Source organism: Modestobacter sp. NPDC049651 (genome assembly GCF_040659695.1).
Taxonomy (GTDB): domain Bacteria; phylum Actinomycetota; class Actinomycetes; order Mycobacteriales; family Geodermatophilaceae; genus Modestobacter.
This window is the reverse complement of the sequence record NZ_JBFAOG010000017.1, coordinates 57113-100737: the sequence shown is the minus strand read 5'-3', so window position 1 is coordinate 100737 and position 43625 is coordinate 57113. Positions and strand designations below refer to the sequence as shown.

General features: G+C 76.2%; 38 protein-coding genes, 1 tRNA gene, 1 pseudogene and 1 riboswitch (1 of these 41 cut by a window edge). Of the genes and pseudogenes, 25 read left to right on the top strand and 15 right to left on the bottom strand.

Annotated elements, in window-relative coordinates:
• Nucleotides 1-87: 87 nt before the first annotated feature.
• The 3 genes from AB0J00_RS19055 to AB0J00_RS19045 all read right to left on the bottom strand — a co-directional run bounded on the left by AB0J00_RS19055 (nt 88) and on the right by AB0J00_RS19045 (nt 2885).
• Nucleotides 88-861, bottom strand: a complete 774-nt coding sequence (locus AB0J00_RS19055) for a DUF4383 domain-containing protein (RefSeq protein ID WP_357747781.1) — start codon at nt 859-861, stop codon at nt 88-90.
• 84 nt (nt 862-945) lie between these two features.
• Entirely contained in the window at nt 946-2394 is a 1449-nt protein-coding gene (locus AB0J00_RS19050; RefSeq protein ID WP_357747780.1) for a gluconate:H+ symporter, read from the bottom strand.
• A gap of 59 nt (nt 2395-2453) precedes the next feature.
• Entirely contained in the window at nt 2454-2885 is a 432-nt protein-coding gene (locus tag AB0J00_RS19045; RefSeq protein WP_357747777.1) for an Lrp/AsnC family transcriptional regulator, read from the bottom strand.
• 123 nt (nt 2886-3008) lie between these two features.
• Here AB0J00_RS19045 and AB0J00_RS19040 point away from each other — a divergent pair, with 123 nt between their 5' ends.
• The gene (locus AB0J00_RS19040; protein ID WP_357747774.1) at nt 3009-4040 is read left to right on the top strand and encodes an ornithine cyclodeaminase; all 1032 of its coding nucleotides are present in this window, start codon (nt 3009-3011) and stop codon (nt 4038-4040) included.
• Here AB0J00_RS19040 and AB0J00_RS19035 read toward each other — a convergent pair.
• The 6 genes from AB0J00_RS19035 to AB0J00_RS19010 form a co-directional block, all read right to left on the bottom strand.
• A complete protein-coding gene (locus AB0J00_RS19035; protein ID WP_357747771.1) occupies nt 4023-4490 on the bottom strand; it encodes a hypothetical protein in 468 nt (155 codons plus the stop codon). The two genes, AB0J00_RS19040 and AB0J00_RS19035, sit on opposite strands and share 18 nt — an antisense overlap.
• 40 nt (nt 4491-4530) lie before the next feature.
• The gene (locus tag AB0J00_RS19030; protein WP_357747769.1) at nt 4531-5979 is read right to left on the bottom strand and encodes an MFS transporter; all 1449 of its coding nucleotides are present in this window, start codon (nt 5977-5979) and stop codon (nt 4531-4533) included.
• A gap of 150 nt (nt 5980-6129) precedes the next feature.
• Nucleotides 6130-7266 carry a hypothetical protein gene (locus AB0J00_RS19025; protein ID WP_357747766.1) on the bottom strand — a complete coding sequence of 379 codons (1137 nt, stop codon included), beginning with the start codon at nt 7264-7266 and terminating at the stop codon, nt 6130-6132.
• Complete coding sequence (locus tag AB0J00_RS19020; RefSeq protein ID WP_357747763.1) at nt 7263-7802, bottom strand: sigma-70 family RNA polymerase sigma factor; 540 nt, start codon at nt 7800-7802, stop codon at nt 7263-7265. The genes AB0J00_RS19025 and AB0J00_RS19020 overlap by 4 nt, the downstream gene beginning before the upstream one ends.
• Nucleotides 7803-7868: 66 nt before the next feature.
• Nucleotides 7869-9074, bottom strand: a complete 1206-nt coding sequence (locus AB0J00_RS19015) for an MFS transporter (RefSeq protein WP_357747761.1) — start codon at nt 9072-9074, stop codon at nt 7869-7871.
• 76 nt (nt 9075-9150) lie between these two features.
• Nucleotides 9151-9717: a hypothetical protein gene (locus tag AB0J00_RS19010; protein ID WP_357747758.1), complete on the bottom strand. Its 567-nt coding sequence runs from the start codon at nt 9715-9717 to the stop codon at nt 9151-9153.
• 55 nt (nt 9718-9772) lie between these two features.
• Nucleotides 9773-9837: riboswitch (cobalamin riboswitch) on the top strand.
• 52 nt (nt 9838-9889) lie between these two features.
• Between AB0J00_RS19010 and cobN the strand changes: the two genes are divergently transcribed.
• From cobN to AB0J00_RS18995, 3 genes are read left to right on the top strand one after another with little or no spacing between them, the layout of a single operon-like run.
• Entirely contained in the window at nt 9890-13519 is a 3630-nt protein-coding gene (gene cobN / locus AB0J00_RS19005; RefSeq protein WP_357747755.1) for a cobaltochelatase subunit CobN, read from the top strand.
• Between the two features lie 30 nt (nt 13520-13549).
• The gene (locus tag AB0J00_RS19000; protein ID WP_357747753.1) at nt 13550-14626 is read left to right on the top strand and encodes a sialidase family protein; all 1077 of its coding nucleotides are present in this window, start codon (nt 13550-13552) and stop codon (nt 14624-14626) included.
• Complete coding sequence (locus AB0J00_RS18995; protein WP_357747751.1) at nt 14623-14907, top strand: ubiquitin-like small modifier protein 1; 285 nt, start codon at nt 14623-14625, stop codon at nt 14905-14907. Before AB0J00_RS19000 ends, AB0J00_RS18995 begins: the two co-directional genes overlap by 4 nt.
• Nucleotides 14908-15188: 281 nt before the next feature.
• On the opposite strand, the gene AB0J00_RS18990 is transcribed toward AB0J00_RS18995, so the two are convergent.
• From AB0J00_RS18990 to AB0J00_RS18980, 3 genes are read right to left on the bottom strand one after another with little or no spacing between them, the layout of a single operon-like run.
• Complete coding sequence (locus tag AB0J00_RS18990; protein ID WP_357747748.1) at nt 15189-15959, bottom strand: adenosylcobinamide-GDP ribazoletransferase; 771 nt, start codon at nt 15957-15959, stop codon at nt 15189-15191.
• Nucleotides 15956-16516, bottom strand: coding sequence for a bifunctional adenosylcobinamide kinase/adenosylcobinamide-phosphate guanylyltransferase (cobU, locus tag AB0J00_RS18985; protein WP_357747746.1), 561 nt, complete (start codon nt 16514-16516; stop codon nt 15956-15958). The genes AB0J00_RS18990 and cobU overlap by 4 nt, the downstream gene beginning before the upstream one ends.
• A gap of 13 nt (nt 16517-16529) precedes the next feature.
• Nucleotides 16530-17105, bottom strand: a complete 576-nt coding sequence (locus AB0J00_RS18980) for a histidine phosphatase family protein (RefSeq protein WP_357747744.1) — start codon at nt 17103-17105, stop codon at nt 16530-16532.
• Nucleotides 17106-17170: 65 nt separating this feature from the next.
• Between AB0J00_RS18980 and AB0J00_RS18975 the strand changes: the two genes are divergently transcribed.
• Both AB0J00_RS18975 and AB0J00_RS18970 read left to right on the top strand, forming a co-directional pair.
• On the top strand, nt 17171-17971 hold the full coding sequence (locus AB0J00_RS18975) for an oxidoreductase (RefSeq protein WP_357747741.1): 801 nt from the start codon (nt 17171-17173) through the stop codon (nt 17969-17971).
• Nucleotides 17972-18016: 45 nt separating this feature from the next.
• On the top strand, nt 18017-19006 hold the full coding sequence (locus tag AB0J00_RS18970) for an aldo/keto reductase (protein WP_357747739.1): 990 nt from the start codon (nt 18017-18019) through the stop codon (nt 19004-19006).
• A gap of 2 nt (nt 19007-19008) precedes the next feature.
• On the opposite strand, the gene AB0J00_RS18965 is transcribed toward AB0J00_RS18970, so the two are convergent.
• The gene (locus AB0J00_RS18965; protein ID WP_357747736.1) at nt 19009-19878 is read right to left on the bottom strand and encodes an HAD-IB family hydrolase; all 870 of its coding nucleotides are present in this window, start codon (nt 19876-19878) and stop codon (nt 19009-19011) included.
• Between the two features lie 125 nt (nt 19879-20003).
• Here AB0J00_RS18965 and ssd point away from each other — a divergent pair, with 125 nt between their 5' ends.
• The 7 genes and pseudogenes from ssd to AB0J00_RS18930 all read left to right on the top strand — a co-directional run.
• Nucleotides 20004-21086, top strand: coding sequence for a septum site-determining protein Ssd (gene ssd, locus AB0J00_RS18960; RefSeq protein WP_357747734.1), 1083 nt, complete (start codon nt 20004-20006; stop codon nt 21084-21086).
• Nucleotides 21083-22249 carry a TadA family conjugal transfer-associated ATPase gene (locus AB0J00_RS18955; protein WP_357747732.1) on the top strand — a complete coding sequence of 389 codons (1167 nt, stop codon included), beginning with the start codon at nt 21083-21085 and terminating at the stop codon, nt 22247-22249. The genes ssd and AB0J00_RS18955 overlap by 4 nt, the downstream gene beginning before the upstream one ends.
• Nucleotides 22246-23025: a type II secretion system F family protein gene (locus AB0J00_RS18950; RefSeq protein WP_357747729.1), complete on the top strand. Its 780-nt coding sequence runs from the start codon at nt 22246-22248 to the stop codon at nt 23023-23025. The genes AB0J00_RS18955 and AB0J00_RS18950 overlap by 4 nt, the downstream gene beginning before the upstream one ends.
• Entirely contained in the window at nt 23022-23762 is a 741-nt protein-coding gene (locus AB0J00_RS18945; protein WP_357747728.1) for a type II secretion system F family protein, read from the top strand. The genes AB0J00_RS18950 and AB0J00_RS18945 overlap by 4 nt, the downstream gene beginning before the upstream one ends.
• Before the next feature lie 195 nt (nt 23763-23957).
• Nucleotides 23958-24233 (top strand): DUF4244 domain-containing protein, encoded by a 276-nt coding sequence (locus AB0J00_RS18940; protein ID WP_357747726.1) that lies wholly within the window; start codon nt 23958-23960, stop codon nt 24231-24233.
• A gap of 3 nt (nt 24234-24236) precedes the next feature.
• Nucleotides 24237-24620, top strand: a complete 384-nt coding sequence (locus AB0J00_RS18935; protein ID WP_357747723.1) for a TadE family type IV pilus minor pilin — start codon at nt 24237-24239, stop codon at nt 24618-24620.
• A pseudogene (locus tag AB0J00_RS18930) lies at nt 24617-24955 on the top strand (Rv3654c family TadE-like protein); the annotation flags it as partial. The gene AB0J00_RS18935 and the pseudogene AB0J00_RS18930, both read left to right, overlap by 4 nt.
• A gap of 57 nt (nt 24956-25012) precedes the next feature.
• Here the strand turns inward: AB0J00_RS18930 and AB0J00_RS18925 are convergent.
• A complete protein-coding gene (locus AB0J00_RS18925; protein ID WP_357747721.1) occupies nt 25013-27571 on the bottom strand; it encodes a DEAD/DEAH box helicase in 2559 nt (852 codons plus the stop codon).
• A gap of 190 nt (nt 27572-27761) precedes the next feature.
• Here AB0J00_RS18925 and AB0J00_RS18920 point away from each other — a divergent pair, with 190 nt between their 5' ends.
• The 11 genes from AB0J00_RS18920 to AB0J00_RS18870 all read left to right on the top strand — a co-directional run bounded on the left by AB0J00_RS18920 (nt 27762) and on the right by AB0J00_RS18870 (nt 42419).
• Nucleotides 27762-30017, top strand: a complete 2256-nt coding sequence (locus AB0J00_RS18920) for a sodium-translocating pyrophosphatase (protein ID WP_357747718.1) — start codon at nt 27762-27764, stop codon at nt 30015-30017.
• A gap of 135 nt (nt 30018-30152) precedes the next feature.
• Nucleotides 30153-30473, top strand: coding sequence for a hypothetical protein (locus AB0J00_RS18915; RefSeq protein ID WP_357747716.1), 321 nt, complete (start codon nt 30153-30155; stop codon nt 30471-30473).
• Nucleotides 30470-32020, top strand: a complete 1551-nt coding sequence (locus AB0J00_RS18910; RefSeq protein ID WP_357747714.1) for an alpha/beta hydrolase — start codon at nt 30470-30472, stop codon at nt 32018-32020. The genes AB0J00_RS18915 and AB0J00_RS18910 overlap by 4 nt, the downstream gene beginning before the upstream one ends.
• 195 nt (nt 32021-32215) lie before the next feature.
• Entirely contained in the window at nt 32216-35086 is a 2871-nt protein-coding gene (gene topA / locus AB0J00_RS18905; protein WP_357747712.1) for a type I DNA topoisomerase, read from the top strand.
• Between the two features lie 26 nt (nt 35087-35112).
• Nucleotides 35113-35859: a class I SAM-dependent methyltransferase gene (locus AB0J00_RS18900; protein WP_357747710.1), complete on the top strand. Its 747-nt coding sequence runs from the start codon at nt 35113-35115 to the stop codon at nt 35857-35859.
• Nucleotides 35860-36087: 228 nt separating this feature from the next.
• Nucleotides 36088-38175 (top strand): dTMP kinase, encoded by a 2088-nt coding sequence (gene tmk, locus AB0J00_RS18895; RefSeq protein WP_357747707.1) that lies wholly within the window; start codon nt 36088-36090, stop codon nt 38173-38175.
• 14 nt (nt 38176-38189) lie between these two features.
• Nucleotides 38190-39368, top strand: a complete 1179-nt coding sequence (locus AB0J00_RS18890; RefSeq protein WP_357747705.1) for a DNA polymerase III subunit delta' — start codon at nt 38190-38192, stop codon at nt 39366-39368.
• A 59-nt stretch (nt 39369-39427) separates the two neighbouring features.
• Nucleotides 39428-39500, top strand: a tRNA-Thr gene (locus AB0J00_RS18885).
• A 210-nt stretch (nt 39501-39710) separates the two neighbouring features.
• Nucleotides 39711-40649, top strand: a complete 939-nt coding sequence (locus AB0J00_RS18880; RefSeq protein WP_357747703.1) for an ABC transporter substrate-binding protein — start codon at nt 39711-39713, stop codon at nt 40647-40649.
• 1 nt (nt 40650) lies between these two features.
• Nucleotides 40651-41607 (top strand): amino acid ABC transporter permease, encoded by a 957-nt coding sequence (locus AB0J00_RS18875; RefSeq protein WP_357747701.1) that lies wholly within the window; start codon nt 40651-40653, stop codon nt 41605-41607.
• 59 nt (nt 41608-41666) lie between these two features.
• The gene (locus AB0J00_RS18870; protein WP_357747788.1) at nt 41667-42419 is read left to right on the top strand and encodes an amino acid ABC transporter ATP-binding protein; all 753 of its coding nucleotides are present in this window, start codon (nt 41667-41669) and stop codon (nt 42417-42419) included.
• Between the two features lie 62 nt (nt 42420-42481).
• On the opposite strand, the gene AB0J00_RS18865 is transcribed toward AB0J00_RS18870, so the two are convergent.
• A complete protein-coding gene (locus AB0J00_RS18865) occupies nt 42482-42973 on the bottom strand; it encodes an inorganic diphosphatase (RefSeq protein ID WP_357747698.1) in 492 nt (163 codons plus the stop codon).
• Between the two features lie 318 nt (nt 42974-43291).
• Between AB0J00_RS18865 and dacB the strand changes: the two genes are divergently transcribed.
• Nucleotides 43292-43625, top strand: the start of a protein-coding gene (dacB, locus tag AB0J00_RS18860) for a D-alanyl-D-alanine carboxypeptidase/D-alanyl-D-alanine-endopeptidase (protein WP_357747696.1). Its footprint extends 2273 nt past the window's final position; 334 of the gene's 2607 nt are visible here — the first part of the coding sequence; its start codon is at nt 43292-43294; the stop codon falls past the right edge of the window.

Below are 43625 nucleotides of genomic sequence, written 5' to 3'. Positions count from 1 at the left end.
CCCGCCCCCCGCGGCCCGACCCCCCGCACGTCGCGCCCGCCCACGGCACGGCTCGACGTCACCTCGCCCGGGTCGACCCGGGCGAGGTCAGCGGTCGGCGGGGTGGTCGAAGGCCGTCCAGATCCGGCGCCGCTCGGCGCGGGTGTGGGCCTGGGCCATGGCGCGCACGCGCCGCAGCTGCTCGGCGGTCGCACAGTGCTCGACCACCGCGATCTCCGCCTCGCGCATCTGCGCCTCGACGGCGAACTCGGCCGGGGTCGAGGGGTAGGAGTCGGGCGTCTCGCCGGTCACCGGCCGCGGGTGCGCGTACGGGCTGTCGGCGGGCAGGTTCCCGCTGACCCGGCCGTAGCACCCGAGCACCAGCAGCACGAAGCCGACGGCCACCGAGAACACGATGTTGCTGAACCCGAAGGCGAGCACGTTGAGCCCGGTCCGCAGCACGGCGAGGTTCCCGACCGCGGAGAGGAAGAACAGCACCCCGAAGGCGATCATGGCCGTCGAGGCCCGCCGCGGACCCCGCCAGACCGCGACCGTGAGCGCCACCGCCGCCACCACCGACAGCACGGACAGCAGGCCGTTGGACGACATGCCCAGCACCCGCTCGCCCCGCGTGGTGAAGAAGTGGGCACCGCCGGTGAGGCCGAGCACGCCGAACACGAGCAGCACCAGCGAGACGGTCACCGCGCCGATCCGCTGGACGGCGTACACCCGCCCGCCGGCGACGGCGTGCTCGACCGTCCGGTGCAGCCGGGTGGACCCGGTCGGCGGGCCGGTCCCGGCGGCGGAGGGCGCCGGAGCGGGTGGCGGGCCCGGGGCGAGCGCGGTGGACTGCCGGGCGTTGCGGTGGACCGTGAGCTTCATGGCGCACCCCCTGCGGGATGCCCTCCATGGTAGGTCCGCGGGCGGCCGGTGGAACCCGCCGTCGACGGGTTCCACCGGAGGCCGCTAGACGAAGATCGAGAACACCAGGACGCCGAGCAGGCCGACCACCGAGATCAGCGTCTCCATCACCGACCAGGTGGCGATGGTCTGCCCGACGGTCATCCCGAAGTACTCCTTGACCAGCCAGAACCCGGCGTCGTTCACGTGCGAGAAGAACAGCGAGCCCGCACCGACGGCCAGCGCCAGCAGCGCGACCTCGGGTCGCTCCAGGTCGGCGGCCAGCGGCGCGACGATGCCGGCCGCGGTGATCGTCGCGACGGTGGCCGAGCCCGTGGCCAGCCGGATGCCCACCGCGACCAGCCAGCCGAGCACCAGCGGGGAGAAGTCCGCCCCCTCGGCCCAGTCGGCGATCAGCGAGCTGATGCCGGAGTCGACCAGCAGCTGCTTGAAGCCACCGCCGGCGGCCACGATCAGCAGGATGCCGGCGATCGCGGGCAGCGCCCCGCCGGTGATGCCCGAGATGCGCTCGCGGCCGAAGCCGACCGCCGTCCCGAGGGTGAACATCGCGACGATGACGCCGGCGAGCAGCGCGATCGACGGCGTGCCCAGGATGTTGAACACGCTGCGGGCGGTGGTGCCCTCGTCGAGGGTGAGCTCGCCGATCGCGCCGATGAGCATCATCACCACGGGCAGCAGCACCGTGGCGACGGTCGCGGCGAAGCTGGGCCGGCGGCGGGGCGCGTCGTCGCGCGGGGTGGCCGAGGCCTGGCCGAGGTCGGTGTCGGCGTCGCCGTCCGCCGTCCCGGTGGAGCCGGTCGACCGGCCGCCGCCGGCGGCGACCAGCGGCGCCGGGTGGGCGATGTGCACGCGGCGGCTGATCAGGATGCCGAACAGCGGGCCGGAGACGATCACCGCGGGGATGGCGATGACCAGCCCGAACAGCAGGGTCTGGCCCAGGCTGGCGTTCAGGTTCGCGATCGCGGCGAGCGGCCCGGGGTGCGGCGGCACGAACCCGTGCAGCACCGAGAGGCCGGCCAGCGCCGGGATGCCCACCCGCAGCACCGGCTGCTCGCTGCGCCGGGCCACCAGCAGCACGATCGGGATGAGCAGGACGACGCCGATCTCGAAGAACAGCGGGATGCCGATCAGCGCGGCGACCCCGCCCATCGCCCAGGGCAGGGCGCGCGGCCCCACCCGGTCGACGATCGTGCTGACCACCCGGTCGGCGCCGCCGGACTCGGTGAGCAGCCCGCCGATCATCGCGCCCAGTGCGATCAGCAGGCCCACGCTGCCGGTGGTCGAGCCGAGGCCGGCGGTGAAGCTGGTGACGATGTCGGCGACGCTCACGCCGGCCACCACGCCCAGCGCGGCCGAGCCGATGATCAGCGCGAGGAACGGGTGCACCTTCAGCACGGTGATCAGGACGACGACGACGGCGATGCCGACCAGCGCGGCGGTGATCAGCAGCGGGTTGCTGTCGGTGTGGCCGACCTCGGCGGCGAGGACGGTCATCGCGGTCGCTCAGCGGGTGCCCAGGAGATCATGATCGACAGTCTCGACCCGCCCGGCGATCACCGCAGCACGGACGACAGCAGCAGGCTGGTCTCGCTGTTGAGCACGCCCGGAACGGAACGGATCCGGCCCAGCAGCCGGTCGAACGCGGCCAGGTCGGGGGTGCGCACCTCGGCGACGAGGTCCCAGGCGCCGTTGGTCGTGTAGAGCGCCTCGATCTCCGGGAAGCCGCGCAGCTGCCGGATCACGTCGTCGGTGGAGCGGCCCTCCACCTCGATCAGCGACACCGCGCGCACCCCGCCGACGGCGGCGTCGTCGCGGAGCCGGACGCTGAACCCGACGATGACGCCGCTGGCGACCAGCCGGTCCAGCCGGGCGTTGACCGTCGCCCGGGTGACCCCGAGCCGGCGCGCGAGCTCCGCGACCGGCGCGCGGCCGTCCTCCCGCAGCACCGCCAGGAGGCGGCGGTCGAGGTCGGACAGCGGGCTCATGCGCAGAAGGTAGTGAGCGGCTCGGCGATCTGCGGGTTCGGCAGCTCCCGATTGCGCGGTTCGCTCATTGTCGCTGGTCAGCGGCTCTTCCTACCGTCTGCCTGTCGGGAGGAGACCGGTGCGATGACCGAGTTCGTGGGTGTGGGCAACGTGGTCCGGTGGCTGGCGGAGACCGGGCCGGAGCGGGTGGTCGCGGCGATGTCGCGGTACGTCGAGGACGACTTCCGCCGCTGGGAGTCGTTCGACAAGAGCCCGCGGGTGGCCAGCCACACGCCGTTCGGCGTGATCGAGCTGATGCCGACCAGCGACTCGGAGCTGTACGGCTTCAAGTACGTCAACGGGCACCCGGCGAACCCGGCGCGCGGCTTCCAGACGGTGACGGCGTTCGGCGCGCTCGCCGAGGTGCACAACGGCTACCCGGTGTTCCTGGCCGAGATGACGCTGCTGACCGCGCTGCGCACCGCCGCCACCTCCGCGATGGCGGCGCGGCACCTGGCCCGGCCGGACGCGCGCCGGCTGGCGCTGATCGGCGCGGGCAGCCAGGCCGAGTTCCAGGCGCTCGCGATGCGCGGCGCGCTGGGCACCGCCGACGTCGCGGTCTGGGACACCGACCCGGCGGCGATGGCGAAGGTGGCGCGCAACCTCGAGCCGCTGGGGTTCGCGGTGCGGCTCGCGTCGTCCGGGCAGGACGCGGTCCGGGACGCCGACGTCGTGACCACCTGCACCGCGGACAAGACCCGCGCCGTGGTGCTGCGCGCCGGGTGGCTGGCCCCGGGCACCCACGTCAACGCGATCGGCGGTGACTGCCCGGGCAAGACGGAGCTGGACCCGGCGGTGCTGCGCCCGGGGTCGGTGTTCGTCGAGTTCGAGCCGCAGACCCGGGTGGAGGGCGAGATCCAGGCGCTGCCGGCCGGCTTCCCGGTGACCGAGCTGTGGGAGGTCGTCGCGGGGCGGACGCCGGGGCGCACGTCGGCGGAGCAGGTGACGGTGTTCGACTCGGTCGGGTTCGCCGTCGAGGACTTCGCCGCGCTGCGCTACCTGCGCGACGCCGTCCGCGGGACGCCGTTCGTCGAGGAGGTCGACCTGGTCGCCGAGCCCGACGACCCCAAGGACCTGTTCGGGATGATCGGGGCGCTGTCACCGATCGGCGTCTGACGCCTCCGCCGCTGCCCTCGCCCGCCGGCCGACGACGAGGACCGCCGCCGCCTGGAGGACGCCGGTCACGAGCCGCGGGACGAGTTGGAGCAGCAGCGCCCACAGCGGGTTGCGGCCGGGCAGCAGGACGAGCCGCCGGGAGCGGCCGGCGAGCGCCGGCCCGGCGACCAGCCAGGCCAGCACCGGGAGCGCCACCGCCCGGCGGATCCGGGTCCCCGGTCGACGGCGCAGCACGGGCACCGCAACGGCCGCGACCACGGCGTTGGCGGTGGCCACCGCGGTGGGTGCCAGCGGGGCGCCGCGCCGTCCGGTCAGCGACCAGATCACCGGGACCAGGAGTTCGGCCGGCGCCCCGAGCGCGCCGACGATCCGCATCGCACCGACGGGAGGAGCGACCCGGTCCCGGACGGCCTCGCGGGCCGCGGCACTCCCCGGGGTGGGCGTCGTCACGCGGCGGAGCCTGCCCCTGCGGGTGGCCGTCCACAAGCGCTCAGCGGGCGGCGGCAGCGCTCCGAGCAGGGACGGCGTCCTCGGCGAAGAGCGCCGCGACGCCCTCGGCCGACCGCCGCGCCCGGTCCGTGGTCGCCAGGGCGCACAGCGCCACGATCGCCAGGCCTGCGCCGCACACCAGCCACCAGGCGGGGTGCGTGGCCGCCGCGAAGCCGGGTCCGACCCCGCCGGTGGCGGCCCCGGCGATCGACCCCGCGATCGCCACGCCCAGGGAGGCGCCGACCTGGCGGCTGGTCGAGGCGACCGCGGCGGCGACCCCGGCCTGGGCCCGCGGCATGCCGGCCACCGCGGTGGTGGTGATCGGCGGGTTGACGAAGCCGAAGCCGATCCCGAACACCAGGTAGGTCAGCATCAGCTCGGGCAGCGGCGTCGTCGTGGTGATCCGGGTCAGCAGCGCAGCACCGACCGCCATGAAGACGCCGGCCGTGTAGAGCGGGATGCGCACGCCCCGGCTGCCCACGACCCGGCCGGACACCGGGGCCAGCAGGAGGGTCGCCAGCGCCAGCGGCAGGGTGCACAGCCCGGCCTCCAGCGCGCTGAGACCGCGGGTGCCCTGCAGGTACAGCGTGTTGAGGAACAGGAAGGCGGCGAACCCGCCGAACCCCGCGACAGCGGTGAGCGTCGCGGCGGTGAACGGCACGCTGCGGAAGAACCGCAGCTCCAGCAGCGGCTCGGTGCGGCGCTGCTCCCAGCCGATCAGCCCGGCCAGCGCGAGGACTGCGACGGCGATCAGCGCGGTGATCAGCGGTGAGCCCCAGCCGTGGTGCGGGCCCTCGATGATCGCGTAGGTCAGCGCCGCGAGCGTCAGCGCGACCAGCAGCTGGCCCATTGGGTCGGGGCGCCGCGGCCGGGCGGCCCGCGACTCGGGCACGAAGGCGGCGGCGAGCACGAACGCCGCGACGCCGATCGGCACGTTGATCCAGAAGATCGCCCGCCAGCCGACCGTCTCGGTCAGCGCACCGCCGACGATCGGGCCCAGCGCCATCGACAGCCCGACCACCGCACCCCACACGCCGATCGCACGGGCGCGCTCCCGGGCGTCGGTGAACACGTTGGTGATGATCGACATCGCCACCGGGTTGAGCATCGACCCGCCGACGGCCTGCACGACCCGCGCGGCGACCAGCCAGCCCAGCCCGGGCGCGACGCTGCACAGCAGCGAGCCGACGGCGAAGGTGGCCAGTCCGGCCTGGAAGGTCCGCCGCCGGCCCAGCCGGTCGGCCGTGGAGCCGGACAGCATGAGCAGGCTCGCGAGCACCAGCGTGTAGGCATCGATCGTCCACTGCAGCCCGGACAGCGAGGCGTCGAGCTCCCGGCTGATCGAGGGGAGCGCGACGTTGACGATGGTGTTGTCCATCGAGACCATGAGCAGGCTGGAGCAGCAGATCAGCAGCACCAGCATCTTGCGTCGTGCGGTCGTCGTCGCCACCCCTTCCCGTTGCCGTCTGCAACGGTACGTCGCGGGGCTGTGCGACTCGGCCCGACTCCGCAGCAGGGGCCGCGGCACGTCGAGCAGCAGCCCCGCGGTCCGAGCAGCGTCGGGTCGGTGATGCCGTCGGCGGCGTGGACGGCGGGGCGGTCAGTCGGTGTCGTACCGCTCGATCCGCGGGTCGTCGGCGGGCACCTGGCGCAGCGAGCCGAGCATCGCCTCGACCGCCGGCAGTTGCTCGTCCGTCCCGAAGCTCCAGGCCACCGTGCCCGGCTCCAGCTCGAGGAGCACCGGGGTGCTCGCGACCGATCCGGGTGCGCCACCGTTGGACTCCCCGCCGCGGGGGTGGCCGAGGACCGCGGGACGGCCGGCCAGGGTGAGCACCCGCTCGCCGACCCCGACCCCGGCGAGCAGGGGCACCGCCGGGCTCCGGTCCACGCTGACCTCCAGCAGGCGCTGCTCGGCACCGTCGGTCAGGTCGGCCGACCAGCGGTACGTGCCGGCGATGACGCCGTACGGTGCGCCCTCGCGCCGGTGCACCAGCGTCCAGCCGGGCGCGGCCGCGGCGTCCCAGCCGACCCGCGGGCCGTCGACCGACACGGCCGCGAGCAGGGGGACCGCCTCGGCCAGCGGCATGCCGCTCGCCTCGGCGGACCACTGCCCCTGGTCGTCGGTCCACACCCAGCGGTGGTGCTCCACGCCGTCCGGTGAGGTCCCGTCGAACCGCTGGGCGGTGCGCCCGAAGAGGGTGTCGGGCACCGAGCTGGTGAGCTCCCCCTGGCGGACGCGCGCGTCGACCGGACCGGTGACGGCGATCCGGCCGGTGACCAGTCCGCTCGGGTCCTCGCGCAGCGCGGTCAGCGACGGCGGACCGCAGGCGGCCGGGTCGTCCTGCCGCGCCCGGACCGCCGTGTAGGTCCACCCGTCGGGGAGCCGGTCGGGCAGCAGCCGGACGGCGGCGTCCTCTGGCGGCACCGCCGCGGTGTAGCCCGACACGCAGCTGATCGAGCCGTCCGCGGCGATGGCCGGAGGCACCAGCGAGCGGCCGCTCCGGCCGTCCCCGTCGCCGACCGCGCTGATCACCAGCGGCACCGCGGTGAGGACGGCGGCGGCCGCTGCGACCAGGGTGATCCGGCGCGGCCACGGCGAGCGCTGGTGCCCGGCGGGGACGACGTCCGCCCGCTGGACGTCCACCCGCTCGCGCACGCGGGTGAGCAGGGCGTCGTCGGGCGCGGTGCCGCGGGCCGGGTCGGCGTCGTGCAGCAGGCTGTCGAGGTCGCGGGTCACGCGGCACCTCCGGGGGAGTCGGGGCAGGAGGTGGGCATCGGCAGGACGGTCACCTCGGCGGGGACCTCCCCGAGCAGCGCGGCGAACCGGCGCCGAGCCCGGTGCAGCCGCACCTTGAGCGCGCCGCGGGTGCAGCCGAGCGCCTCGGCGGCCTCCTCGTGGCTGAGCCCGTCCCAGGCCAGCAGCGTGAGCAGCTCGCGGTCGGTGTCCGACAGCCGGCGCAGCGCCGCGGTCACCGTGTCGTCCGCCCCGCCGACCGGCCAGGCCGGGTCGTCGGCGGGCTCCGCCCCGATCCGCTCGGTCAGCGCGTCCCGCCGCCGGTGACCGCGCCGCACGTTCGCGCTGACGTGCCGCGCCACGCCGAGCAACCAGGGCAGACCGAACGGTGGGACCTCGTCGAGCCGGCGCCAGGCGACGACGAACGTCTCGGCGACGACGTCCTCGACGTCGTCGGGGAGCACGTGCCGACGGGCGTAGCGGACGACGGCGGGCGCGTGGTCGCGCCAGAGCTGGTCGAACCGCTGCTCCGAGTTCACCGCAGGCTCCAGGGGCTGCTCACACCCGGGGAGTGTCCGGCTGCCCGCCGGCGGTTACAGCAGGCGTCAGGCGATCGTCCGGTTGCGCCCGGCCAGCACCCCGGCGGTGCCCTGGACGGCGAGGACCCCGAGCAGCACCCACAACGGCGCCGTCCAGCTCCCGGTGGCGTCGTGCAGCGCGCCCAGCAGGATCGGGCCGGCCGCGGCCAGCGCGTACCCGACCGACTGCGCCATGCCCGACAGCGCAGCGGCCTGCCGGTGGTCGTGGGTGCGCAGCCCGAACAGCGACAGCGCCAGCACGATGCACACACCGCCGCCGGCGCCGGCCAGCACGATCCACAGCAGCGAGGCGTCGGGCAGGGCCAGCTGCCCGGCGATCCCGAGGACGAACAGCCCCGTCCCGCCCAGCGCCAGCAGCCGCTGGTCGGCGAGCCGGGGGAGCAGGCGGGCGGTCGCCAGGTTCGCCAGCAGCCCGGCGGCCTGGAGCCCGAACAGGTGCCAGCCGGCCGCGGTGGCCGACGTCCCGTGCGCCTGCTCGACCGACGGCCACCAGGTGATCAGCGTGTAGTAGACGGTCGACTGCATGCCCATGAACAGGGTCACCTGCCAGGCCAGCGCCGTGCCCCAGGGGGAGCGGGACGCCGCCGGCGCGGCCGGTCCACCGGCCGCCCCCACCGGCAGGCTGCGGCGCCGCAGCTGGGGCAGGAACACCGCCAGGGCGATCACCGCGAGCCCGGCCCACAGCCCGAGCGCCAGCCGCCAGCCGTGCTGCGTCACGCCGGCGATCGGCACGGCGAACCCGGACGCCAGCGCCGCGGCGGCGCCCTGCACCGAGGAGTAGAGGCCGGTGATCTGCCCGACCTGGTGCGGGTAGTCGCGCTTGACCAGCGACGGCAGCACCACGTTGAGCACGGCGATCGCGATGCCGAGGAACGCCGTCCCGGTCCACAGCGCCACCTGCGAGGGCAGCGAGCGGACCACCGTCGCGGCCCCCAGGACGACGACCGCGGCGCCCAGCGCCCGCTCGATCCCGAACCGCCGGGCGAGGACCGGGGCCACCGGGGAGACGACGGCGAACGCCACCAGCGGCACGCTGACCAGCACCGACGCCGTCGCGCCGCCGATGTCCAGGTCGCCGCGGATGTCGTCGACCACCGGGCCGACCGCGGTGATGGCGGCACGCAGGTTCGCCGCGATGAGCAGGATCCCCGCGAGCAGCAGCCACGACCGCGACCGCCGCCCCAGCTCGGGCGCCGTGCTGGTGCTCGTCATGCCGCGGGCTCCCGCCTCCAGTCGTTCCCCTGTGCAAGCAAATATGCGGGAGGCCGCCGGGGTGACGCCGCCCGGGTCAGTTGTCGCGGTAGGCGACCGGGCCGGACCGCAGCTCCAGGGGGACGCCGGGCAGCCGGCGGCCGTCGGCGAGCACCGGCACGGCGGCCGGCGGGCGCCGTCCCGACCAGACCACGACCAGCTGCCCGTGCCGGGGCACGTCCAGCTCCCGCGCCCCGACCACCACGCGCACGACCTCCCGGCTCGCCCGCAGCTCGGCGTCGTGCACGTACCGCGCGCGCCCGGGCAGCAACCCGCCGCTCGAGCGGGCGACCGACCCCGTGCCGCCGACCACGAGGTGGCCACCCAGCTCCGCGGCGGGCGGCCGGTCGCCCAGCCCGTCGTCGTCCTCCCCGTCGACCCCGCCGCCGCCGAGCGACCGCCAGACGCCACCGTCGCGCGCCAGCACGTGCGTCTCGCGGGAGAACCCGGCCACGCCGCGCCGGGTGAACAGCGTGCAGGCGACGTCGCCGTCGACGTCCACCGCGAGCGGGGCGAACCGGCGCCGGCGGCTGAGCCGGGGCGGGTCCGCGGTCACCCCGTGCTCGATCAGCGCGAGGCTCTCGGCCAGTGCGTCGTACGCCACCGCCGCACCGTAGGGGCCCCGGGTAGCGTTCGCCCCACTCACGGCAGTGCAGCGTGGAAGCCGGTGCGACCCCGGCGCGGTCCCGCCACTGTGTGCCCTCGGCGAGGGCGAGCCAGACACCGCGGCTGCCGTGCCCGACGACCCGGGGCGCGGACCCCGAGGAGGCAACCACGTGAGCTCTCGCACCTTCACCCTGCTGTCGACCAGCGACACCGACCTGCTCAGCGCCCGGTCGAGCGCCGCCGAGTGGCGGCTGGGCAACCCGGCCCGGCTGGGCGCCGACGGGATGGCCGGGCTCGCCGCGGGCAGCGACCTGGTGGTGGTGCGCATCCTCGGCGTCCGCCGGCACTACGAGGAGGTGCTCCAGCCGGTGCTCGGGCTGGGCGTGCCGGTCGTCGTCCTCGGCGGGGAGCAGGTGCCCGACGCCGAGCTGATGGAGCTGTCGACGGTGCCGATGGGCGTGGCCACCGAGGCGCACGGCTACCTCGCGCAGGGGGGACCGGCGAACCTCGAGCAGCTGCACCGCTTCCTCGCCGACACCGTGCTGCTGGACGGCGAGGGCTTCGAGGCGCCCGCCGTCGCGCCGGAGTGGGGCGTGCTGGAGCGCTCCGCCGGGGTGACCGAGGGACCGCGCATCGCCGTCCTCTACTACCGGGCGCACCAGCTGTCGGGGAACACCGGCTTCGTCGAGGACCTGTGCACCGCGGTCGAGGACGCCGGCGGCCAGGCGCTGCCGGTGTTCACCGCGAGCCTGCGCAGCGTCCCCGACGACCTGCTCGACGTGCTCCGCACCGCCGACGCGCTCGTGGTCACCGTGCTCGCCGCCGGCGGGTCGAGGCCGGCCACCGCGCAGGCCGGCGGGGACGACGGCGCGTGGGACGTCGGCCAGCTCGCCGCGCTCGACGTCCCGGTGGTCCAGGGCCTGTGCCTGACCCGCTCGCGCGCCGACTGGGCCGCCGACGACGACGGCCTCTCGCCGCTGGACGTCGGCAACCAGGTCGCCATCCCCGAGTTCGACGGCCGGCTGATCAGCGTGCCGTTCTCCTTCAAGGAGACCGACGCCGACGGCCTGACCAGCTACGTCGCCGACCCCGAGCGGGCGGCCCGGGTCGCCGGCACCGCCGTCGCGCACGCCCGGCTGCGGCACACCCCGCCCGCCGATCGCCGCATCGTGGTCATGCTGAGCGCCTACCCGACCAAGCACGCCCGCATCGGCAACGCGGTCGGCCTGGACACCCCGGCGTCCGTCGTCCGGCTGCTGGCCGCGATGCAGGGCCAGGGCTACGACATCGGCCCGTTCGACGGCGAGGGCGCGCTGCCCGGCGTCGCCGACCTGGACGGCGACACGCTGGTGCACGCGCTGATCGCCGCCGGCGGGCAGGACGAGAACTGGCTCACCGAGGAGCAGCTGTCGGGCAACCCGGTGCGCATCTCCGCGGCCGAGTACCAGCGCTTCTTCGACACCCTGCCCGCCGACCTGCGCGAGGCGATGACCGAGCACTGGGGGCCCGCCCCGGGCTCGCTGTTCGTCGACGACGGCTCCATCGTCTTCGCCGCGCTGCGGGCCGGGAACGTCGTGGTGATGGTGCAGCCGCCGCGCGGCTTCGGCGAGAACCCGATCGCGATCTACCACGACCCGGACCTGCCGCCCTCGCACCACTACCTGGCCGCCTACTGGTGGCTGCGGTCGGTCTTCGGCGCGCACGCGATGGTGCACGTCGGCAAGCACGGCAACCTCGAATGGCTGCCCGGCAAGACCGTGGGCCTGTCGGCCGGCTGCGGCCCGGACGCCGCCATCGGCGACCTGCCGCTGGTCTACCCGTTCCTGGTCAACGACCCCGGCGAGGGCACCCAGGCCAAGCGCCGCGCGCACGCCACGCTCGTCGACCACATGGTGCCGCCGATGGCCCGCGCCGACAGCTACGGCGACATCGCCCGGCTGGAGCAGCTGCTCGACGAGCACGCCAACATCGCCGCGATGGACCCGGCGAAGCTGCCCGCCGTCCGCCAGCAGATCTGGACCCTCATCCAGGCCGCGAAGCTCGACCACGACCTGGGCCTGGCCGAGCGGCCGGAGGACGACCACTTCGACGAGATGATCCTGCACGTCGACGGCTGGCTCTGCGAGATCAAGGACTCGCAGATCCGCGACGGCCTGCACGTGCTCGGCGCACCGCCCACCGGGCAGAACCGGATCGACCTGGTGCTGGCGATGCTGCGCGCCCGGCAGATCTGGGGCGGCCAGGTCGCGCTGCCCGGCCTGCGGCAGGCGCTCGGCCTGGCCGAGGACGGGACGGCGGGGCTCGCCGAGACCGACCGGGTGGAGGCGCTCGCTCTCGGTCTCGTCGAGCGGATGGAGGCCGCCGGCTGGACGGCGGGCGCCGTGGACGACGTCGTCCGCGAGGTGCTCGGCGAGCCGTCCGAGCAGGTCGCCGAGGTGCTGCGGTTCGCCGTCGCCGAGGTCGTGCCCCGGCTGGAGCGCACCACCGACGAGCTGGACATGACCCTGCACGCCCTGGACGGCGGGTACGTGCCGGCCGGGCCGTCGGGCTCGCCGCTGCGCGGGCTGGTCAACGTGCTGCCGACCGGCCGCAACTTCTACTCCGTCGACCCGCGGGCGATCCCCTCGCGGCTGGCCTGGGAGACCGGTGCGGCGATGGCCGACTCGCTGGTCGACCGGTACCGCGCCGACCACGACGGGGAGTACCCGCGCTCGGTCGGCCTGTCGGTGTGGGGCACCTCGGCGATGCGCACCGCCGGCGACGACGTCGCGGAGGTGCTGGCGCTGCTCGGCGTCCGCCCGGTCTGGGACGACGCGTCGCGGCGGATCACCGGGCTGGAGGCGATCGACCTCGACGAGCTGGGCCGGCCGCGGATCGACGTCACGGTGCGCATCTCCGGCTTCTTCCGGGACGCCTTCCCGCACGTGGTGACCATGCTGGACGACGCGGTGACCCTGGTGGCCGGCCTGTCCGCGGAGCCGGACGCCGAGAACTACGTGAAGGCCCACGTGGACGCCGACGAGGCGGCCCACGGCGACCGCCGCCGCGCCACCACCCGGGTGTTCGGCTCCAAGCCCGGCGCCTACGGGGCCGGCCTGCTGCCGCTGATCGACTCCCGCAACTGGCGCGGCGACGCCGACCTCGCCGAGGTCTACGCGGTGTGGGGCGGCTACGCCTACGGCCGCGACCTCGACGGCGTGCAGGCCCGCCCCGACATGGAGGCCGCGTACAAGCGGATCGCGGTCGCGGCGAAGAACGTCGACACCCGCGAGCACGACATCGCCGACTCCGACGACTACTTCCAGTACCACGGCGGGATGGTCGCCACGGTCCGCGCGCTCACCGGGAAGGCCCCGGAGGCCTACATCGGCGACTCCACCCGCCCCGAGCAGGTGCGCACCCGGTCGCTGACCGAGGAGACCACCCGGGTGTTCCGCGCCCGGGTGGTCAACCCCAAGTGGCTGGCCGCGATGCGCCGGCACGGCTACAAGGGCGCCTTCGAGCTGGCCGCGACCGTCGACTACCTGTTCGGCTACGACGCCACCACCGGCGTGGTCGCCGACTGGATGTACGAGAAGCTCACCCAGGCCTACGTGCTCGACCCGGAGAACCGGGAGTTCATGGAGAGGTGCAACCCGTGGGCGCTGCACGGCATCGCCGAGCGGCTGCTGGAGGCGGTCGACCGCGGGATGTGGGCCGAGCCCGACCCCGCATTGCTGGCCGAGCTGCAGCAGGCGTACCTGGACACCGAGGGCGACCTGGAGGGCGGGGAGACCCCCGCGCAGCAGCCGGCGCGATGAGTTCGGTCGTGCCGGGGAGTCCTCCCCGGCATGACCACCCTCCTCGCCATCGGCACGCGCAAGGGGCTGTGGCTGGCGACCAGCGACGACCGGCGCACCTGGTCGCTGTCGCAGCCGCACTTCCTGATGACCGAGGTGCCGAGCATCGGCATCGACACCCGCGACGGCCGCACCCGGGTCCTGCTCGGCATCCGGTCGGAACACTTCGGGCCGACCGTCGTCCACTCCGACGACCTCGGCGCGAGCTGGGCCGAGCCGGACGGCGGCGCGATCCGGTTCCCCGCCGACACCGGTGCCGCGGTCGAGCGGGTCTGGCAGCTGCAGCCGGACGCCGCGGACCGGCCGGGCGTCGTGTGGGCCGGCTGCGAGCCGATCTCGGTGTGGCGGTCCGAGGACGGCGGCGACTCGTTCGCGCTGTGCCGCGGGCTGTGGGACCACCCGCACCGCACCGAGTGGGGTGCCGGCTACGGCGGCGCCGCCGCGCACAGCGTCGTCCCCGGTCCGGGCACGACCGTGCACGTCGCGATGAGCACCGGCGGCGTCTACCGGACCCGCGACGCCGGCGCGACGTGGCAGCCCCGCAACGCCGGGATCAGCGCCTACTTCCTGCCCGGCCCCGCGCCCGAGTTCGGCCAGTGCGTGCACAAGATCGCCCGGGACGCCGCCGTCCCGACCCGGCTGTACGCGCAGAACCACCACGGCGTGCACCGCTCGGACGACGACGGCGACTCGTGGACGTCGATCGCCGACGGGCTGCCCTCGGACTTCGGGTTCGTGATGCTCGCCCACCCGCGCCGCGGCGGGACCGTGTGGGTGGTGCCGCTGGTCGCCGACGGCCAGCGGATCCCGCCGGGCGGCCGGCTCGCGGTGCACCGCAGCGACGACGCGGGGGAGACCTGGCGGGAGCTGTCCGCCGGGCTGCCCGACCACGAGTACAACGCGGTGCTGCGCGACGCGGCGTGCGTGGACGCCGGCGACCCGGTGGGCGTCTACGTCGGCACCCGCGGCGGCGAGGTGTACGCCAGCGCCGACGAGGGGGAGTCGTTCACCACCGTCGCCTCCCACCTGCCCGACGTGCTCTGCGTCCGGGCCGCGGTGCTGCCGTGAGCGTCGCCGTGCTGCTGCCGCGGCTGCTCGCCGACTGCGCCGGCGGGCGGACGTCGATGACGCTGGACCTGCCCGGCGACGCCACCGTGGGTGCCGTGCTGGACGCGCTGGCCGCCGCGCACCCGGTGCTCGACCGCCGGGTGCGCGACGAGACGGGGGCGCTGCGCCGCTTCGTCAACGTGTACGTCGACGGCGACGAGGTGCGACGGCTGGCCGGGCTCGCCACCCCGGTGCCACCGGGCGCCGAGGTGATGGTCGTGCAGTCCGTCGCCGGTGGCTGACGGTCACGCCGCGCCGCACCGCTGAGCCGGCGGCCCCGGCCGGTCACCACCCGGCCGCGCCGGGCAGACCATCGGGCATGGGCATCATGGGCAGGCTGATGGGCAAGGCCGAGGCGACCGCTGGACGTGCGGGTCGCCGGGCGGCACCACGCACGAGGACCACGGGACGGGGCGCCGCCCCGCGGACCGCCGGACGGCGGACCACCGCACGCACCGGGACGCCGTCCGGTGGGCTGACCCGAGTGCTCAACTCCCTCACCCGGCGGCGCTGACCGCCGGGTTCAGCCCAGCAGCAGGGCGGCCGCGAGCAGGGTGACGGTGGCGGTGACCTCGCCGGCGGCTCCCATCACGTCGCCGTTGACCCCACCGAGCCGGGTGCGCGCCCGGCGGAGCAGTGCCGCGGCGGCCAGCCAGCCGGCGAGGGCCGCGGCCCCGAGCCGCCAGCCGGGCGCGAGGTCGCCGTAGGTGAGCTGCGCCGCGCCCAGGGTGAGCGCGGCCAGCACGACGAGGACCCCGGCCAGCCACCGGCGGGTGACCGTGCCGGCCACCGCGGCGCCGAGCGAGGAGCCCGCGGCCAGCGGCACGCCCGGCAACCCGGTCGCCGCCATCGCCACGCGGGCCGCCACCGTCGCGACCGGCAGCGCGAGCCAGCCACCATCGGTGCCCAGCAGCCGGTCCAGGCAGGCGACCTGCAGCAGCAGTGCCAGCACCAGGGTCGTCACCCCGAACGGGCCGACGTCGCCGGAGCGCATGACCTCCAGGGCCCGCTCCCGCCCGCGCAGCGGACCGAGCCCGTCGGCGGTGTCGGCCAGCCCGTCCAGGTGCAGCCCCCGGGTGAGCCCGGCCAGCACGGCCACGCCGACGACCGCGCCCACCAGCGGCCCGGCGCCGCGCGCGGTGGCCCAGGCCAGCACCGTCGCGGCCGCACCCAGCACCAACCCGACCAGCGGCGCCCAGGGCAGCGCCCGCCGCACCGACGGCACCGGCGGCATGCGCACCGCGCTGAGCAGCGCGAACGACTCGACCGGCCCGGACAGCCAGCGGGGCGTCATCGCAGCCGCTGGGGCAACCCGGCGACGACGAACCAGACCTCGTCGGCGGTGGCCGCCAGCCGCTGGTTGACCTCGCCGAGGGTGTCGCGGAACAGCCGGCCGGCCCGGGTCTCGGGCACCACGCCCAGCCCGACCTCGTCGCTGACCGCGACCACGTGCGCCGGCGTCATCACCCAGTTGTCGACCAGCGCGTCGACCCGGCCGGCCAGCCGGTCCAGCGCGGCGTCGCCCTCGGCGGCGGGGGCGGCGTGCGCGCCACCGGCGTCCGCGGTGTCCCAGACCCCGGTCTCGTCCATCAGCGCCGCCACCCACGTGGTGACGCTGTCGACGAGCACCGCGCCGCGGCGCAGCAGCGCGGAGGGGGCGGTGGTCTCCAGCGTCGTCCAGCCGGCCGGGCGGCGGGCCCGGTGCGCGGCGACCCGGGCCGCCCACTCGGCGTCGTCGGGCGCGCCGGCGGAGGTGGCCAGGTAGGTGACCTCCTCCCAGCCCGCCAGCAGCTGCTCGGCGTGCGCGGACTTCCCCGACCGCGACCCGCCCAGCACCAGCACCCTGCTCACCGGAGCCCACCGCTCACCGGAGCGCACCTGTCAGCTCGAGCCGGGTGACCGACCCGTTGTGCGGGGTGACCGCCGGCAGCTCCGCGGGACCGAGCCCGGCGGCGACCGCCTGCGCGGCACGGATGGTGTCGCCGTGGGTGACCAGCACGACCACCGCGGCGGGCGGGTCGGTGGTCAGCGCGGCGAGGAACCCGGCGACCCGGGCGTGCAGCTGCGCGAGGCTCTCCCCACCCTCGGCGGCCCAGTCGACGTCGGTCCAGTCGACGACGTCCCACAGCTCGCGCGACGGGCGGCCCTCGAGCACGCCGTAGCCCTGCTCGCGCAGCGCCGGCGTCTCCTGCACCGGCAGCCCGAGCGCAGCCGCGCAGTGCTCGGCGGTCTGCCGGGCGCGCAGCAGGTCGCTGGAGAACAGCGCCCCCGGCACGGCGCCGCCGGCGGCCAGCGCCGCCAGTTCCGCGGCCGCGCCGGCCGCCTGCTCGTGGCCCAGCGCGGTCAGCGGCACGTGCGGCGTCTGGCCCTGCATCAGGCCGGCGGCGTTCCACTCGCTCTGGCCGTGCCGGACGAGGAGGAGGGTGAGCGGTGCGGCCATGGTCTGCGCAGCGTAAGGGCTGGCCGCCCACTGGCCGCCGTGCACCGGCTCGTACCGTCGCAGCCGTGACCATCCCGTTGCGCCCCGGCGCCGGCAGCCGCGCGGCCCGGCCCGCCGCCGCCCCGGCCGGCCCCGACCCGCTCGCCCCGCTGCTGGAGCTGCCCGGCGTCCGCGCGGCGGCGGAGTCCGCGCGCACCGGCATCGACCGGCTGCTGGCCCACCGGCTCATGCGCAACCGCTCGGCCGAGGTGAGCACCGAGTCGGCGCTGCGCGGCGCCCGCGCCTCGGCCGCCCTGGAGGGCGCCGACGTGCCCCTCGCCGACCTGCGGGGCGGCGCCGTCGACGACCCGGTGGTGCAGGGGTCGCTGCGGGTCTCCGCGGCGCTGGGGTCGATGGGTGAGACCTGGGAGCGCGCACCGGGGCAGGTGCTGGCCCGGCTGCACGTGCTGGCCGCCGCCGACCTCGCCGACCGGGACGCGCTGGGCCGGCCCGCGCCCGGAGCCGGGCCGCGGCTGGCCGGGCTGTTCTCACTGCTCACCGGCGGCACCTCCGCGCCGGCCGTCGTGGTGGCCTCCGTCGTGCACGGCGAGCTGGCCGCGCTCGCGCCGTTCGGTGTCCAGGACGGCGTCGTGGCCCGCGCGGCCGCCCGGCTCACCGGCATCACCCGGGGCCTGGACCCCAAGGCCGTGTCGGTGCCCGAGGTCGGGTTCGTCGAACTCGGCCGGGACGCCTACGCCACCGCCCTGGAGGGCTACCGCTCCGGGGGGCCGGACGGCGTCGCCGCCTGGATCGCGCACTGCTGCCGGGCCGTCGAGCACGGTGCCCTCGAGGGCCTGGCGATCTGCGAGGCGGTGCTGCGCGGCTGACCCCGCGACCGTGCAGCGTCCGAGCCGGGCACGGACACTGGGGCGATGCGCTCCGTCGACGTCCCCGGTCTCGGTCAGGTCAGCCGGATCGGCCTCGGTACCTGGCAGTTCGGCTCGCGTGAGTGGGGCTACGGCGCGGGCTACGCCTCCGCCGGTGCCCGCGACATCGTGCGCCGGGCCCGGGAGCTGGGCGTCACGCTGTTCGACACCGCCGAGGCGTACGGCTTCGGCAAGAGCGAGCGCATCCTGGGCGCCGCGCTCGGCGACGACCGCGACCGGGTCGTCGTCGCCACCAAGCTCTTCCCGGTGGCGCCCTTCCCGGCGGTGGCGCGCCACCGCGCGGAGGCCAGCGCGCGCCGGCTGCAGCTGGCGCGCATCCCGCTCTACCAGGTGCACTGGCCCAACCCGCTGGTCAACGACTCGGTCGTGATGCCGGGCCTGCGCGCCCTGCTCGACGAGGGGCGGATCGGCGCCGTCGGGGTGTCCAACTACCCGCTGGGCCGGTGGCAGGCGGCCGACGCCGCGCTCGGGCGCGCGGTCGTCAGCAACCAGGTCGAGTTCTCGCTCGCCTCGCCGGGGCCGCTGGACGACCTGGTGCCCTTCGCGGAGCGCGAGGGCCGGCTGGTGATCGCCTACAGCCCGCTCGCCCAGGGCCTGCTCGGCGGTGCCTACTCCGCCGACCACCGCCCCGGAGGCGTCCGCGCGGCCAACCCGCTGTTCGGCACGGAGAACCTGCGCCGCGCGGAGCCGCTGCTGCGGACGCTGCGCGAGGTCGCCGACGCGCACGGTGCACGACCGGCCCAGGTCGCCCTCGCCTGGCTGGTCGCCCAGCCGCAGGTGGTCGTGATCCCGGGCGCCTCGAGCGTCGAGCAGCTCGAGTCGAACGTCGCCGCCGCGGAGCTGGACCTCCGCGCCGACGAGCGGGACGCGCTGACCGCCGCCGCCCGGGCCTTCACCCCGGTGTCGGCGGTGCGCACCGCCGGGGACACCGTGCGGGAGAAGGCCGGGGAGCTGCGCAGCCGCCTCGGGATCTGACCTCAGGCGCCCGGGCGGCGCCGGCGACCCGGGGTGGGCAGCGGCAGCGGGGTGACCGCGGCGTCGCCGGCCGGCCCGGTCCTCGCCGCGGGCCGGGCCGCCCGTCGCCGGGCGTACCAGGCCAGCCCCACCACGGCCGCGCCGACGGCGGCGGCCCCGGTCACCATCGGCGTCCGGGCGCCGGAGAAGCGGGCCCGCAGCGACACCGGCCGCACGAACTCCCGCACCGGCCAGCCGCGCTCGGCCGCTGCCCGGCGCAGGCCGCGGTCGGGGTTGACCGCGGTCGGGTGGCCGACGGCCTCCAGCATCGGCAGGTCGGTGACGGAGTCGCTGTAGGCCCAGCAGTCGGCCAGGTTCCAGCCGTTCTCCTCGGCCAGGCGGCGCATCTCGGCGGCCTTGTTCGGGCCGTAGGCGTAGAAGTCGATGGCGCCGGTGTAGCGGCCGTCCTCGGTCACCATCCGGGTGGCCACCACCCGGTCGACGCCCAGCAGCTCGCCGATCGGCTCCACCACGTCCGCCCCGCTGCTGGAGACGATCACGATCTCCCGCCCCGCCGCGCGGTGCTCCTCCATCAGGTCCGCCGCCTCCGCGAACACCAGCGGGTCGACGATCTCGTGCAGCGTCTCGCGCACGATCTCGTGGACGGCGGCGACGTCCCAGCCGGTCATCATCGCGGTGATCTGGTTGCGCAGCCGCTCCATCTGGTCGGCGTCGGCGCCGGCCAGCGAGAAGACGAACTGGGCGTAGGCGCTCTTCAGGACGGCCCGTCGGTTGATCAGGCCACCCTGGAAGAACGGTCGTCCGAATGCCAAGGCGCTGGACTTGGCGATGACGGTCTTGTCCAGGTCGAAGAAGGCCGCAGCGCGGGTCACGTCCCACACGGTAAGAGGATCGGCAGTCCCGGTGGGGGTGCGCACCGCCGTCCACACCCCGACGGGTCGTCCACAGATCCGCCGCGGGCCTTCCGCGGCCGCGGCGTCCCGGCTGCGCTGGGCGCATGTCCGACTCGCGTCCCCCTTCCGCGTCCCCCGGCGGGCGGCCCCTGGTCGTCAGCTCCGACGACGCCCTGCTCGACGAGCTGCTCCGGCTGCTGGCCGCGGCCGGCGCCACCCCGGAGCTGACCGCCGGCAGCGGTGCGCTGCGCCGCGCCCACCGCGACGCGCCGCTGGTGCTGCTGGGCACCGATGCGCTGGGCTCGGCCGGGGTCCGGGCGCTGCCGCGGCGGCCCGGCGTGCTCGTCGTCGCCGTCGAGGAACCGGCCGCCGGCGTGTGGGCGGCGGCGGTCGAGGCCGGCGCCGAGCGGGTGGTCGTCCTGCCCCGCGACGAGACCTGGCTGGTCGAGCGGGTGGCCGACGCGGTGCGGGCACCGGCCCGGCCGGGCTGGGTGGTCGTGGTCGGTGGCAGCTCAGGCGGCGCCGGGGCCAGCACCCTCGCCACCGCGCTGGCGCTGGCCGCCGCCCCGCGTGGCCCGGTCGGCCAGCTGCTGGTCGACGGCGACGGCTGGGGCGGCGGCCTCGACCTGCTGCTCGGGGCCGAGGCCGCGCCCGGGCTGCGCTGGCCGGAGCTCGCCGGGGTCAGCGGCCGGGTGCCCGGCTCCGCCCTGTCCGCGGCGCTGCCCGCCGCCGACGACGTCGCCGTCCTCGCTGCGTCCCGGGACGAGCCGGCGGAGGTGCCGGCCGAGGCGCTGCTGGCCGTGCTGCGCGGCGGCCGGGACGACGGGCTCGGGGTGGTCGTCGACCTGCCCGCGCGCAGCCCCGCCGCCGAGCCCGTGCTCCCCGAGGCCGATCTCGCGGTGCTGCTGGTGCCGGCCCGGCTGCGGGCGGCCGCCGCCGCCCGCCAGCTGCTCGCCCCGCACCGGCCCTGGTCGGCGGCCGTGGTGGTCAGCCGCCCGGTTCCCGGCGGGCTGGGCCGGGCCGACGTGGCCGACCTGGTGGGCCGGCCGGTGCTCGCCGAGCTCGGTCACGACCGGTCGGCGGTGGCCCGGTGCGAGCGCGGGGAGCCCCCGTCGGTGGCCGCCCGCTCACCCCTGGGCGTGCTGGCGCGGCTGCTGCTCACCGAGACGGCGCGGCGGGCGGCGTGAGCGCGTTGTGGCCGGTGCATGACGAGCCCGGGCTGGTCGACCGGGTGCGGGCCCGGCTGGCCGGGGGCACGGGCGGCGTGACACCGGCGGCCGTCGCGGCGCTCGTGCGGGAGGAGACCGGCGGCCTGCTCGGGGAGCGGGCGGTGCTCGCGGCGGTGCGCGAGGCCACCGACGAGCTGGCCGGGGCGGGCCCGCTCGAGCCGTTGCTGCGCTCGCCCGGTGTCACCGACGTGCTGGTCAACGGCGCCGACGCGGTGTGGGTCGACCGCGGCGAGGGGCTGGAGCCGGCCGGCGTGCGGTTCCCCGACGAGGACGCCGTCCGCCGGCTCGCCGTCCGGCTCGCGGCCGGGGCCGGCCGGCGCCTGGACGACGCGGCGCCCTGGGTGGACGTCGGCCTGCCCGACGGCACCCGGCTGCACGCGGTGCTCCCGCCGGTCTCCGGCAGCGGCACCTGCCTGTCGCTGCGGGTGCTGCGCCGGGCCCGTCTCGGGCGCGCCGAGCTGGCCGCCCGGGGCGCGTTCCCCGGCGCCGCCGAGGAGCTGCTGGCCGCGGTCGTCGACCGGCGGCTGTCGTTCCTGGTCACCGGAGGCACCGGCACCGGGAAGACGACCGTGCTGTCGGCGCTGCTGGGCACGGTCGACCCCGCCGAGCGGCTGCTGCTGTGCGAGGACGCCCCGGAGCTCGACCCCGCGCACCCGCACGTCGTCCGGCTGCTCACCCGGCCGCCCAACGTGGAGGGCGCCGGCGCGGTCGGGCTGCGGGACCTGGTGCGGCAGGCGCTGCGGATGCGGCCGGACCGGATCGTCGTGGGCGAGGTCCGCGGCGCCGAGGTGGTCGACCTGCTCGCGGCGCTGAACACCGGGCACGACGGCAGCTGCGGGACGCTGCACGTCAACCGCTCCGCGGACGTGCCGGCCCGGCTGGAGGCGCTCGGGGTGGCCGCGGGGCTCGACCGGGCCGCGGTGCACAGCCAGACCGCGGCGGCGCTCGCCGTCGTCGTCCACCTGCGCCGGGGGCCGGCCGGTCGCGGGGTCACCGAGCTGGGCGTGCTCCGGCGGGGCGGTGGGCTCATCGAGGTGGTGCCCGGCTGGCGGGCCGACGGCGGCCCCGCGCCGGGCCGGGAGCTGCTGGCCGGGCTGCTGCAGCGGCCGGTGCCCGGATGACCGCGGCCCTGCTGTGCCTGGCGGCGGCGCTCGGCTGCTGGCCCGGCCGGCGCGCCGGGCGGCTCCGGGCAGCCCGGCCGGTGCGGCTGCCGGACCCGGGCGTCCTCGCCGCCCGCCCCCTCGCCGCGGTGCCGGCCGCGCTGCTCGCCGGGCTGGCCGGGGCGCTGCTCAGCACGCCGGTGGTCGCCGGTCTGGTCGCCGGCGCCGCCGCGCTCGCGGTGCGGGCGGCGCAGCGGCGGGGCCGCGACCAGGCCGCCCAGCGGCGGGCCGCCGCGCTGGCCGAGGCGCTGGGGGCGGTGGCCGCGGAGGTGCGGGCCGGGCGCACGCTGGAGGAGGCCGCGGAGCGGGCGGTGGCCGGAGGCGCCGAGCCGGGGACGGCCGCGCTGCTGGGTCCGGTGCTGCGCAGCGGGGCCGTCCCGCCGGACGCCGGGCCGCTGGCCCCGCTGCTCGGCCGGGTCGCGGCCGCGGTCCAGGTGAGCCGGCGGACCGGCTGCTCGCTGGCCGGCGTGCTGGCCGCGATGGAGGACGACTTGCGCGCCCAGCGGCAGGCCGAGCAGGAGCTCCGCTCCTCGACCGCCGGGCCACGGGCGAGCGCCGCGGTGCTGGCCGGGCTGCCGCTGCTCGGCCTCGTCATGGGCAGCGGCGTCGGCGCCGACCCGTGGCGGGTGCTCACCACCACCCTGCCCGGCACCGTCCTGCTGGTCGCCGGGGTCGCACTCGAGCTGGCCGGCACCGTGTGGACCGCCCGGCTGGTGCAGCGCGCGGTCCGCCGGTGACCGGCGGCCCAGCCGGCCTGCTGGCGCTCGCCGCCGCCCTGCTGCTGTGGCCGTCCAGCGGCGCGGTCCGGCGCCGCCGGGTGCGCGCGCTCAGCCGGGCACGGGCCGGCCCACCGCCTGCCGCCCGCGCGCCGGCGCCGGCGCCGGGCCCGGGGCGGCGGTGGCTGCTCGCCGGGGCGGCCGGCCTGGCGGGAGCCGCGCTGCTGGGCGGTGGGCCGGTCGGGGTCGGCGTCGGCCTGGCCGTTGCGGTCGCCGGGGAGCGGCTGCTGCGGCGGCGGGCCGGACCGGCGAGCGGCGGGGGCGACCGTGCGGCGCCCGAGCTGCCGCTGGCCTGCGACCTGCTCGCCGTGTGCCTGGCCGCGGGCACCCCGGTCGGCGCCTCGCTGGCCGCCGTGGCCGCCGTGGTGCCCGGGCCGGTGGGCGCCCGGCTGGCCGAGGTGGGTGCGCTGTACCGGCTGGGCGCGGCGCCGCAGCGGGCCTGGGCGGGCACGCCACCGCCGGTCGACGCGCTCGCCCGCACGCTGGTCCGCGCCGGGGAGTCGGGCTCGGCCGTGGTGCCCGCGCTGCAGCGGCTGGCCGCCGACCTGCGCGGCGCCGACCGGGCCGCCACCGACGCCGCGGTGCGCCGGGCGGGCGTGTGGGTGCTGGCGCCGCTCGGGCTGTGCTTCCTGCCGGCGTTCCTCTGCCTGGGCGTCGTGCCGCTGGTGCTCGGCATCGCCGGCGAGGTCTTCCCGTGAGCGAGGTCTTCCCGTGAGCGCCGTCTTCCCCGTGAGCACCGTCGTCCCGTGAGCACGGTCGCGGGCGGGGCGCTCGCCGTCGTCCACACCGGCGGGTGCCGTCCACAGAAGTGCCGCGGGCCGTCGCCGGGCCCGGCTCGGCACCGAGGCTCGACGGCGACGGGGACCGCCGGGGTCCCGGGGAGGAGCGAGGTCATGGACGAGCAGACGACAGGGCCCGAGGGAGCCGACCGGCCGACGGACGACGAGGCGGCGGACCGGCCCGGACCACCCGGGTGGTGGGCGCGGCTGGCCGGGCGCTGGACCGGCGAGGACGACGACGCCGAGGCCGGCATGAGCACCGCCGAGTACGCGGTGGGCACGGTGGCGGCCTGCGCGTTCGCCGCGGTGCTCTACCAGGTCGTGACGGGCGGCTCGGTGGTCTCCGCGCTCGGCGACCTGGTCGAGCGCGCGCTGGACACGCTCTCCTGAGCCGTGGCGTCCCGACGGCGGCGGCACACCGGTGCGGCGGGCGGCGAGGCCGGCATGGTCACCGCCGAGACCGCGGTCGTGCTGCCGGTGCTGCTGCTCGTGCTCGCCGCCGCCGTCGCGGCCGTGGTGGTCGTCGGCAGCCAGCTGCGGTGCGTCGACGCCGCCCGGGAGGGCGCCCGGTCCGCCGCCCGTGGCGACGATCCCGGCACCGTCACCGGGCTGGCCGCCCGGGCCGCGCCGGACGGCGCCCGGACCACGGTCGGCGGCGACGGCGAGACCGTCACGGTGACCGTCGCCGCGTCGGTCGCGCCGCTGGGCCCGCTGCCGTTCCGGGTGACCGTCTCGGCGTCGGCCACCGCGGTGCGCGAACCCGGGGCCGCGCCGTGACCCCGTCCGCTCAGCCCGAGCGCGGGTCGGCGACGGTGTGGCTGGTCGCGCTCGCCGGGGTGCTCGCCGTGGTCGGGGCGGCCGCGGTCCTGGTCGGGGCGGCGGTGGTCGGCCGGCACCGGGCCGGCGCCGCCGCGGACCTCGCCGCGCTGGCCGGGGCGGGGCGCGCGGTGCTCGGCGACCCCGCGGCCTGCGCGGTGGCCGGCCGGGTCGCCGCGGCCAACGGCGCGGAGCTGGTCAGCTGCGCCGTCGACGCCGCGGCGGTCGTCGCGGTGCAGGTCCGGGTGCCGGTCCGGCTCGGCCCGGTCGGCGTCCGCGACGCGGTCGGCCGGGCCCGCGCCGGTCCCGCCCCACCCGAGCCCGCGGCGGGGGACCCGGGACGCGGCGCCGGCTCAGAAGACCAGGTCGTCGGCGAGGTCGTCGGCCGGGACGGCGGCGTCGTCGGCGGCCTCGGCGGGGTCGTCCTCGGTCTCGCCGACCGCCGCCGGCCGGGCCGGTGCAGCCGGCGCGACGGCAGCGACGCCGCGCGGCGCGGACACCGCGACCTCGGGCACCGCGGTCACCCGCAGCTCCTCCGGTGGCAGCTCGGGGGCGTGCGCGAGCTCGTCGAGCACCACGTCGAGCACCCGCACCGCACCGGCCTTGTCCAGCGGCTCGTTGCCGTTGCCGCACTTGGGCGACTGCACGCACGACGGGCAGCCGCTGTCGCACTCGCAGCTGGCCACCGTCGCGCGGGTGGCCTGCAGCCAGTCGCGGAGCACGGTGTAGCCGCGCTCGGCGAAGCCCGCCCCGCCCGGGTTCCCGTCGTAGACGACGATCGTGGCCTTCCCGGTGTCCGGGTGCAGCGCGGTGGAGACGCCGCCGAGGTCCCACCGGTCGCAGGTGGCCAGCAGCGGCAGGATGCCGATCGAGGCGTGCTCGGCGGCGTGCAGCGAGCCGGGCAGCGCGGCGTCGTCGACGTCGGCGCGGGCCACCGCCCGGTCGTCGAAGGTCAGCCACACCGCGCGGGTGCGCAGCTGCCGGGGCGGCAGGTCCAGCGGGAACTCGGCCAGCACCTCGCCGGTGCCGATCCGGCGCCGCTGGTAGGCGACGACCTGGTTGGTCACGTCGACCACGCCGGTGTGCGCGGTGACGGTGCCCAGCCGCCGGGTGCGGTCGGTGCCCACGATGGAGATGTCCACGACGTCGCGGGCGACCGTCGTCCACTCCGGGCGCTCCGGGTGCACCACGGCGCAGGCGTCCTCGACGTCGAGCTCGTCGACGACGTAGGTCTCGCCGCGGTGCACGTACAGCGCCCCGGAGTGCACGGTCGCGTGCGCGGCGTCGCCGTCGACGGTGCCCAGCAGCCGACCGGTCGCCCCCTCGATGATCGAGACCGGGCCCTCACCGCTGCCGCGGATGTCGACCTCGGGCCGGCCCCGGCCGGCCCAGTACCAGCCGGCCGGCCGCTTGCGCAGCAGCCCGGCCTCGCACAGCTCGGCCAGCTGCGCCTCGGCCGCCGGCCCGCCGAACTCGGCCAGGTCGTCGGGGTGCAGCGGCAGCTCGGCGGCCGCGCAGCACAGCTGCGGGCCGAGCACGTAGGGGTTCGTCGGGTCGGTGACGGTGGCCTCGACGGGGCGGCCGAACACCGCCCGGGGGTGGTGGGCCAGGTAGTGGTCCAGCGGGTCGTCGCGGGCGACGAAGACCACCAGCGACTCCCGCTGCGCGCGCCCGGCCCGGCCGGCCTGCTGCCACATCGAGGCCAGCGTGCCGGGGTAGCCGGCCAGCACCACCGCGTCCAGGCCGGCGATGTCGATGCCCAGCTCCAGCGCGTTCGTCGTCGCCACGCCCAGCAGCTCACCGGCCGACAGCGCCCGCTCCAGCTCCCGCCGCTCCTCGGGCAGGTAGCCGCCCCGGTAGGAGTCGACCCGGGACACCAGGTCGGTGTGCCCGCGGGAGCGCAGGATCGCCCGGGCCTGCTCGGCCACCGACTCCGCGCCCCGGCGGGAGCGGACGAACGCCAGCGTGCGGGCCCGCTGCTCGACCAGGTCGGCCAGCAGCCCGGCGGCGTCCGCGGCCGCCGAGCGGCGCAGCGGCGCGCCGTGCTCGCCGGTGTGCTCGGTCAGCGGCGGCTCCCACAGGGCGAAGGTGGCCCCGGGGCGCGGCGAGCCGTCCTCGGTCACCGCCGTCACCGGCGCCCCGACCAGCCGGCTGGCCGCGCCGGCCGGGTCGGCCACGGTCGCCGAGGCGAGCACGAACACCGGGTCGGCGCCGTAGCGGCGGCAGATGCGGCGCAGCCGGCGCAGCACGTGCCCGACGTGCGAGCCGAACACCCCGCGGTAGGCGTGGCACTCGTCGATGACCACGTAGGCGATCCGGCGCAGCGTGCTCGACCAGCGCTGGTGGGCCGGCAGCACGCCGCGGTGCAGCATGTCCGGGTTGGTGACGATCCACCGCGAGTGCCGGCGGACCCAGTCGCGGTCCTCCATCGGGGTGTCGCCGTCGTAGGCGGCCGGGCGCACCGACGGGTCGGCCAGCGCCGTCACCGACGCCAGCTGGTCGCGGGCCAGCGCCTTGGTCGGCGCCAGGTAGAGCACGCAGGCCCGCGGGTCCTCCGCGAGCGCGGTCAGCGCGGGCAGCTGGTAGGCCAGCGACTTGCCCGACGCGGTGCCGGTCGCGACCACCACGTGCTGCCCGGAGCGGGCCAGCTGCGCCGCGGCCACCTGGTGGCTGAACGGCGCCGTCACGCCGCGGTCGGCCAGCCGCTGCCGCAGGTCAGGGCCGACCCAGTCCGGCCAGTCGGCGGTGCGGCTCTCCCGCACCGGCAGGTGGTGGACGTGGGTGACCGGGTCCTCGTCCGGATCGGTGCCGGCCAGCAGCGCCTCGAGGAGCTCGGCGCCGGGCAGCGGCCCGGACGTCGGCTGGTCTGCGTCGACCTCGGCGGCCCGGGGGAGCGGGTGCAGGGACGTCACCCCACCACTGTCACACCCCCGCGCCACCCCCGGCAGGGCCCGGGGGCGACCGCCGACGAATCGTGCACGGGGTCACAGGAGGTCTGGCGGGCGGAGCGGTCACTGCGGCACAGTTCCTGCCCACCGGGTGCAGCCGCCAACGGCCGCGGCGGCACCCGGCGGGCTCACCCACACCGCCGTGGAGGACCTCATGCCCGATCCGGACCTCTCCGCCGGCGACCTGACCCTGGTCGCGGTGGCCCTGCTCGTCTCGCTCGGCGCGCTGGCCTTCGCCGCCTGGCTCGTCCGCGCGGTCTCCGCCGCCGACCAGGGCACGGCGAGCATGCGCGAGATCGCGCAGGCGGTGCAGGAAGGAGCCCGGGCGTACCTCCGGCGGCAGTTCCGCACCCTGGCGGTCTTCGCCGTCATCGTCTTCGTGCTGCTGCTCCTGCTGCCGGTCACCGACGGCGGGATCGGCACCCGCATCGGCCGCGCGCTGTTCTTCGTGCTGGGCGCCGCGTGCTCGGCCAGCGTGGGCTTCATCGGCATGACGCTGGCGACCCGCGGCAACGTCCGGGTGGCGGCCGCGGCGGCCGCCGGCGGGCACCGCCCCGCCTTCCGCATCGCGTTCCGCACCGGCGGCGTCGTCGGCATGATCACCGTCGGGCTGGGCCTGTTCGGCGCCTCCCTCGCGCTGCTGCTGTTCCAGGAGACCGCGCCGGTGGTGCTGGAGGGCTTCGGCTTCGGCGGGGCGCTGCTGGCGATGTTCATGCGGGTCGGCGGCGGCATCTTCACCAAGGCCGCCGACGTCGGCGCCGACCTGGTCGGCAAGGTCGAGGCCGGCATCCCGGAGGACGACCCGCGCAACGCCGCCACCATCGCCGACAACGTCGGGGACAACGTGGGCGACTGCGCGGGGATGGCCGCGGACCTGTTCGAGTCCTACGCGGTCACCCTGGTCGCGGCCCTGATCCTCGGTCAGGTCTTCTTCGGCGCCATCGGCATGGTCTTCCCGCTGGTCGTCGCCACCATCGGCGTGCTCGCCTCGATTGCCGGCATCTTCGCCAGCAACCCCGGGGCCAACGACCGGTCCTGGATGGCACCGATCAACCGCGGCTTCTTCGCCTCCGCGGCGGTGTCGGTCGTGCTGGTGGCCGTCGCGTCGTTCACCCTGCTGCCGACCATCTCCGACGGTCTCGACGTGCCGGTCAGCCCGCAGGTGCTGGGCTTCGTCTCGGTGCTGGTCGGGGTCGTCCTCGCCGCGGCCATCCAGCAGCTGACCGGCTACTTCACCGAGACCTCCCGCCGCCCGGTCAAGGACGTCGGGCGCAGCTCGCTGACCGGCCCGGCCACCGTCGTCCTGTCCGGCATCTCGCTGGGCCTGGAGTCCGCCGTCTACGCCGCCCTGCTCATCGGCGGCGCCGTGTACGGGGCGTCCCTGATCGGCGGCGGCGCCGCCCTCTACGCGGTCGCGCTCGCCGGCTGCGGGCTGCTGACCACCGCCGGCGTCATCGTCTCGATGGACACCTTCGGGCCGGTGAGCGACAACGCGCAGGGCATCGCCGAGATGTCCGGGGACATCGACGCCGAGGGCGCGCAGGTGCTCACCGACCTGGACGCGGTCGGCAACACCACCAAGGCGATCACCAAGGGCATCGCGATCGCCACCGCCGTGCTCGCCGCGACCGCGCTGTTCGGCTCCTACAACGCCAGCCTGGACGACGCGCTGGAGGACGCCGGTGCCTCGCTCGGGGACGCGCTGACGCTGGTCCAGCCGGAGAACGTGGTCGGCGCGGTCATCGGCGCCGCGGTGGTCTTCCTCTTCTCCGGGCTGGCGATCAGTGCGGTGTCCCGGGCGGCCGGGCGGGTGGTGTTCGAGGTGCGGAAGCAGTTCCGCGACCACCCCGGGATCATGGACCGCACCGAGCGGCCCGACTACAGCGCGGTCGTCGACATCTGCACCCGCGACTCGCTGCGCGAGCTGGCCACCCCCGGGCTGCTCGCGGTGCTCGCCCCGGTCGCCGTCGGCTTCGGCCTGGGCTTCGGGCCGCTGGCCGCCTACCTGGTCGGCGCGATCGCCACCGGCACCCTGATGGCGGTCTTCCTGTCCAACTCCGGCGGCGCATGGGACAACGCCAAGAAGATGGTCGAGGACGGCGCCTACGGCGGGAAGGGCAGCGAGGCGCACGCGGCCACCGTCATCGGCGACACCGTCGGTGACCCGTTCAAGGACACCGCCGGGCCCGCGATCAACCCGCTGATCAAGGTGATGAACCTGGTGGCGCTGCTGATCGCGCCGGCCGTCGTGGGGCTGAGCGTGGGGGAGGACCAGCACGACACGGTCCGGGTGCTCATCGCGGTGGCCGCCGCGCTGGTGGTCGTCGCCGCCGTCGTGGTCAGCAAGCGCCGCTCCACGGTGGTCGGCGGGGACACCGCGGAGGACCGGGCCGCGGTCCGCACCTCCTGACCGGCTGACCAGCCCGCCGCGGAGGTTGTGGACGGCCGGACCGGGTGTGGACGACGGCCCTCGGGGTTTCGTGCGGGCTTCCTAGCGTCGCGGCGTCGGTCCCGTTCCGGGACCGCGTCCCCGCCGGGAGGCACCGTGTCCCACCTCGTCTCCGTCCAGCTGGACGTGCTGCGCGGGCTGCTCGGTGAGCTGGCCGCGCTCGCCGCGGAGCTGGACGACGACGCCGGCGCCACCGCGGTCACCGGTCGGGCGGTCGCCGACGCCCTGCCGGGCGAGGCCGGCACCCGGGCGGCCGCGGCCGGCGAGGGCTGGTCGGCGGCGCTGACCGCGCTGGCCGCGCGCACCTGCGCGGTCGCTGCCACCCTGGAGGCCGCGATCGAGAGCTACCGGGCCGCCGACGAGCAGATCGCCCAGCGGATCGAGGGCCCGGTCGGCCGGACGGCGGTGGCCCGGTGACCGGCCCGCTGACCTCCCCGCTCGCCGTCGTCGCCGCCTGGGACCCGCCCCGGCTGCGCGCCGCCGTGGCCGGCCTCGGCCTGGTCGCCGACCGGCTGCAGCCCTGGCGCACCCGGCTGGACGCGCTCGGCCGCGGGCTGGCCGGCGCGGAGGTGTGGTCCGGCCCGGCGGGCACCGCGGCCGCCACCGCGCTGAGCGAGGTGTCCGGTGCGGCCTGGTCCGTGCACCGGGCCGTGACCGGGTCGCTGGCGCAGCTGCAGGAGCTGCTGCCCGACGCGGTGGAGGCGCAGCAGCTCGCGGCCGCCGCCACCGCCCGCGCCGCGGCGGCCGGGCTCGCCCTCGACCCCGCCGGGCGGGTGGCCGGCGACCAGCCGCTCCCCGCGCCGGCGATGGCCGCCGACCAGACGGCGGCGGTCGACGACCTGCGGGCCGCCGGGCTGGCCGCGGAGGCCACCGCCGCCGAGGCGCTCGCCGCAGCCGAACGGGTCACCGCTGCCGCCGGCCGGGCGGGGGAGCCGCTGGCCGGGCTCGGCGACGTCGCCGGCGGCGGGCCGGTCTCCTTCGCCGACCTCGTCGTGCGGCTGGGCACCGGCCGCCCCCGCGACGCCGCCGAGCTGCCCCTGTACGAACGGGACCCCGGCCGCGTGGCCGCCTGGTGGGCCGGCCTGTCGCCGGCGCAGCAGATGTCCGTCGTGCGGGAGCAGCCGCTGCTCGTCGGCGGACTCGACGGCCTGCCCGCCTGGGCCCGCGACCGGGCGAACCGGTCCCGGCTGGCGCTGTCCCTGCGGGACTGGCAGCCCGACCCCGCGGTGCACCGGGTGGTGGTCGACACCGCGGCGGCGCTGGAGCCCGGACCGGACGGCGAGGTCCGCCAGCTGCTGCAGTTCGACCCGCGCGGCGGGCTGGTGAGCCTGTCGATCGGTGACCTCGACACCGCCGGGGCGGTGGCGGTGCTGGTCCCGGGCATCCGCACCGACAGCGGCGACCTGCCCGGGCTCACCGGCGATGCCGCCGACGTGCGCGCCGCCGCGGCCGCCGCCGCGCCCGGCCTGGCGGTGGCCGGGCTGGTGTGGCTCGGCTACCGCACGCCGGGGCTGCTCACCGCCCCCAGCGAGCGGGCGGCGGGCCGGGCCGGGCCGGTGCTCGACCGGGCGCTGGACGGGCTGGCCGCGGCCCGCGCGGTCCCGGGGGCCGCGCCCCCGCCCCGGACCACGGTGCTGGCGCACAGCTACGGCACCCTGGTCACCCGCCGGGCGGCCGGCGCGCCGGGCCGGCTCGCCGCCGACGCCGTCGTCCTGCTGGGCAGCCCGGGCGTCGAGGCGTGGACCGCCCGGGCGCTGGAGGCCGGTGAGGTGTACGGCGCGTGGTCCCGGGCCGACCCGGTCGCGCTGTCGGGGGCGTTCGGCTCCGGGCCCACCGACCCGTGGTTCGGCGACGTCGCGCTGCCCACGTCCGCGGGGCAGGGGCACAGCCAGTACTACGACCGCGACCGGCCCACGCTGGCCGCGATCGGCGAGGTCGTGGCCGGCACCCGGCGGCCGGGGTGAGGCCGCCCCGGCACCGGGAACAGCAGCGCCCGCCAGCCGTTGATCCACCCGACGGCACGCCCGTCAGGGCTCGCTGCCCACGCCCCCGGGTGCAGCGTGGCCTACCGTGGCGTCGCCGAGCGGGTGTGCGTCCCACCGCACCCGCGTGCGCCGGACGCGTGCCGGCGCCTGCACCAGCACCCCGACAGGAGCACCGTGCCGCCCTCCAGGACCACGAAGTCAGCCACCAGCACCGGCAAGAGCACGCCCCGCAAGCGGGCTGCCGCGGCCGGGTCCCGGCCGCTGGTGATCGTGGAGTCGCCGACCAAGGCCGGCAAGATCGCCGGCTACCTCGGCAACGGCTACGTCGTCGAGGCGAGCGTCGGCCACATCCGCGACCTGCCGCGCAACGCCGCGGACGTGCCGGCCGCCCACAAGGGCGAGTCCTGGGCGCGGCTGGGCGTCGACGTCGACCACGGCTTCGAGCCGCTGTACGTGGTGAGCCCCGACCGCAAGCAGCAGGTCAGCCGGCTCAAGCAGCTGGTCAAGGACGCCAGCGAGGTCTACCTCGCCACCGATGAGGACCGCGAGGGCGAGGCCATCGCCTGGCACCTGGTCGACACCCTCAAGCCGTCGGTCCCGGTGCGCCGGATGGTCTTCCACGAGATCACCCCCGAGGCGATCGCGCGTGCCGTCGCCAACCCGCGGGAGCTGGACACCGCCCTGGTCGACGCCCAGGAGACCCGCCGGATCCTCGACCGCCTCTACGGCTACGAGGTCTCCCCGGTGCTGTGGAAGAAGGTCCTGCCGAAGCTGTCGGCCGGCCGCGTGCAGTCGGTGGCCACCCGGATCGTGGTCGAGCGCGAGCGCGAGCGGATGGCCTTCACCGCCGCCGACTACTGGTCGCTGGAGGGCACCTTCTCCGTGCCGCGGCCGAAGGGCGCCGACGAGGGCGAGCCGACCACGCTGCGCGCCCGCCTGGTCAGCGTCGATGACAGCCGGGTCGCCACCGGCCGCGACTTCGACCCGCAGACCGGCCGGGTCACCGGTGACGTCGTCCACCTCGACGAGGCCGGCGCGCGGGGCCTCGCCGCCCGGCTCGAGGGTCGCCAGGTGAGCGTCAGCCGGGTCGACGAGAAGCCCTACCGGCGCCGTCCGTACGCCCCGTTCACCACCTCCACCCTGCAGATGGAGGCCGGCCGCAAGCTCGGCTGGTCGTCCGCGCAGGTCATGCGGGTGGCGCAGCGGCTGTACGAGAACGGCCACATCACCTACATGCGGACCGACTCGACCAACCTGTCCGACGAGGCGATCAACGCCGCCCGGCGGCAGGCCCGCGAGCTCTACGGCGATGCGTACGTGCCCGCCGAGGCGCGCCGCTACAAGAGCAAGGCCAAGGGCGCCCAGGAGGCGCACGAGGCGATCCGCCCCGCCGGCGACTCGTTCCGCACCCCCGGCCAGCTCGCCGCCCAGCTCGGCCGGGACGAGTTCCGGCTCTACGAGCTGGTCTGGCAGCGCACCGTCGCCTCCCAGATGGCCGACGCCGTCGGCCAGACGGTGAGCATCCGGCTGGCCGGCCGCTCCGCGACCGACGAGGCGGTCGAGTTCACCGCCTCCGGCCGGACCATCACCTTCCCCGGCTTCATGCGCGCCTACGTCGAGTCCCGCGACGAGGGCAGCGCGAGCAGCGCGGACGACGACCACGCCAGCGACGACGCCGAGCGCCGGCTGCCGCGGGTGGAGCGCGGGCAGTCGCTGGACACCGTCGCCCTCGACCCGCGCGGGCACACCACCAGCCCGCCGGCCCGGTACACCGAGCCGAGCCTGGTCGCCCGGCTGGAGGAGTTGGGCATCGGCCGGCCGTCGACGTACGCGTCGATCATGCAGACCATCCAGGACCGCGGGTACGTGTGGAAGAAGGGCGCCGCGCTGGTGCCCTCGTTCATCGCGTTCGCCGTGGTCAACCTGCTGGAGCAGCACTTCGCCCAGCTGGTCGACTACGACTTCACCGCGTCGCTGGAGAACGAGCTCGACGAGATCGCCAACGGCGGGCTGGGCCGGGTCGACTGGCTGACCGAGTTCTACTTCGGCGGTGAGGGCCGGCACGCCGGCGCGATCGCCCGCTCCGGCGGCCTCAAGCAGGTCATCGGCGAGCGGCTGGAGGAGATCGACGCCCGCGGCATCAACTCGATCCCGCTGCGGGCCACCGACCCCGAGGGCCGCCCGGTCGTCGTCCGGGTCGGCCGGTACGGGCCGTACCTGCAGGCCGGCGGCGAGGAGGGCCCGCGGGTCAGCATCCCCGAGGACATCGCGCCCGACGAGCTGACCAGCGAGAAGGTCGCCGAGCTGCTGTCGGCGCCGTCCAGCGACCGGGACCTGGGCACCGACCCGGAGACCGGCCACCCGGTCGCGGTGAAGGCGGGCCGGTACGGGCCCTACGTCACCACCGTCGTGCCCGAGGGGAGCAAGGAGACCCCGCGCACCGCGAGCCTGTTCAAGACCATGACGCCGGAGACGGTGACCCTCGAGCAGGCGCTGCAGCTGCTCACGCTGCCGCGCACGGTGGGCACGGACGCCGACGGCGAGGAGATCCAGGCGCTCAACGGCCGGTACGGGCCCTACCTGAAGAAGGGCACCGACTCGCGCTCGCTGGAGAGCGAGGACCGGCTGTTCACCGTCACCCTCGACGAGGCGCTGGCGATCTTCGCCCAGCCCAAGCAGCGCGGCCGCGCCGCGGCGAAGGCCCCGCTCAAGGAGCTCGGAAACGACCCGGTCAGCGGCGGTGCGGTGACCGTGCGGGAGGGCCGGTTCGGCCCGTACGTCACCGACGGCGAGCACAACGCCAGCCTGCGCAAGGGCGACGAGATCGAGACGCTGACGCTGGAGCGGGCGGCCGAGCTGCTCGCCGACCGGCGGGAGCGGGCGCCGCTGAAGAAGAAGGCGGCCAAGAAGGCCCCCGCGAAGAAGGCGGCGGCGAAGAAGACCACCGCGAAGAAGACCACCGCCAGCAAGACGGCGAAGAAGACGACGACGACGAAGGCCGCGCCCGGCGCCGTCGACCTCTCCGAGCCCGTCGCCACCAGCTGACCGGCGCGGCGGGCGGGGGGACGGGCATGGACGGCTGGCGCGAGCGGCGGACGTCGTTCGGCTCGGTCGCAGCCGAGTACGCGGCGCTGCGACCGGGCTACCCGGCCGACGTGGTGCCGTTCCTGCTCGGGACGGCGCCGCGGCGGGTGCTGGAGCTCGGCGCGGGCACCGGGCTGTTCACCGACCAGCTGCTCGCGGCCGGGCACGAGGTGCTCGCCGTCGACCCGTCCGCCGAGATGCTCGACCAGCTGCGCGCCCGGCACCCGCAGGTGCCCACGCAGGTCGGGGGAGCGGAGGCGGTCCCGCTGGCCGACGCCTCGGTCGACGCCGTGGTCGCCGCCCAGGCCGCGCACTGGTTCGACCCCGGGCCCGCGGCGGCCGAGCTGCGCCGGGTGCTGCGGCCGGGCGGAGTCGTCGGCTTCGTCTGGAACACCCGCGACGAGCGGGTGCCCTGGGTGCGCGCGCTGGGCGAGGTGCTCGCGGCCGAGGCGCGCGACCACGAGGCCGACCAGGGGGTGGTGGCCGCGTTCGCCGCGGCGCTGCCAGCCGACGTCGCGGTCGCCGACTCCGCCGTCGTCCAGACCGTGACCCCCGACCAGGTGGTCGCCGGCATCGGCACGCGCAGCTACGTCGCGACCATGGACGCCGCCCGCCGGGAGGAGTTCCTGGGGCGCGTCCGCGAGCTGATGGCCACGCACCCCGACACCCGGGGCCGGTCGGTGCTGGAGCTGCCGCACACGACCCGCGCACACCGGCTCACGCTCCGGCACTGAGGCCGCGCGCCGCCGTCGGGGCGGTGGCATGCGACCGGCAAGGGACGAAGGACCGGGTCGACCTGTCGGTGCCCGGAGGTAGCGTCCCCCCACCGGTGCAGGCCGCGCGCCGGGGAGCACGCCGCTGCCCCTCCTCGCCGGGAGGTCCCCATCAGCACCGACCCGACGGGCGCTCCGTCGCCCCGCGGGCCGTCGGCGCACCGCCCGACCGCCGACGGCGGGCCCGCCGTGCCCGCGGACGGCGCGGCCGACCTGGCCACCCGGCTGCGCGGGGTGCTGCGGGTCACCGACTTCCGCAGGTTGTGGCTCTCGATGGCGCTGTCCAGCTTCGGTGACTGGCTCGGGCTGCTGGCCATCACCGCGACCGCCACCTCGCTCGTCGACAGCTTCTCCGCGCAGAACTACGCGCTGGGTGCCGTCCTGCTGTTCCGGCTGCTGCCGGCGATCGTGCTGGGCCCGCTCGCCGGGGCGTTCGCCGACCGGTTCGACCGCCGCAAGACGATGGTGGTCTGCGACGTGCTGCGGTTCGCGCTGTTCGCCTCGATCCCGCTCGTCGGCGACCTGGTCTGGCTCTTCGTCGCCCAGTTCCTCATCGAGGCGGTCACCCTGTTCTGGCAGCCGGCCAAGGAGGCCGCCGTCCCGAACATGCTGCGCCGCGACCAGCTCGAGCCCGCCAACCAGCTCTCGCTGATCACCACGTACGGCCTCACCCCGGTGCTCGCCGCGCTCGCGTTCGCGCTGTTCAGCACGGTCGGCGACCGGCTGAGCCAGGCGGTCCCGGCGCTGACCGAGGAGGCGCTGGCGCTGTTCGTCAACGCGCTGACCTTCCTGGTCGCCGCCGTGGTCATCTGGCGGCTGCCCTCGATCAGCGGCCGTCGCGCGGGCGGGACGCAGGTCGCCGGCGAGGGCTTCCTCCGGTCCCTGCGCACCGGCTTCTCCTTCGCCGGGCACACGCCGCTGGTCCGCGGACTGGTCGTCGGCATCACCGGGGCGTTCGTCGCCGCGGGCGTGGTGATCGCCACCGCGCAGGCGTTCGTCATGTCCGTCGGCGGCGGCGAGGCGTCCTACGGGCTGCTGTTCGGCGCGGTGTTCGTCGGCCTGGGGGCGGGCATCGCGCTGGGGCCCAGCCTCGCCCACGACCTGTCCCGCGAGCGCACCTTCGGCGTGGCGATCGTCGGCGCTGGCGTCGTCGTCGCGCTGCTGGCCTGGACCTTCGCGCTGTGGATCGCGCTGCTGCTGGTCGTCCTGATGGGCTTCCTCGCCGGCATCGCCTACCTGGCCGGCTTCACCCTGCTCGGCACCGAGGTCGAGGACGAGGTGCGCGGCCGCACGTTCGCCCTGGTCCAGTCGCTGGTTCGGGCCGGGCTGATCGTCTCGCTGGCGCTGGCCCCGTTCGCCGTCGGGGCGTTCGGCAAGCACCGGGTCGCGGTCGGCCCGGTCGCCGTCGAGGTCACCGGCGAGCGGGTGATGCTGCTGGTCGCCGGGGTGCTCGCGGTCGCGGTGGGCGTGGTCGCCTACCGGCAGATGGACGACGGCCGGCCGGTGCCGCTCGTGGCCGACGTGGTGACCGCGCTGCGCCGCGACACCACCGCGCGCCGGCGGCTGGCCGGCGGGGGAGTGCTGATCGCCGTGGAGGGGGTCGCGGGCGCCGGGAAGTCCACCCAGGTCCGCCGGCTGGTGGCGTGGCTCACCGAGGAGGGCCTGGTCAGCCGGGCGACCGCCGACCCCGGCGCCCCCAGCGCGGGCCGCGGCCGGTCGGGCCCGGCGGACTCCGCCGGCCGCCCGCTCGCGCCCCGCGCCGCCGCGCTGATGCACGCCGCCGACCGCGCGCAGCACGTGCACGACGTGCTCCGCCCGGCGCTGGACGCCGGGGAGGTCGTCGTCGCCGACGGCTTCGTCGACGGCGCGCTCGCCCACCAGGGCTCCGGCCGGGCGCTGCCGATGGACGACGTCCGCACGATCTCCCGCTGGGCGACCGAGGGGCTGCACGCCGACCTGACCGTGCTGCTGGACCTGCCCGCCGAGGACGCGCTGGCCCGGGTGCACGGGCCGACCGCGGCCCGGCGGCTGCCGGCCGAGCAGCGCGACCTCCACCAGCGGGTGCGCAGCACGTTCACCGCGCTGGCCGAGGCCGACCCCGACCGCTACCTGGTGCTCGACGGCCGGCGGCCGGTCGACGAGCTGGCGGCCGCCGTCCGGGTCCGGGTCAGCGCGCTGCTGAGCGGTCTTCCGTTGCAGCAGCTGCCCACCGGCGTCCGGGTGCCCCGGGCGCGGCGCGGGGACGCGACCGGGTCCACGGCCCGGTTGCACCGGTGAGCGAGAGTGGTGGGGTGAGCGCACCCCAGTCCGACGGCGTGTGGACCGACGTGGTCGGGCAGCCGGCGGTCGTCGCCGAGCTGCGCGCCGCGGTCGCCGACCCCGCCGCCATGACCCACGCCTGGCTGTTCACCGGTCCGCCCGGGTCGGGCCGCTCGGTGGCCGCCCGCGCGTTCGCCGCGGCGCTGCAGTGCCCGGACGGCGGCGACGGCACCTGCCACCAGTGCCGCACCGTGCTGGCCGGCAGCCACGCCGACGTGCACCGCGTCGTCCCGGAGGGGTTGTCGATCGGCGTCGCCGAGGTCCGCCAGATCGTGCGCACCGCCGGCCGCGCGCCGTCCCAGGGCCGGTGGCAGATCGTCGTGGTCGAGGACGCCGACCGGATGACCGAGCAGGCCGGCAACACCGTGCTGAAGATGCTGGAGGAGCCGCCGCCGCGCACCGTGTTCCTGCTGTGCGCACCGTCGCTGCACCCCGACGACGTGCCGGTGACCATCCGCTCCCGCTGCCGGGTGGTGGCGCTGCGCACGCCCCGGGTCGACGCGGTGGCCGAGGTGCTGGTCCGGCGCGACGGGGTCGACCCGGCGCTCGCGGCGTGGTCGGCGGCTGCCGCCGGCGGGCACGTCGGCCGGGCGCGGCACCTGGCCCGGGACGAGTCGGCGCGGTTGGCCCGCAAGGCGGTGCTGGACATCCCGCTGTCGCTGGTCTCGCTGGCCGCCTGCCTCAACGCCGCTGACGACCTGGTGGCCTCGGCCAAGGAGGAGACCGACCGGACCGTCGCCGAGGTCGACGCGGTCGAGACCGAGGCGGTGAAGGCCAGCCTCGGGGTGGGGGCCCGCGGGCCGGGGGTGGCCGCGGCCAGCCGCGGCGCCGGGCAGCTCAAGGAGCTGGAGAAGCGGCAGAAGTCCCGGGCCACCCGGCTCGGGCGTGACTCGCTGGACCGGGCGCTGGTCGACCTCGCCGCCCTCTACCGCGACGCCCTGGTGGTCGCCGCGTCCGGTGGCGAACCGAACGTTCCGCTGGCCCACCCGGACCGGCGTGGCGACGCGGTCGAGCTCGCCCGGCGGATCGGGCCGGAGGGGGCGCTGCGCCGGATCGACGCGGTGCTCGCCGCCCGCACCGCGCTGGAGCAGAACGTCAAACCGCAGGTCGCCGTCGAGGCGCTCACCGTCGCGCTGCGACTGCCGGCCTGACACCCCGGGTGGTGCGCGGGCCGGGGCGGGGCGTGCCGTAAGCTCTGGGCCGCACGTCCGCCGCCTTAGCTCAGTCGGTAGAGCATCTCACTCGTAATGAGAAGGTCGTCGGTTCGATTCCGACAGGCGGCTCGCGTCCAGCGGCCCCGCCCCTCCCGGGCGGGGCCGCTGTCGTGTCCGGGCCCGGCGTGCCCGGTGACCCACCCGGCGCGCTCCGTCACGGTCCGCTGGTCAGAGGTCACGGACAGGTCGCGATCGGGTCGCGGAGGGAACACGGGACGCCGCCCGTAACACGCTGTCATTAGTCTCCCGTACGACATCTGTTCGTGAGGGAGCTGATCCGTGTCCATTCGTCTGGTTCGTGTCGGAGGTCTGCTGACCGCCGGCCTCCTCGGTGCGCTGGCGCTGAGCGCGTGCGGTGACGACTCCGGCAGCGGCGGCGACGCCGGCGCCGCCGGGGAGTCGTCGGCGTCGGCCGGGGCGGCACTGCCGTCGGTGAGCCAGGACGACGCCCTGTCCGCGCTGGTCCCGCAGTCGATCGCCAGCGACGGCACCATCGTGGTCGGCACCGACAGCACCTACGCCCCCAGCGAGTTCCTCGCCGAGGACGGGAAGACGATCGAGGGCTTCGACGTCGACCTGTTCACCCTCGTGGCGCAGAAGCTCGGCCTGAAGGCGCAGTTCCAGACCGCCGGCTTCGACTCGATCATCGCCGGCGTCGGCTCGGGCAAGTACGAGGCCGGCGTCTCGTCGTTCACCATCAACGCCGAGCGGCTGCAGGCGGCCAACATGGTCAGCTACTACTCCGCCGGCACCCAGTGGGCGACGAAGAAGGGCAACCCGGAGAAGGTCGACCCGGAGAGCGCCTGCGGCCTGAAGATCGCCGTCCAGACCGGCACCGTCCAGGTCGACGACGTCACCGCCCGCTCGCAGAAGTGCGAGGCCGACGGCAAGAAGGCCATCACCATCGACCAGTACGACGGTCAGGACCAGGCCACGGCCGCCGTCGTGTCCGGCAAGGACGTCGCCGTGCTGGCCGACTCCCCGGTCATGGCCTACGCGGTCAAGCAGACCAAGGGCCAGCTCGAGCTGCTCGGCGACATCTACGACTCCGCGCCCTACGGCTACGTCACGGCCAAGGACCAGACCCAGTTCGCCCAGGCGCTGCAGGGTGCGGTCAAGTCGCTGATCGACGACGGCAGCTACGAGAAGGTCCTGAACAACTGGGGCGTCCAGGACGGCGCGATCACCGACCCCGCGGTGAACCCCGCCGTCGGCTGACGTGACACCCCCGAGCACCGACCGGCCGGCACCGCCTGAGCAGATCCAGGCGGTGCCGGTCCGGCACCCCGGCCGCTGGGTCGCCGCCGCCGTCATCGCGGTGCTGGCGGCGATGTTCGTGCACATGCTGGTCACGAACGACGTCTTCCAGTGGTCGTTCATGTTCGACAACATGTTCGGCGGCCCGGTGCTGCGCGGCGTCCGGACGACGGTCGTCATGACCGTGCTCGCGATGCTGATCGGCGTCGCGCTGGGCGTGCTCCTCGCGGTGCTCCGGCTCTCGCCCAACCCGATCCTGTCCGGCGCGGCCTGGGTGTACGTGTGGTTCTTCCGGGCCATCCCGCGGTACGTGCTGCTGTTCGTCTGCGGCAACCTCGGCGCGCTGTACGAGCGGTACTCGTTCGGCATCCCCTTCGACCGGCAGCTCATGGACCTGTTCGGGTTCAGCGGCGACCTGCGGTTCGCGTCGTTCAGCGGCAACGAGATCTTCGCCGGGTTCACCGCCGGCCTGATCGGGCTGTCGCTGTCCGAGGGCGCCTACATGGCCGAGATCGTGCGGGCCGGCATCCAGTCCGTCGACCCGGGTCAGGCCGAGGCGGCCAGCGCGCTGGGCATGAGCCGCGCGGCCACCATGCGCCGCGTCGTCCTGCCGCAGGCGATGCGGGTGATCATCCCGCCCACCGGCAACGAGACCATCGCCATGCTGAAGGACACCTCGCTGCTGGTGGCCATCCCGGTGACCGCGGAGCTCAACTTCCAGCTGCAGGCCATCGGTGCGCGCACCTTCCAGGTCTTCCCGATGGCCATCGCCTCGGTGCTCTGGTACGTCGCGCTGGCCAGCGTGCTGATGGTCGGCCAGTACTTCCTGGAGCGCCGGTTCAGCCGCGGGTTCGGCACCGCAGAGACCAGGGCGCAGCGGGCCGCCCGCCGGGCGCAGGAAGTCGGGAGCACCCATTGAGCACCGCCGTCGGCGCGTCGGACCAGCCGTCGCCCACCCCGCCGTCCGCCGGCCACCTGATGGTCAAGGCAGAGGCCGTGCACAAGTCGTTCGGCCACGTCGAGGTCCTCAAGGGCATCGACCTGCAGGTCGCCGAGCGTGAGGTCATGTGCATCATCGGCCCGTCCGGGTCGGGGAAGTCGACCTTCCTGCGGTGCATCAACCACCTGGAGAAGATCAACGCCGGCCGGCTCTGGGTCGACGGCGACCTGGTCGGCTACCGGGAGCACGGCGGCAAGCTGCACGAGCTGCGCGACCGCGAGGTGGCCGCCCAGCGGCGGGAGATCGGCATGGTCTTCCAGCGGTTCAACCTGTTCCCGCACATGACGGCGCTGGAGAACGTGGTCGAGGCGCCCACCCGGGTCAAGCGGGTCGGCAAGGCCGCGGCCCGGGCGCGCGGCATGGAGCTGCTGGAGCGGGTGGGCCTGGGCAACCGGGCGCACAACTACCCCAGCCAGCTCTCCGGCGGTCAGCAGCAGCGCGTCGCGATCGCCCGCGCGCTGGCCATGGAGCCCAAGCTGATGCTCTTCGACGAGCCGACCTCGGCGCTCGACCCGGAGCTGGTCGGTGAGGTGCTCGACGTGATGCGCGGCCTGGCGGCCGACGGCATGACGATGATCGTGGTCACCCACGAGATGGGCTTCGCCCGCGAGGTGGGCGACACCGTGGTGTTCATGGACGACGGCGTCGTCGTCGAGTCCGGTGACCCGCGGAAGGTGCTGACCGACCCGCAGCACGAGCGCACGAAGGCGTTCCTGTCCGCCGTCCTCTGACGCCGGGCACGCCGAAGGGGGCGGTCACCGCTGCAGCGGTGACCGCCCCCTCGTCGTGAGGCTCAGTGGCCGGTGGCCTCGCGGGCCCGCTGGCGCGAGCGCTCGATCTCGGCCTCGGCCTCGGCGCGGCCGACCCAGTCGGCACCCTCGACGGACTTGCCCGGCTCGAGGTCCTTGTAGGTCTCGAAGAAGTGCTGGATCTCCAGGCGGTCGAACTCCGACACGTCGCTGATGTCCTGCAGGTGGGCCATCCGGGGGTCCGTCGCCGGGACGGTCAGGACCTTGTCGTCCCCACCCGCCTCGTCGGTCATCCGGAACATCCCGATCGCCCGGCAGGTGATCAGGCAGCCGGGGAACGTCGGCTCCTCCAGCAGGACCAGCGCGTCGAGCGGATCGCCGTCCTCACCGAGGGTCTCCTCGATGTACCCGTAGTCCGCCGGGTAGCGGGTCGAGGTGAACAGCATCCGGTCGAGGCGGATGCGTCCGGTGGCGTGGTCCAGCTCGTACTTGTTCCGCTGGCCCTTGGGGATTTCTACCGTCACGTCGAACTGCACGCGGATAGTGTGGCGTACGACTGTCCGCCGCACCTCGGCGGATGTCGAGATCGGGGGGTGGCCACCATCGCGTCGGGTCCGGACCAGCAGTCCGCCACCGGAGACGAGGAGCAGTCGACGACACCGTCGACGCCGATGGGGAACGGTACGGCCTCCGGTGTCACACCGGCCCCAGCGGCCCCGTCCGACACGCCGGACGACGCTGCGGAGCAGGTCCCCGCCGCTGCCGAGCCCGCCTCGGACGACGCTGCGGAGGACGTCCCCGCCCCTGCCGAGCCCGCTGAGTCCGCTGCCGAGCCGGCGGCGCCCGTCGACGAGGTGCCGTCGACCGCTGTCGACGAGGCGCAGGACGCGGCCGTCCCCGAGCCCGCGGCGGCAGACGTCGAGGACGCGGAGCCGGAGCCGGTGGTCGAGGCGGAGCCGGTCGCCGAGCCGGAGCCGGTCGCCGAGGCGGAGCCGGTCGCCGAGCCGGAGCCGACCGTCGAGGCGGCGCCGGCTGTGGAGAGCGAGCCGGTTGCCGAGCCGGAGCCTGTCGTCGAGCCGGAGCCGGAGCCGGAGCCGGAGCCGGAGCCGGAGCCGGAGCCGGTCGCCGAGGCCGAGCCCACCGATGAGTCGGAGCCCGAGGTCGTCGCCGAGGCGGAGCCGCCCGCCG

Bases quoted from the DNA above. Each gene is read 5' to 3' on its own strand.
- AB0J00_RS18870 (WP_357747788.1), top strand. From the start codon at position 41,667: ATGGTCAAGGCAGAGGCCGTGCACAAGTCGTTCGGCCACGTCGAGGTC.
- AB0J00_RS19055 (WP_357747781.1), bottom strand. From the start codon at position 861: ATGAAGCTCACGGTCCACCGCAACGCCCGGCAGTCCACCGCGCTCGCC.
- AB0J00_RS19040 (WP_357747774.1), top strand. From the start codon at position 3,009: ATGACCGAGTTCGTGGGTGTGGGCAACGTGGTCCGGTGGCTGGCGGAG.
- AB0J00_RS18990 (WP_357747748.1), bottom strand. From the start codon at position 15,959: ATGACGCCCCGCTGGCTGTCCGGGCCGGTCGAGTCGTTCGCGCTGCTC.
- AB0J00_RS19015 (WP_357747761.1), bottom strand. From the start codon at position 9,074: ATGACGAGCACCAGCACGGCGCCCGAGCTGGGGCGGCGGTCGCGGTCG.
- AB0J00_RS19050 (WP_357747780.1), bottom strand. From the start codon at position 2,394: ATGACCGTCCTCGCCGCCGAGGTCGGCCACACCGACAGCAACCCGCTG.
- AB0J00_RS19000 (WP_357747753.1), top strand. From the start codon at position 13,550: ATGACCACCCTCCTCGCCATCGGCACGCGCAAGGGGCTGTGGCTGGCG.
- ssd (WP_357747734.1), top strand. From the start codon at position 20,004: ATGTCCGACTCGCGTCCCCCTTCCGCGTCCCCCGGCGGGCGGCCCCTG.
- AB0J00_RS18900 (WP_357747710.1), top strand. From the start codon at position 35,113: ATGGACGGCTGGCGCGAGCGGCGGACGTCGTTCGGCTCGGTCGCAGCC.
- AB0J00_RS18940 (WP_357747726.1), top strand. From the start codon at position 23,958: ATGGACGAGCAGACGACAGGGCCCGAGGGAGCCGACCGGCCGACGGAC.
- AB0J00_RS18970 (WP_357747739.1), top strand. From the start codon at position 18,017: ATGCGCTCCGTCGACGTCCCCGGTCTCGGTCAGGTCAGCCGGATCGGC.
- AB0J00_RS18980 (WP_357747744.1), bottom strand. From the start codon at position 17,105: ATGGCCGCACCGCTCACCCTCCTCCTCGTCCGGCACGGCCAGAGCGAG.
- AB0J00_RS18950 (WP_357747729.1), top strand. From the start codon at position 22,246: ATGACCGCGGCCCTGCTGTGCCTGGCGGCGGCGCTCGGCTGCTGGCCC.
- AB0J00_RS18920 (WP_357747718.1), top strand. From the start codon at position 27,762: ATGCCCGATCCGGACCTCTCCGCCGGCGACCTGACCCTGGTCGCGGTG.
- AB0J00_RS19045 (WP_357747777.1), bottom strand. From the start codon at position 2,885: ATGAGCCCGCTGTCCGACCTCGACCGCCGCCTCCTGGCGGTGCTGCGG.